Source organism: Ruegeria sp. K3 (genome assembly GCF_056531845.1).
The window spans coordinates 112,238-167,632 of record NZ_JBQFMM010000011.1 but is presented as its reverse complement, the minus strand read 5'-3'; the positions used below and the strand labels follow the sequence as shown (position 1 = coordinate 167,632).

General features: G+C 57.7%; 59 protein-coding genes (2 of these 59 only partly in view). 31 read left to right on the top strand and 28 right to left on the bottom strand.

Annotation, left to right across the window (positions count from 1 at the left end; translation table 11 throughout):
• Positions 1–446: the 5' end (the start) of a Zn-dependent hydrolase gene (locus ACR0MP_RS18565; protein WP_170408470.1), read on the bottom strand. Its footprint begins 742 nt before the window's first position; 446 of the gene's 1,188 nt are visible here — the first part of the coding sequence; the start codon lies at positions 444–446; the stop codon falls past the left edge of the window.
• Positions 447–575: 129 nt separating this feature from the next.
• Between ACR0MP_RS18565 and ACR0MP_RS18560 the strand changes: the two genes are divergently transcribed.
• From ACR0MP_RS18560 to ACR0MP_RS18545, 4 genes are read left to right on the top strand one after another with little or no spacing between them, the layout of a single operon-like run.
• Complete coding sequence (locus ACR0MP_RS18560; protein ID WP_170408471.1) at positions 576–1,226, top strand: histidine phosphatase family protein; 651 nt, start codon at positions 576–578, stop codon at positions 1,224–1,226.
• 10 nt (positions 1,227–1,236) lie between these two features.
• Positions 1,237–1,851 carry a glutathione S-transferase family protein gene (locus ACR0MP_RS18555; protein WP_170408472.1) on the top strand — a complete coding sequence of 205 codons (615 nt, stop codon included), beginning with the start codon at positions 1,237–1,239 and terminating at the stop codon, positions 1,849–1,851.
• A 14-nt stretch (positions 1,852–1,865) separates the two neighbouring features.
• Positions 1,866–2,921 carry a saccharopine dehydrogenase gene (locus ACR0MP_RS18550; protein ID WP_170408473.1) on the top strand — a complete coding sequence of 352 codons (1,056 nt, stop codon included), beginning with the start codon at positions 1,866–1,868 and terminating at the stop codon, positions 2,919–2,921.
• 3 nt (positions 2,922–2,924) lie between these two features.
• Complete coding sequence (locus tag ACR0MP_RS18545) at positions 2,925–4,067, top strand: saccharopine dehydrogenase family protein (protein ID WP_480887447.1); 1,143 nt, start codon at positions 2,925–2,927, stop codon at positions 4,065–4,067.
• 66 nt (positions 4,068–4,133) lie between these two features.
• On the opposite strand, the gene ACR0MP_RS18540 is transcribed toward ACR0MP_RS18545, so the two are convergent.
• The 4 genes from ACR0MP_RS18540 to ACR0MP_RS18525 all read right to left on the bottom strand — a co-directional run bounded on the left by ACR0MP_RS18540 (position 4,134) and on the right by ACR0MP_RS18525 (position 5,934).
• The gene (locus tag ACR0MP_RS18540) at positions 4,134–4,334 is read right to left on the bottom strand and encodes a DUF1127 domain-containing protein (RefSeq protein ID WP_480614420.1); all 201 of its coding nucleotides are present in this window, start codon (positions 4,332–4,334) and stop codon (positions 4,134–4,136) included.
• Positions 4,335–4,391: 57 nt separating this feature from the next.
• Entirely contained in the window at positions 4,392–4,628 is a 237-nt protein-coding gene (locus ACR0MP_RS18535) for a DUF1127 domain-containing protein (RefSeq protein WP_170394595.1), read from the bottom strand.
• 130 nt (positions 4,629–4,758) lie between these two features.
• The gene (locus ACR0MP_RS18530) at positions 4,759–5,076 is read right to left on the bottom strand and encodes a DUF3775 domain-containing protein (RefSeq protein WP_170408475.1); all 318 of its coding nucleotides are present in this window, start codon (positions 5,074–5,076) and stop codon (positions 4,759–4,761) included.
• Positions 5,077–5,163: 87 nt separating this feature from the next.
• Complete coding sequence (locus tag ACR0MP_RS18525) at positions 5,164–5,934, bottom strand: DUF1365 domain-containing protein (protein WP_170608931.1); 771 nt, start codon at positions 5,932–5,934, stop codon at positions 5,164–5,166.
• Positions 5,935–6,081: 147 nt separating this feature from the next.
• On the opposite strand from ACR0MP_RS18525, the gene ACR0MP_RS18520 reads away from it, so the two are divergent.
• From ACR0MP_RS18520 to ACR0MP_RS18510, 3 genes are read left to right on the top strand one after another with little or no spacing between them, the layout of a single operon-like run.
• Positions 6,082–6,738 carry a sigma-70 family RNA polymerase sigma factor gene (locus tag ACR0MP_RS18520; RefSeq protein WP_170737246.1) on the top strand — a complete coding sequence of 219 codons (657 nt, stop codon included), beginning with the start codon at positions 6,082–6,084 and terminating at the stop codon, positions 6,736–6,738.
• 10 nt (positions 6,739–6,748) lie between these two features.
• On the top strand, positions 6,749–7,399 hold the full coding sequence (locus ACR0MP_RS18515) for a ChrR family anti-sigma-E factor (protein ID WP_170737234.1): 651 nt from the start codon (positions 6,749–6,751) through the stop codon (positions 7,397–7,399).
• Between the two features lie 49 nt (positions 7,400–7,448).
• Positions 7,449–7,853, top strand: a complete 405-nt coding sequence (locus tag ACR0MP_RS18510) for a hypothetical protein (protein ID WP_480893851.1) — start codon at positions 7,449–7,451, stop codon at positions 7,851–7,853.
• A 3-nt stretch (positions 7,854–7,856) separates the two neighbouring features.
• On the opposite strand, the gene ACR0MP_RS18505 is transcribed toward ACR0MP_RS18510, so the two are convergent.
• From ACR0MP_RS18505 to ACR0MP_RS18480, 6 genes are all read right to left on the bottom strand, one after another.
• Positions 7,857–9,086, bottom strand: coding sequence for a DNA recombination protein RmuC (locus ACR0MP_RS18505; RefSeq protein ID WP_170408478.1), 1,230 nt, complete (start codon positions 9,084–9,086; stop codon positions 7,857–7,859).
• A gap of 52 nt (positions 9,087–9,138) precedes the next feature.
• On the bottom strand, positions 9,139–10,989 hold the full coding sequence (gene mutL / locus ACR0MP_RS18500; RefSeq protein WP_170408479.1) for a DNA mismatch repair endonuclease MutL: 1,851 nt from the start codon (positions 10,987–10,989) through the stop codon (positions 9,139–9,141).
• A 283-nt stretch (positions 10,990–11,272) separates the two neighbouring features.
• Positions 11,273–12,202, bottom strand: coding sequence for a metal ABC transporter permease (locus ACR0MP_RS18495; protein ID WP_170408480.1), 930 nt, complete (start codon positions 12,200–12,202; stop codon positions 11,273–11,275).
• Positions 12,199–13,404: a metal ABC transporter permease gene (locus ACR0MP_RS18490; RefSeq protein WP_170737233.1), complete on the bottom strand. Its 1,206-nt coding sequence runs from the start codon at positions 13,402–13,404 to the stop codon at positions 12,199–12,201. The genes ACR0MP_RS18495 and ACR0MP_RS18490 overlap by 4 nt, the downstream gene beginning before the upstream one ends.
• Before the next feature lie 2 nt (positions 13,405–13,406).
• Positions 13,407–14,210 carry a metal ABC transporter ATP-binding protein gene (locus ACR0MP_RS18485; protein WP_170408482.1) on the bottom strand — a complete coding sequence of 268 codons (804 nt, stop codon included), beginning with the start codon at positions 14,208–14,210 and terminating at the stop codon, positions 13,407–13,409.
• A gap of 3 nt (positions 14,211–14,213) precedes the next feature.
• Positions 14,214–15,167, bottom strand: a complete 954-nt coding sequence (locus ACR0MP_RS18480) for a metal ABC transporter solute-binding protein, Zn/Mn family (protein WP_170408483.1) — start codon at positions 15,165–15,167, stop codon at positions 14,214–14,216.
• Positions 15,168–15,366: 199 nt separating this feature from the next.
• On the opposite strand from ACR0MP_RS18480, the gene deoC reads away from it, so the two are divergent.
• Genes deoC through ACR0MP_RS18465 form a run of 3 tightly spaced genes read left to right on the top strand, consistent with a single transcriptional unit; the run spans position 15,367 to position 19,551 of the window.
• The gene (gene deoC / locus ACR0MP_RS18475; RefSeq protein WP_170408484.1) at positions 15,367–16,365 is read left to right on the top strand and encodes a deoxyribose-phosphate aldolase; all 999 of its coding nucleotides are present in this window, start codon (positions 15,367–15,369) and stop codon (positions 16,363–16,365) included.
• 11 nt (positions 16,366–16,376) lie between these two features.
• Complete coding sequence (locus tag ACR0MP_RS18470) at positions 16,377–18,710, top strand: aldehyde dehydrogenase family protein (RefSeq protein WP_170408485.1); 2,334 nt, start codon at positions 16,377–16,379, stop codon at positions 18,708–18,710.
• A 25-nt stretch (positions 18,711–18,735) separates the two neighbouring features.
• The gene (locus tag ACR0MP_RS18465; RefSeq protein WP_480887452.1) at positions 18,736–19,551 is read left to right on the top strand and encodes an SDR family oxidoreductase; all 816 of its coding nucleotides are present in this window, start codon (positions 18,736–18,738) and stop codon (positions 19,549–19,551) included.
• A gap of 531 nt (positions 19,552–20,082) precedes the next feature.
• Here the strand turns inward: ACR0MP_RS18465 and ACR0MP_RS18460 are convergent.
• The 7 genes from ACR0MP_RS18460 to ACR0MP_RS18430 all read right to left on the bottom strand — a co-directional run bounded on the left by ACR0MP_RS18460 (position 20,083) and on the right by ACR0MP_RS18430 (position 28,545).
• Positions 20,083–21,387: a M16 family metallopeptidase gene (locus tag ACR0MP_RS18460; RefSeq protein WP_480887453.1), complete on the bottom strand. Its 1,305-nt coding sequence runs from the start codon at positions 21,385–21,387 to the stop codon at positions 20,083–20,085.
• A complete protein-coding gene (locus ACR0MP_RS18455) occupies positions 21,384–22,724 on the bottom strand; it encodes a M16 family metallopeptidase (RefSeq protein WP_480887455.1) in 1,341 nt (446 codons plus the stop codon). The genes ACR0MP_RS18460 and ACR0MP_RS18455 overlap by 4 nt, the downstream gene beginning before the upstream one ends.
• 85 nt (positions 22,725–22,809) lie before the next feature.
• Positions 22,810–23,325, bottom strand: a complete 516-nt coding sequence (locus tag ACR0MP_RS18450; RefSeq protein ID WP_170566971.1) for a DUF3035 domain-containing protein — start codon at positions 23,323–23,325, stop codon at positions 22,810–22,812.
• 50 nt (positions 23,326–23,375) lie between these two features.
• A complete protein-coding gene (gene lspA / locus ACR0MP_RS18445) occupies positions 23,376–23,846 on the bottom strand; it encodes a signal peptidase II (protein ID WP_480887457.1) in 471 nt (156 codons plus the stop codon).
• A complete protein-coding gene (gene purH, locus ACR0MP_RS18440; protein ID WP_170737226.1) occupies positions 23,846–25,435 on the bottom strand; it encodes a bifunctional phosphoribosylaminoimidazolecarboxamide formyltransferase/IMP cyclohydrolase in 1,590 nt (529 codons plus the stop codon). Before purH ends, lspA begins: the two co-directional genes overlap by 1 nt.
• Before the next feature lie 22 nt (positions 25,436–25,457).
• Entirely contained in the window at positions 25,458–27,197 is a 1,740-nt protein-coding gene (locus ACR0MP_RS18435) for a heparinase II/III family protein (RefSeq protein ID WP_480887458.1), read from the bottom strand.
• A gap of 88 nt (positions 27,198–27,285) precedes the next feature.
• Positions 27,286–28,545, bottom strand: a complete 1,260-nt coding sequence (locus ACR0MP_RS18430; protein ID WP_170408491.1) for an RsmB/NOP family class I SAM-dependent RNA methyltransferase — start codon at positions 28,543–28,545, stop codon at positions 27,286–27,288.
• 90 nt (positions 28,546–28,635) lie between these two features.
• On the opposite strand from ACR0MP_RS18430, the gene ACR0MP_RS18425 reads away from it, so the two are divergent.
• Positions 28,636–28,818 carry a DUF1674 domain-containing protein gene (locus ACR0MP_RS18425; protein WP_170394659.1) on the top strand — a complete coding sequence of 61 codons (183 nt, stop codon included), beginning with the start codon at positions 28,636–28,638 and terminating at the stop codon, positions 28,816–28,818.
• Here the strand turns inward: ACR0MP_RS18425 and ACR0MP_RS18420 are convergent, their stop codons facing one another.
• On the bottom strand, positions 28,819–29,679 hold the full coding sequence (locus ACR0MP_RS18420) for a LysR family transcriptional regulator (RefSeq protein WP_170737222.1): 861 nt from the start codon (positions 29,677–29,679) through the stop codon (positions 28,819–28,821).
• A gap of 99 nt (positions 29,680–29,778) precedes the next feature.
• Here ACR0MP_RS18420 and tmpA point away from each other — a divergent pair, with 99 nt between their 5' ends.
• The gene (gene tmpA / locus ACR0MP_RS18415; RefSeq protein WP_480887460.1) at positions 29,779–30,915 is read left to right on the top strand and encodes a 2-trimethylaminoethylphosphonate dioxygenase; all 1,137 of its coding nucleotides are present in this window, start codon (positions 29,779–29,781) and stop codon (positions 30,913–30,915) included.
• On the top strand, positions 30,912–31,502 hold the full coding sequence (tmpB, locus tag ACR0MP_RS18410; protein ID WP_480868514.1) for a (R)-1-hydroxy-2-trimethylaminoethylphosphonate oxygenase: 591 nt from the start codon (positions 30,912–30,914) through the stop codon (positions 31,500–31,502). The genes tmpA and tmpB overlap by 4 nt, the downstream gene beginning before the upstream one ends.
• 72 nt (positions 31,503–31,574) lie before the next feature.
• Here the strand turns inward: tmpB and dapB are convergent, their stop codons facing one another.
• A complete protein-coding gene (gene dapB, locus ACR0MP_RS18405) occupies positions 31,575–32,384 on the bottom strand; it encodes a 4-hydroxy-tetrahydrodipicolinate reductase (protein ID WP_480868516.1) in 810 nt (269 codons plus the stop codon).
• A gap of 90 nt (positions 32,385–32,474) precedes the next feature.
• On the opposite strand from dapB, the gene rbfA reads away from it, so the two are divergent.
• From rbfA to truB, 3 genes are read left to right on the top strand one after another with little or no spacing between them, the layout of a single operon-like run.
• Complete coding sequence (rbfA, locus tag ACR0MP_RS18400; RefSeq protein ID WP_170408494.1) at positions 32,475–32,870, top strand: 30S ribosome-binding factor RbfA; 396 nt, start codon at positions 32,475–32,477, stop codon at positions 32,868–32,870.
• Entirely contained in the window at positions 32,867–33,607 is a 741-nt protein-coding gene (locus ACR0MP_RS18395) for a phosphodiester glycosidase family protein (RefSeq protein WP_170408495.1), read from the top strand. Before rbfA ends, ACR0MP_RS18395 begins: the two co-directional genes overlap by 4 nt.
• A gap of 54 nt (positions 33,608–33,661) precedes the next feature.
• Positions 33,662–34,570 (top strand): tRNA pseudouridine(55) synthase TruB, encoded by a 909-nt coding sequence (truB, locus tag ACR0MP_RS18390; RefSeq protein ID WP_170408496.1) that lies wholly within the window; start codon positions 33,662–33,664, stop codon positions 34,568–34,570.
• Between the two features lie 7 nt (positions 34,571–34,577).
• Here the strand turns inward: truB and ACR0MP_RS18385 are convergent, their stop codons facing one another.
• Entirely contained in the window at positions 34,578–36,026 is a 1,449-nt protein-coding gene (locus ACR0MP_RS18385; RefSeq protein WP_170408497.1) for a pyridoxal-dependent decarboxylase, read from the bottom strand.
• 107 nt (positions 36,027–36,133) lie between these two features.
• On the opposite strand from ACR0MP_RS18385, the gene ACR0MP_RS18380 reads away from it, so the two are divergent.
• From ACR0MP_RS18380 to rpsO, 3 genes are all read left to right on the top strand, one after another.
• Positions 36,134–36,637: a DUF1643 domain-containing protein gene (locus tag ACR0MP_RS18380; protein ID WP_170408498.1), complete on the top strand. Its 504-nt coding sequence runs from the start codon at positions 36,134–36,136 to the stop codon at positions 36,635–36,637.
• Between the two features lie 96 nt (positions 36,638–36,733).
• On the top strand, positions 36,734–37,768 hold the full coding sequence (locus tag ACR0MP_RS18375; protein ID WP_170408499.1) for a calcium-binding protein: 1,035 nt from the start codon (positions 36,734–36,736) through the stop codon (positions 37,766–37,768).
• A 143-nt stretch (positions 37,769–37,911) separates the two neighbouring features.
• Positions 37,912–38,181, top strand: coding sequence for a 30S ribosomal protein S15 (gene rpsO / locus ACR0MP_RS18370; protein ID WP_050605082.1), 270 nt, complete (start codon positions 37,912–37,914; stop codon positions 38,179–38,181).
• Between the two features lie 386 nt (positions 38,182–38,567).
• On the opposite strand, the gene ACR0MP_RS18365 is transcribed toward rpsO, so the two are convergent.
• Positions 38,568–39,815, bottom strand: coding sequence for an MFS transporter (locus ACR0MP_RS18365; protein WP_170408500.1), 1,248 nt, complete (start codon positions 39,813–39,815; stop codon positions 38,568–38,570).
• Positions 39,816–40,264: 449 nt separating this feature from the next.
• Here ACR0MP_RS18365 and ACR0MP_RS18360 point away from each other — a divergent pair, with 449 nt between their 5' ends.
• Entirely contained in the window at positions 40,265–40,474 is a 210-nt protein-coding gene (locus ACR0MP_RS18360) for a hypothetical protein (protein ID WP_170408501.1), read from the top strand.
• Positions 40,475–40,590: 116 nt separating this feature from the next.
• Here the strand turns inward: ACR0MP_RS18360 and ACR0MP_RS18355 are convergent, their stop codons facing one another.
• On the bottom strand, positions 40,591–42,192 hold the full coding sequence (locus tag ACR0MP_RS18355; protein ID WP_170394697.1) for a BCCT family transporter: 1,602 nt from the start codon (positions 42,190–42,192) through the stop codon (positions 40,591–40,593).
• Between the two features lie 268 nt (positions 42,193–42,460).
• On the opposite strand from ACR0MP_RS18355, the gene ACR0MP_RS18350 reads away from it, so the two are divergent.
• The 4 genes from ACR0MP_RS18350 (at position 42,461) to pnp (ending at position 45,957) form a co-directional block, all read left to right on the top strand.
• A complete protein-coding gene (locus tag ACR0MP_RS18350) occupies positions 42,461–42,814 on the top strand; it encodes a metalloregulator ArsR/SmtB family transcription factor (RefSeq protein WP_170408502.1) in 354 nt (117 codons plus the stop codon).
• On the top strand, positions 42,795–43,217 hold the full coding sequence (locus tag ACR0MP_RS18345; RefSeq protein WP_170408503.1) for an SRPBCC family protein: 423 nt from the start codon (positions 42,795–42,797) through the stop codon (positions 43,215–43,217). The genes ACR0MP_RS18350 and ACR0MP_RS18345 overlap by 20 nt, the downstream gene beginning before the upstream one ends.
• Complete coding sequence (locus tag ACR0MP_RS18340; RefSeq protein WP_170737213.1) at positions 43,214–43,582, top strand: DUF1761 family protein; 369 nt, start codon at positions 43,214–43,216, stop codon at positions 43,580–43,582. The genes ACR0MP_RS18345 and ACR0MP_RS18340 overlap by 4 nt, the downstream gene beginning before the upstream one ends.
• A gap of 224 nt (positions 43,583–43,806) precedes the next feature.
• On the top strand, positions 43,807–45,957 hold the full coding sequence (pnp, locus tag ACR0MP_RS18335) for a polyribonucleotide nucleotidyltransferase (protein WP_170515055.1): 2,151 nt from the start codon (positions 43,807–43,809) through the stop codon (positions 45,955–45,957).
• Positions 45,958–46,251: 294 nt separating this feature from the next.
• On the opposite strand, the gene ACR0MP_RS18330 is transcribed toward pnp, so the two are convergent.
• Both ACR0MP_RS18330 and ACR0MP_RS18325 read right to left on the bottom strand, forming a co-directional pair.
• The gene (locus tag ACR0MP_RS18330) at positions 46,252–46,752 is read right to left on the bottom strand and encodes a helix-turn-helix transcriptional regulator (protein ID WP_170394711.1); all 501 of its coding nucleotides are present in this window, start codon (positions 46,750–46,752) and stop codon (positions 46,252–46,254) included.
• 36 nt (positions 46,753–46,788) lie between these two features.
• The gene (locus ACR0MP_RS18325) at positions 46,789–47,343 is read right to left on the bottom strand and encodes a hypothetical protein (RefSeq protein ID WP_170660579.1); all 555 of its coding nucleotides are present in this window, start codon (positions 47,341–47,343) and stop codon (positions 46,789–46,791) included.
• Between the two features lie 250 nt (positions 47,344–47,593).
• On the opposite strand from ACR0MP_RS18325, the gene ACR0MP_RS18320 reads away from it, so the two are divergent.
• Both ACR0MP_RS18320 and ACR0MP_RS18315 read left to right on the top strand, forming a co-directional pair.
• Positions 47,594–48,223 (top strand): TIGR02466 family protein, encoded by a 630-nt coding sequence (locus ACR0MP_RS18320; RefSeq protein ID WP_480887464.1) that lies wholly within the window; start codon positions 47,594–47,596, stop codon positions 48,221–48,223.
• 316 nt (positions 48,224–48,539) lie between these two features.
• A complete protein-coding gene (locus ACR0MP_RS18315; protein WP_170737209.1) occupies positions 48,540–49,535 on the top strand; it encodes a Hint domain-containing protein in 996 nt (331 codons plus the stop codon).
• Between the two features lie 39 nt (positions 49,536–49,574).
• Here ACR0MP_RS18315 and ACR0MP_RS18310 read toward each other — a convergent pair whose 3' ends face one another.
• Positions 49,575–50,225: a peroxiredoxin gene (locus ACR0MP_RS18310; RefSeq protein ID WP_170408508.1), complete on the bottom strand. Its 651-nt coding sequence runs from the start codon at positions 50,223–50,225 to the stop codon at positions 49,575–49,577.
• A 218-nt stretch (positions 50,226–50,443) separates the two neighbouring features.
• Here ACR0MP_RS18310 and ACR0MP_RS18305 point away from each other — a divergent pair, with 218 nt between their 5' ends.
• Positions 50,444–51,883 (top strand): aldehyde dehydrogenase family protein, encoded by a 1,440-nt coding sequence (locus tag ACR0MP_RS18305; protein WP_480887466.1) that lies wholly within the window; start codon positions 50,444–50,446, stop codon positions 51,881–51,883.
• Positions 51,884–51,939: 56 nt separating this feature from the next.
• Here ACR0MP_RS18305 and ACR0MP_RS18300 read toward each other — a convergent pair whose 3' ends face one another.
• Positions 51,940–52,374: a glyoxalase superfamily protein gene (locus tag ACR0MP_RS18300; RefSeq protein WP_170408510.1), complete on the bottom strand. Its 435-nt coding sequence runs from the start codon at positions 52,372–52,374 to the stop codon at positions 51,940–51,942.
• A 175-nt stretch (positions 52,375–52,549) separates the two neighbouring features.
• A complete protein-coding gene (locus ACR0MP_RS18295) occupies positions 52,550–53,401 on the bottom strand; it encodes a bifunctional helix-turn-helix domain-containing protein/methylated-DNA--[protein]-cysteine S-methyltransferase (RefSeq protein WP_170394731.1) in 852 nt (283 codons plus the stop codon).
• Between the two features lie 120 nt (positions 53,402–53,521).
• Between ACR0MP_RS18295 and ACR0MP_RS18290 the strand changes: the two genes are divergently transcribed.
• From ACR0MP_RS18290 to ACR0MP_RS18275, 4 genes are all read left to right on the top strand, one after another.
• Positions 53,522–53,971 carry a MarR family winged helix-turn-helix transcriptional regulator gene (locus ACR0MP_RS18290; RefSeq protein WP_170737240.1) on the top strand — a complete coding sequence of 150 codons (450 nt, stop codon included), beginning with the start codon at positions 53,522–53,524 and terminating at the stop codon, positions 53,969–53,971.
• A gap of 1 nt (position 53,972) precedes the next feature.
• A complete protein-coding gene (locus ACR0MP_RS18285) occupies positions 53,973–54,614 on the top strand; it encodes a cysteine hydrolase family protein (RefSeq protein ID WP_170408512.1) in 642 nt (213 codons plus the stop codon).
• Positions 54,615–54,710: 96 nt separating this feature from the next.
• The gene (nth, locus tag ACR0MP_RS18280; protein WP_170737201.1) at positions 54,711–55,355 is read left to right on the top strand and encodes an endonuclease III; all 645 of its coding nucleotides are present in this window, start codon (positions 54,711–54,713) and stop codon (positions 55,353–55,355) included.
• Positions 55,352–55,395, top strand: partial view of an adenosine kinase gene (locus ACR0MP_RS18275; RefSeq protein ID WP_480887469.1) — the 5' end (the start) only. Its footprint extends 946 nt past the window's final position; only the first 44 of its 990 coding nucleotides appear in the window; its start codon is at positions 55,352–55,354; the stop codon falls past the right edge of the window. Before nth ends, ACR0MP_RS18275 begins: the two co-directional genes overlap by 4 nt.

Sequence of the window (55,395 nt, the reverse complement as noted above, 5' to 3'; positions counted from 1 at the left end):
CTGCCAAAGGTGACGCCTGAGCCATCAATCAGCACGTCCGCCTGTTCCAAAGATAATCCACCTGACCAGACCGCCGATCCAGTGGTGACGCCGAACCGCCCCTCCTCGTCCTGAAAACTGACGACCGAGATGGGTCGATCACTAGAACGCGCGATTTCCAGTGCCACAATGACACCCAGGGCTCCGTCCAGCCAACCGCCCTCGGGCTGGCTGTCGGAATGCGAGCCCATCAGCAATGATCGGCCTTCAGCCAACCCGAACAGGTTTCCAACCGGGTCGACATGCGGAGTCAGGCCAGCCTCGGTCATGCGCCCGGCGAGCCACTGGCGCGCGGCGATATCAGCTTTGGAATAGGCGGGGCGGACGACGCCCTTGCCGACGCCCGAAGCCCCGAATGAACGCAGCGTGTGTAGATCGGTCAGAAACCGTGTGTGATCGACAGCCATGGGTCCTCCTTGTCGGGGTGACCATAGCGGTAAACTTCGCCTGACATAGGAGTTTTTTCGGGCCCGCGTGAAAGCCCTCTGGTCCCGGCCCCGAACCTGCCCTAAGACGTCAACGCAAGAGGGATCATCATGTCACATATCACATTAGTGCGCCACGGGCAGGCTAACACAACCGCACGGGATGAGCTGAGCTATGACCGGCTGAGCGAACTGGGTCACCAACAGGCCCGTTGGCTGGGCGCGCATTTGCGCGATACCCGCCTGCATTACCCTCGGGTTTATTGCGGCACACTCAACCGGCACGTGGAAACTGCGGCCAGCATGGGGCTGCCGCAGCCAACTCGGGATGCGCGGCTGAATGAGATCGAGTATTTCACCCTCGCCCAGTTATTCCAACAGCAGCACGGGGTTGAAATACCAACCGACCGCGAAGGCTTTGTCGAGCACTTGCCCCGCACCTTTGCCGCCTGGTCCCGGGGCGAGATCGAAGATACGCCGGAATCCTTTGCGGAGTTCGAGACTCGCGTTCGCGACGCTCTGCGAGAGATAGGTACCGAAGGCGGTCCGGCAATTGTCGTGACCTCGGGCGGGCTGATCTCGATGGTGGTGCGGCAGGCGATGGGCTTGGATATCCCATCAATGGCGCGGGTGGCGCTTGCCATCATGAACACGTCGATGCATCGTCTGCACCCGATTGGCGCGCAGCTAAGTCCGGTTCTGTTCAACGCAGTGCCCCATCTGGAAGCGCCAGACCGTCAGTTCGCGCAGACCCATCTGTAAGGAGGCTACAATGCAACTTTATTATGCCCCCCACACAATCTCGGTCGCCGTGGCAATTGCGCTGGAAGAGGCCGGGCTTGAGTATGAGGCCATCCAACTGGACTTTGCCGGAGGTGAGCAAACCAAACCCGCCTATAAGCAGATCAATCCAAAAGGTCGGGTCCCGGCACTGGTTGTGGATGGCGGCATTCTGACCGAAACCGGAGCGTTGCTGGAATACATTGCCGCTAAAGCGCCCGAGGCGGGATTGGTGCCATCAGATCCGGTTATGGCGGCGCGGATGCGAGAGGCGATGTTTTATCTCGCCTCGACCATGCATGTGAACCATGCCCACAAGATGCGCGGGCCCCGTTGGGCAGACAAGAAATCCAGCTGGAAAGACATGAAGGACAAAGTCGCGCAAAACATGACTGAGTCCTGCGCATATATCTCGTCGAACGGGTTGCGTGGGCCGTTTGTTTTGGGCGAGGCGTTCTCGCTGGCCGACGCGTACCTGTACGTGGTTTGCAGCTGGCTGGAGGGCGACGGTGTTGACGTCTCGGCCTTTCCAAAGATCATCGCCTTCCGCGAAGCGATGGAGGCGCGTCCCTCGGTACAGGCGGTACGCGCTGCCGGTATGCTCTGACAAAAGGAATTGGAATGACACATCTCTGGGTCCGGGCAGAACAGCGCCCGAACGAGGAACGGGTCGGGCTGACCCCCGAAGGCACTGCCGCGTTGATCGCGGCAGGCATCCGCGTGACGGTCGAGGAAAGTTCCGTCCGCGCCATCGCAATTGATGGCTACAAGGACGCGGGCTGTGAAATCGCGGCTGAGAATTCCTGGCCCAATGCCCCGCTGGACGCGATCATCTTTGGCCTCAAGGAGCTGCCCGAGGACGGCACGCCCCTGCCCCACCGCCATATCATGTTCGGCCATGCCTATAAGGGGCAACATGCAGGACGCGCGCTTTTGCAGCGGTTCAAGGCTGGCGGCGGCACACTTTATGATCTGGAGTATCTGGTCGAGGAAAACGGCCGCCGGGTTGCCGCTTTCGGCTATTGGGCTGGGTACGCGGGGGCTGCCGTGACGCTCAAGACATGGGCGGCCCAGCAACGAAATGAAGAATGCCCGCCGGTTGGTGTTTATAAGAACAAAGACACATTGAATGCCGAATTGCTGGCCGAGCTGGACTCCACCGGCGCCGACCGTCCCCGCGCCATCGTCATCGGTGCGTTGGGCCGTGTTGGCACAGGCGCGGCTGATCTCTGCGAGGCAATGGGCGTCAGCGTTACCAAGTGGGACATGGCCGAAACCGCCCGCGGCGGACCATTCCCAGAAATCCTCGACCACGACCTGTTCCTGAACTGTATCTTCGCTCGTCCCGGCACACCGGTCTTTGTCCCACGGTCAGCGCTGACCACCTCGCGGAACCTTACAGCTATCGGCGATGTGGCCTGCGACCCGGATAGCGATTACAACCCAGTGCCGGTCTATGACCGCGCGACCACATGGGATGCCCCCGCCTTGCGCGTGGCCACCGATCCGGTGATGGATGTTATGGCGATCGACAACCTGCCGTCGATGCTGCCTGTCGAAAGTTCCGAGGACTACGCGGCGCAATTACTTCCGTCGTTGTTGACCCTCACCGATCTGGATAGCGGCGTCTGGGGCCGGGCAGAAGCAACTTACAAAACTCATATTGAAGGGATCTGAGCGATGACGATTCACTGGTGCGGCACCGGCCTGTCGGCCATCCCCGGCCTGCGCCGTCTTATTGAAGGCGGGCACAAAGTCACTGTCTGGAACCGGACCATTGAGAAGGCCAAGACAGAGGTCGGTGACCTCACCGACGACATCCGCGCCTTCGACATCGATGCATTGGGTGAGGCGCTGGGAAAAGGTGACGTCATCGTATCGATGCTGCCTGGTGACTGGCATGTACCTTTGTCAGAGTTGGCAATCACGAAAGAAGCCAACTTTGTCTCTTCCTCATATATCGCACCTGAGATGCGCGCGCTGGACGGCAAGGCCCGCGAGGCCGGGGTTGCACTGGTTAACGAAGTTGGGTTGGACCCGGGCATCGACCATCTGATGGCGCACGCTCTGGTTGCCGATTACCGCGCCTCGGACGCGTTTGATCCCCAAAACCACCTGAGCTTTATCTCTTATTGCGGAGGCGTTCCCAAGAATCCCAACCCGTTCCGCTACAAATTCAGCTGGTCGCCTCTGGGTGTGCTCAAGGCGCTGCGCTCTCCATCCAAGTCAATCCGGGACTACGCGCCGCTGGATGTCGCCCGACCTTGGGACGCGATCACCAGCTACATCGCGCCGCTGCCCACTCCGGAAAGCTTCGAAGTTTACCCGAACCGCGACTCGATCCCCTTCAAGGCCGAGTACCAGTTCGAGGATCACTGGCCGGTCAAAGAATTTGTCCGTGGCACCCTGCGCCTGAACGGCTGGGCTGAGGCGTGGTCGGATGTGTTCACCGAAATCGAAACGCTGTCCGGCCCCGAAGGCGATGCGCGCTTGAAAGAGATGTCGGATCAGTTCTGGGCCGAGAACGCCTATGACAAGGGCGAGCCTGACCGCGTGGTTTTATGTGTGGGCCTGAAGGCGGAAAAGGACGGCGTTGAAGTTTGGCACAAAACCTATGTCATGGATGCCTGGGGCGACGCGCGCGGGACGGCGATGGCGCGGCTGGTTTCGATCCCGGTTTCACTGGCCGTCGAGGCCGTGCTGAACCGCGCTATTCCCGCAGGAGTTCACGCTGCACCCAGCGACCCGAAGCTGGTGCAGGACTGGATGCGCGAGATCGACACGCTGGCGCAGCACCTGCAGATCGTGGACCACACGGCCTAAATCACAAACAGCCGCTCCGGTACCTTCGGAGCGGCTGCGTTCTTAATGCGGCTTAACCCGCTATCGTCAGATGTATTGCGCAATCACCGCTTCAACATCGCAGCGATTGATGCCCAGTTCTGACAGATCGGAATCAGAAAGCCGGTTCAGTTCCTGGGCGGCACAAACGATATCCGCTCTGATCGCGTGTATTCTCATCGCCCGGTCAAACAGCATCAATGCGCTTTTTGAAGGGGTTTGTTTCGGGGTTGGGTTGGCATCTAGCATACTCGTTACCTCAGCAAAATTTAAAATGGACCGATATCCGTTCAGCGCCGGAAAGGCTTAAACGCCGTTCAGATAGGGTATGTTCTGATAGACGTTCCGATATACGCGCCGCCTGATCTCACCACGCGGAATGCCGATATCAAAAAGCTGACGATCGCTGAGTTCTTCTAGCGCCCGGATCGTGTTCTTGTAGACCTTGCGGCGCTGCCATCCTGACTTTGGCACTGTTTGGTTCACAAGTTGGCCAAAAAGCAGATCCCGATGATCTGCTCCGGTTGCATTGACATGTGCCATGACGGTTCCTCCTAGATTCATCGCTGTGTTTGATGAACCTGATCAAAGAACTCGACATTAACCCCGACGGAAGGCCGCATTAATTTTGCTTCATACGCTAGGATAAGCTGACCCGTCGCCAGATCACCGACTACATCAGATCGTTTTCAACGTCCTCGGCTGAAATTCCCAGCGCATCCAAACCGTTTTCCAGATGGTCCGACAAATGCGGTGTTCCGATCAGATAATCCGCGCAAGGCGTCGAGGCTTCGGACTTAGCCGTCGCAATCGCTTCGGCCAAATCCTCGGCAAAAAAGCTTTCTCGACCGATCCACATGACGGCCACCAGCTCTGCTTGCTCATCCTCACCCATACGGTCGATGAATGCGCGCAATTCGCCCTCGGCCCGGTCCAGTTCACGCCCCATCATGGCGACCTGGGCGATCTTTCTTGCCGAGATTTCCAACATCTGTCTCAACTCCTCGTGTTCGCGGTCCAGGCATTTCTGCACGATCCCACAGGTGACCGTCTTTGATCTTGCGCAAAGCGGAGGGCTTTAGTGCCGCGACCGGGATACAGGCTGATCGGGAACCGGCGCGGTACGAAACGGGCTGAACCGCGCCCGTTTGAACCACAGCTTCACCGCCTGCCAGTGGATCAGAAACACCGCCCGGCGCGCGCCGAACGGACGCCGCCAGAGAGACTTTAGAATGATCCGGTTGCTGTACGGCTGGCGCGGACCGGTCAGCGTGGCAATCAAACCGCCTCGGGCACGCCCATAATCGATCCAGACACCAACACGTTCGTCCTGATAGTCAAAGCGGAAGGTATAGGTGCCCTCGATCTTCTGAAACGGAGAGACATGCATCAGCTTGTCCGCAAGTATCCGATCGGTAGGTGCGATCGGTGAAAGATCGGGTTTGTGGCACAAGTAGCTATGGCGTGTGCCATAAGTGTTGGTCACCTCGGCCACCACAGCATAAAGCTGGTTATCTTTATCAAAACAGAACCAGAAACTGACCGGATTGAACACATGCCCTAACACACGGGGTTGTGTCAGCAAGGTCATCCTGTCCGGTTGTGGAATATCTTGCGCCTCAAAGCATTCACGCAGCCAGATCGCCCCGCGACCCTGACCAGGTTCACCCCCATGATCGCAATCTCGCCAGCTTGTCATGTTCGCGCCATTGATCGAAAACAGGTATGGGGTCTTGGGGTGGGCCTCGGGGTCTAGCAAGATGTAATCGACGGAATAGCGAAACGCATTCTCGACCGCACCTTTGCGCCCGTGAAAGGTATGGCCCGCGATATAATCAATTCTGTTCATGAAACAGATTTTCCGTCCTGCCCGCAAATCATTCAATTGACATGCATTTCCGCATATCTGGTATCTCACAATACGATATTCAGCCGGTTTTGGATGAAATTTATCCAACCGACTGATCCACCTTGGGTGTCCCCACGTATTGTGGTTATGTTTACCGAGACTGACACCGCGACATTGGACGAACCGGCGGCAGAAGCTGCTGGAAGAATTGTTTGGCGCGGACCTAAGCGTTTTAAGGGCAACTCGGTGAACGGACAGAATAATACTTGTGGCGCCAGAAAGGATTGGGTGGAACACGTCCGTCGAATCCGAGACGCTCACGATCAGGTGGCCTTCGCCGAACTGTTTCAGCATTTCGCGCCTCGTATCAAGGCGTTCCTGATCAAGTCCGGTTCGGATGCCGCCCTGGCTGAAGAATGCGCGCAGGAAGTCATGGCGACCTTGTGGCACAAGGCGCATCTGTTTGACCCGACAAGGGCAACGGTTGCGACCTGGGTGTTCACGATCGCAAGGAACAAGCGCATTGACGTATTGCGCAAGCAACGCCGCCCCGAACCCGAAGACCTCGGGTGGGGGCCGGAGGCGGAGCCGGAACAGGAAGACGTTCTAGCGCTGCAACAGGAAACCGCGCAGCTGCGTGATGCCATGGCGGCATTACCTGAGGCGCAAAGACAGCTGATCGAGAAGGCCTACTTCGGAGATCTGAGCCATCGAGAAATCGCATCTCAGACCGGGTTGCCCTTGGGAACGATCAAATCACGGATACGGCTGGCGCTGGACCGCTTGCGCCACGCGATGAACTGAGATGACGAGCATGAAAAACGAGATTAAACATCACCTGACAGACGACCTGCTGATGGCCTATGCCGCAGGCAATCTGCCCGAAGCGTTTGACCTGATGGTCGCAACGCATCTGTCTCTGTGCGACCACTGCCGCGCCCGCGCTGAAAGCTTTGACGCAGTTGGCGGATGCGTTTTGCAGGAACAAGATGCGTTAGCAAGCATGAGTGACGGCTCACTGGCGGCAACAATGGCATTGATTGCTCAGGGCGCACCAAAGGTGAAACCCGCGCACCCGTCTTGTGCAGTTCTTCCGACTCCGCTGCAGGACTATGTCGGTGGCGACGTGAACGCGATCAAATGGAAGCCCGTCGGCATGGGTGTCAAACAGGCAATCCTGCCCACGACCAGCGAAGCCACCGCCCGGTTGTTGTTTATCCCCGCCGGGGCAGCAGTGCCGGATCACAGCCATAATGGCATAGAACTGACGATGGTCCTGCAGGGTGCATTCTCTGACGAGATCGACCGCTTCGACCGCGGCGATGTCGAAATCGCTGACCAGTCTATCCATCATACCCCTACGGCAGATATCTCTGAAGACTGCATTTGCCTGGCCGTCACTGATGCTCCACTGAAGTTCAGCAAGCTGATGCCACGCCTGTTCCAGCCATTCCTTCGAATCTGATCCGTCGTGGTAGGGTTGTTTATCGACGCTAACTAAATCGGGGTTTTAAATGTTCTTAAGGATGGCAGTCACAGCGCTTTTGCTGACTTTTGGAGCCAGCGTTTCCGCACAGATGTCCGCAGACGTTAAATTCCAACCGGGCAATTTCGGCACGATGGTTAACGGTACTGTCACCGGCGACGAATATTTCGACTATAAACTGGGCGCCAAAGCGGGACAGGAGATGTTCGCCGACCTTACGGTCAGTGACACCAATGGCAACGGCGTGATCTACTTTAACATCTTGCCGCCGGATAGCGACGGCGTCGCAATTTATAACGGCTCAATCGATGGAAATACCGCCCGGATCGAGCTTCCCGATGATGGCGACTACACCATACGTGTTTATCTGATGGGTAACGATCGCGACACAGGCAAGACGGTTGGTTACAATTTGGACCTGTCGATCCAATAACGCTTACCCTTCGGTTTTGCCCAGCGGTACGACGTTTGTTTGGTCATCCGGCGCAAGCTCTTCGAAATCGAAATTGTCCAACCGTTGCGCCCGGCGACCCGCCTTCTCCGCGCTGATCTTGATTTCCGAGATATCCTTTGCAGCCTGCCCGAAATGACGGTCGAGGTTCGACACCCGGTCGCCTAAACGTTCCACATCCTTATGCAGCAGCCCCAATTCCTTGCGGATCGCACCGGCCTGTTCGCGCATATGCGCATCTTTAAGGATCGCCCGCATGGTGTTCAGCGTCGCCATGCAAGTTGTGGGTGAAACGATCCAAACGCGTTTCGAGAAACTCTCTTGCACCAATTCAGGGAACTTGGCGTGCAGCTCGGCATAGACTGCCTCAGAGGGTAGAAACATCAGCGCACCATCTGCAGTTTCACCGTCCAGAATGTACTTCTCGGCAATATCGTTGATGTGCTTGCGCACGGTACTGCGGAACATCTGTACCGCTGCTTTCAGCTCCATGTCGTTGGTCGATCCGATCAGCGCCTCATAGGCTTCCAGCGGGAACTTACTGTCGATCACGATCGGTCCGGGAGGGTTCGGCAGGTTGATCAGGCAATCAGCGCGCCGTCCGTTCGATAACGTGGCCTGCAGCTGAAAACTATCTGATGGCAGCGCCTTTGAAACGATATCGTTCAGCTGGATTTCCCCGAATGCCCCGCGCGTCTGCTTGTTCGACAGAATATCCTGCAATGACAGCACGTCGCCTGAAAGCTTGGTGATATTGTCCTGTGCCTTGTCGATGGCTGCCAGACGTTCCTGCAATTGCGTCAGCGAGGTCGCCGTCTGTTTCGACGAACCATGCAGCGATTCCTTCATCCGCTCCTGCATCTCAGCCAGAGCGCACGCCGATTTCATCGCGTTATCGGCCAGCCGGTCATTCATCTGCTGTTGCACCGATGACAGGCGGGATTCAACGGTCTGGATCACCTGCACCTGCGCGTTGGCTTGCGTGTCCGAGACATGCTGTAGGCCACCCCGCAGTTGTTCCTGCCCCTGGCCCAGTTGCTGCACATGCTGCCCAAGGTGCGCCATCTGCCGGGCCAGCGGCTCCGCCATCCGAGCTGAACGCTGTGACGCTCGAAGTGACAGAAACAGAAGCAGCAGAATCAACACCACCACCCCGCCTGCAATCAGGATGATAGGGTCATTCAATGCATATTGGGTGCCAGCAATCTCGATCATATCGCCTCAGATGTTCTTGTTTTATTCTTCATAGCCCGAGCGGGCCAGCGGATCAACTGCGGCCGAACAGGCGTTCGATATCGCTCAGCTTCAGTTCCACATAAGTTGGCCGCCCGTGGTTGCACTGCCCGGAATGGGGCGTCGCCTCCATCTCACGCAGCAGGGCATTCATCTCTTCGGCCCGCATCCGACGGCCAGACCGAACCGAGCCATGGCAGGCCACGCGGCTCAGGATCGCCTCGATCCGCGCTTGCACCATCTGGCTTTCGCCCTGATCGGAGAGCTCATCAAGGATATCGAGGATCATCGCGCGGGCATCGACCTCGCCAAGAATGGCCGGAGTTTCGCGCACGGCGATTGCCCCGCCACCAAAGGGTTCGATGGTCAATCCAAAGCGCGACAGGTCCTCTGCAACGGCCATCAGACGTGTGCAGTCACCGTCTGTCAGTTCGACGATTTCGGGGATCAACAACGCTTGTGCGGCAACGCCATTTTCGGCCATCTGGGACTTGAGCTTTTCGTAAACCAGCCGTTCATGTGCAGCGTGTTGATCCACGATCACCATGCCGTCTGCCGTTTGGGCGATGATGTAATTCTCGTGCACCTGCCCGCGCGCCGCCCCCAAGGGCAGGTCTTGCGGCTCATCCACCGGTGCAGTTTCGGGCACCGGTTCCATGATGCGTCCGCTATAGTCCTGCGACAGTTCCGCAAAGCCCGGAGACTGCGCCCGATAGGCCGCCTGACGCGCCGCGGGTGACGGGCGATCCATTTGATACACCCGCGCCGGGGTTGCAGGTGCCGGCTCGGGCCGCATCGCACCCAAGGTTGCGTTGGCCACGGTCGAAGATGCCCGGTGCCCGGCCTCGGCCAACGCGTGACGCAGGCTGGACACGATCAAGCCACGCGCGAGGCCCGGATCGCGGAACCGAACCTCGGATTTTGCCGGATGTACATTCACATCCACCAGCGTTGGATCGCAATCTATGAACAGCGCCGCCGCCGGATGCCGGTCGCGGCTGAGGAAATCGAAATAGGCCGCTCGCAGCGCACCGGTCAGCATCTTGTCCCGCACGGGTCGCCCATTGACGAACAGATACTGCGCCACTGCAGCCCCGCGCGAATAGGTCGGCAGCGCGGCATAGCCATAAAGCCTGAGCCCTTCGCGTGTGGCATCGATCTGCAAAGCATTCTCAGCGAACTCACGGCCAAGAACGCGCGCCAATCGGGCATGCAGCGCATCAAACAGATCGCCATTCTCGCGGTCGGCGCGGAAGGTCACGCGCCCCTCTCCCCCGCCCGAGACATCGCGCAGGGTGAACGCGACCGAAGGCTCGGCCATCGCCAAACGTTTCACAATGTCTGAAATCGCCTGCGCCTCGGCCCGGTCCGTGCGCATGAACTTCAGCCGTGCCGGGGTGGCGTAAAACAGGTCTCGCAACTCAACCACAGTCCCAGCGCGCAAGGCTGCTGGCTTCACTGCATCCATTTTGCCACCGGACACCTGGATCGAGGCCGCATCAGCACCCGAGACACGGCTGGTGATGGTCAAACGCCCGACAGCCCCCAGCGAGGGCAGTGCTTCACCGCGAAATCCAAATGTGTGGATATTCAACAGATCTGACCCGTCGATCTTCGATGTCGCATGGCGCGACAGCGCCAGAGGCAAATCCCCCGCTGCGATCCCACATCCATCATCGGTGACACGAATCAGGGTCTTGCCGCCATCCGCGACCTCAATAGCGATACGTGTGGCCCCGGCATCGATGGCGTTTTCGACCAGTTCCTTGACGGCAGAAGCAGGCCGTTCCACGACTTCACCCGCTGCAATCCGGTTGATCGCTGCGTCGTCAAGCTGTCGAATGACCGGCCGATCGTCGCTGATATTGGGGTTAGCATACACCATACCGCTAGACCTAGCATATGTGCACGCGATTCGACCACTGGTTTGAATTGTGAAGAGCGGGCTTTAAACGAGGTATCCGGCCAGTTTGACCCCGCCGTTAAGGGGGTAGCGACTAAGGTCAGAACTGGCCGGATATACCAGAGTGAGTGGTGGTCTTGTGGTTTCCAATTGAAAGTTTGGTATCACCGAAAATGGAATAAATCTTGTTAAGAATTCGTGATTGTTTCCACTTGGCGAAGTTCAGCCGAAACTGCGTGATGGGCGTTGGCGTGAATACGCCAAGTCAAGCCTGACTGGGCGCTCCGCTGCGGGTTCGGCATGGGCCAAAAGCAGCGGTCAGCGCCAGAATCAGGCCTGATATCGTGGCGATCATTCCTGCGGCGCTGACAGCATCCGCAGCCCCCAACCACAATGGGCCATAGCCTGCCAAAACATAACCGGACACGGCGGAAAGGGTTGCGAACAGGACACTCCAGACGATCTGGACTTCCAACCGGTTGGTCATCATCCGTGCCGCAGCTGGCGGGCAGATGAACATTGCAATCACGATGATCGACCCCACTGCATCAAATGCCGCGACAGCAGCAATCGCAGCTATGATCACCAGCGCCATCCCTAACGCACCAGTGCTGATACCAATTGTGCGCGCAAAGCCTTCATCGAAGGTTGATATCTTGAGCGGTCGCCAGAACAACCACGTGAACAGCAAGACCCCCGTCAGTGTCAGCGCAATGCGCGGCAATTCAGGTGGCAACCCTGCCAATGCCTGTAGATCCAGCAGCGATGACCAGTCCGTTGCATCCAGCCAGATCAAGCTTTCCAGATTGCCGTAAAGCGCATGTTCAACGTCCAAATGGACGGTCGAAGTGTCAGTCTGCTCAAGCAGTAGGACACCACCGGCGAACATGGTCGTGAATACGACACCCATCGCTGCCCCCGGCTCGATCTGACCCAATCGCCGGATCGCTTCGATCATAACCACGGCGACCACAGCAGCCCCTGCTGCGCCAAGCATCATCGGCCATGTTGAAATTGCGCCTGTCAGCAGAAACGCGACGACAATACCGGGCAACACCACATGGCTGATCGCGTCGCCAATCAGCGCCTGTTTGCGCAGCACCAGAAAGTTGCCGGGCAGAGCGCATGCGATGGCCGCGAATGTCCCAATCAACAAAGGCGTCAGCGACAGGGGTACGAACTCTTCTCCGCTCATGGCGTGACCTCCTGCGGGCCGCCGATACGACGATCAATCTCGGCGATCTGATCGCGAGTCAGCACGGTCTCGATATCGCGCAGCCCATCGTACAGCGCCGCAGTGGCCTCATGCGCCTGATCCGCGCGGACGATCTCCCACCGCTTTTCGTCTCGTAGGGCCTTGGCCGCACGCGCCCTCCCTTCCTCTGTTGCAACTCCATCGGCGCGCACAAGGCCGGTGCGGCGTAACAGGCGAATGGTTAGGGGTTCATAGATTTGCTGCCCCTGCGCCAGCGCCAGCAGTCCCTGCCGAATGTGCACTCGACGCTGGAACCGAAGGTGGCTGAGAATAGCTGCCAACACGCCCCGAACCGGCGCGAACAGGAGCGACAGGGCAAAGAACCCAAAACTGACCAGAACGATGATCGGTCCGGTCGGCAGGTTCGGAGCCGAGGCCGAAACACCTGCCCCCAGATACCCTGCAAGACCTCCGGCCAAACCGGCCAGGACGACCACGCGGTCGGATCGCTCCGTCCAGAACCGCGCTGTCACAGGCGGGATGATCAGCAGAGCAACAATCAGTATCAGACCAACGATCTTTAGCCCGACCACGGTCACCGCCATCACGAGCCCCATCATCGCCAGATCAATCCGATGCACGGGCAACCCGCGCGCAGCGGCATATTCAGGATCGAAGGCGACCATCGTCATCGGGCGGCGGATGATCATCACCAGTACCAACGTTGCCGCGCCACCGATCGCGATGACCAGAGCATCAGCCCATAGCATCCCAGCAGTGGAACCCAGCAAGAATCCTTCCAATCCTGCCTGGCGTCCAACCCCCATGGTTTGAATAACGGTCAGCAGTACGACACCAAAACCGAAGAACACCGACAACACTGCGCCGATCGCTGCATCTTCTGCCAAACGTGTGCGACTGGTCAGCCAGTTCATACAGAGCAAACCAACCCATGCAGATATTGCCGAACCTGCAAGCAGTCCGATCAAATTACGCCCATCACCACCGAAAGCCACCAGCACCATGAAGGCAAGGCAAACGCCCGGTAGGGTCGCGTGGCTGATGGCATCGCTAACCAGCGCGCGTTTACGCAGGAATAAGAACGTGCCCGTCACACCTGCCGAAACGCCCAGTAACGTCGCACCAATGGCAACCAGCGTGGCGTTATAGCCAAGCTGTAAGGTCAAAGCCTCCCAAAGCATGATTACCCCAGCGCGCGCGAAATCTGATCGATTTGAGCCGTTGCAAGACGTCCGCCATAAGCGGCTTGCAGCGTTTCAGCGGTAAAGGCCTGCTCCACTGGTCCCTCGGCCACTTTGCGGGTGTTGATCAGGAACACATGATCGAAATATTCGGTGACCGTGGCCAGATCGTGATGCACTACAACAACGGTCTTGCCAGCCTCTTTCAACGATTTCAGCACGGCGATGATCGCCTTTTCAGTCGCGGCGTCCACGCCTGCAAAAGGTTCGTCCAACAAATACATGTCGGCATCCTGTGCCAAAGCGCGCGCAAGAAAGACCCTCTGTTGCTGACCACCAGAAAGCTGCCCGATCTGACGGTCGGCAAATTCCCGCATCCCGACACGGTGCAGACAGTCCATGGCACGGGCGGTATGGCGGGCACGAACACGACCCAGCAGGCCCAATTGACGCGACAAGCCCATCAGCACCACATCAATCACGCGCGTCGGGAAATCCCAGTCCACGCTGGCGCGCTGTGGTACATAGGCGATGCGGGCCCGCTGGTCCTCGAGCGGCTGACCAAACACGGTCACCTGACCCGACAGCGGAGACACGATCCCCAAAGCAGCCTTTAGCAAGGTTGATTTGCCAGCCCCATTTGGCCCGATAATTGCCGTCATGGCGCCGGGCTGCACCGTCATATCGACCGAGAAGACTGCGGGTTTCTGACCGTACGAGACGGTCAAACCCCGTATGGCGAGAGGACAGAGATCAATGTCCTGCCCTTCGATAGAAACCCCTTGAACTGTGGCGAGTTCAATCATGGCTCAAAACCCCGCCGACAGTTTTCCGTTCATGCCGCGTTCGGGCACATCCGCCCCCAACGCGCCGGCAATCACAGTAATGTTGTGATCGAGCATACCGATATAGGTGCCCTCATAAGTGCCCGGCTCGCCCATGGCGTCGGAATAAAGCTCTCCGCCGACGCCCACTTTGTGACCTTCGGCCGAAGCACCCTCGATCAAGGCACGCATGGATCGATCTGAAACGGAACTCTCCACAAACACGGCGTTCAGCTGACGCTCTACCAGAGTTTCGACCAACTCACCGATCCGGTTCAACCCTGCCTCGGATTGGGTCGAGATGCCCTGAATACCCAGCACCTCATAGCCATATTCATCACCGAAATAGCCAAATGCATCATGCGCAGTCACCAGCACGCGGTTGTTTTCGGGAACGGCCGCCAAAACCTGCTTGCCATAGGCGGCCAGCAGATCGATCTCGGCCAGAAAAGCTTGTGCGTTGGCTGCGAACTCATCTGCCGCTTCGGGTCGGGCTTCGGTCAGAGCTTCCTGCACTTCGATCACGACATCGCGCCACAGAACCGGGCTCATCCAGACATGCGGGTCAAATTTGTCAGCGTAGTCGTCATGGGCGCGCAGTTTCGATGTGTCGATGCCATCCGCCACGGCAACCACTGTCCGCTTGCGGCCCAGATCGTCAAAGAAACCTTCCATCTGAGCCTCTAGATAGAGGCCGTGCCACAGCACCAGATCAGCTCGGGTCATCGCAACAATATCGGTGCGGGTCTGGCGATAAGCGTGAGGGTCGACACCGGGTCCCATCAAGCCCTTCACGTCGACCTGTTCACCGCCGACCTGGCGCGCAGCGTCTGCAATCATGCCGGTGGTGGCGACGACTTTCAGCGGCGCTTGAGCGATTGCGGCAACGGGCCACACAAGCACGAGAGCCAATGCCGTAAGTAGCGATCGACGAATCATTTCAGACTCCGAACGGTTATCCTGTTAAGTCAAAATATGAGAACCATTCGCAACTAAGTCAATGCAAATGCGAATTACTCGCAAGAAAACGACTATATTTGTCCATTTGGTCAAAAATTTGCCCCTTACGACGCTGGCACACCTTCCCTTTCGCTGCGACCCATGCGATTTTGACGCGAACCTCCAAAAGGACGGAATAATGGAAACGCAGAGCTCAGAAAGCACCGTGCGCACCCCGCATCTGCCGCAAGTGACCGAGCCCCGGAACCCAGGAATGGATCTGGACCTGGATTGGGTGCGGGCCGTGCAGGCCAACACTTCGGCCATCGAGCGCCGCGCAGCGACGCTGCCTGGTCGGCGGTCAGTGAAAAAAGAATACCAGGCCGCATGGCTGCTCAAAGCGATCACAATGATCGACCTGACCACGCTATCGGGCGATGACACGGTTGGGCGGGTTCGTCGCCTGTGCGCAAAGGCTCGTCAGCCTATCGCGTCTTCAGTTCTGCAGGCGCTGGACATGCCGCCGATCACAACCGGAGCGGTGTGTGTCTACCATGACATGATCGAAACGGCTGTGGACGCATTGGAAGGCACTGGTATTCCGGTTGCGGCGGTATCCACTGGCTTCCCGGCTGGGCTCTCTCCGTTTCATCTGCGTGTGGCAGAGATCGAAGAAAGCGTGAAGGCCGGAGCCGAGGAGATCGACATCGTCATCTCGCGCCGTCATGTGCTGTCTGGCGACTGGCAGGCCCTGTATGATGAGATGAAGGCCTTCCGCGTCGCCTGCAGCGATGCACATGTCAAAGCCATTTTGGCGACCGGAGAGCTGGGCAGCCTGCGCAACGTCGCGCGTGCTTCGCTGGTATGCATGATGGCGGGCGCTGATTTCATCAAGACCTCGACCGGCAAAGAAAGCGTCAACGCCACCTTGCCTGTGTCGCTGGTGATGATCCGAGCTATTCGCGACTATTATGACCGTACCGGCTATCGCGTAGGCTACAAGCCTGCGGGTGGGATTTCGAAAGCCAAGGATGCGCTGGTCTATCTGTCGCTGATCAAGGACGAGCTGGGCGACCGCTGGCTGGAGCCGGATCTGTTTCGCTTTGGTGCCTCATCATTGCTGGGCGACATTGAGCGGCAGTTGGAACACTATGTCACCGGCGCATACTCCGCCGGTTACCGTCACTCCATGGGCTGAGGACAAAAACAATGACAGTCAAAGAGATTTTCGAGACCATGGACTACGGCCCTGCCCCCGAAAGCGCAGCCGAGGCACTGGCCTGGCTGGTCGATCAGGGCGACAAGTTCGGCCACTACATCGATGGCGCGTTTACCAAACCCGGCAAAGGATTCGACAGCCGCAACCCAGCAACCGGAGAGGTTCTGGCCAAGCTGACACAAGCCAAACAGGCTGACGTGGACGCCGCCGTTTCTGCGGCGCGCAAAGCGCAGCCGAAATGGGAGAAGCTGGGCGGTGCGGGTCGTGCGCGCTACCTCTACGCGATTGCGCGCCTGCTGCAGAAGCACTCGCGTTTGTTTGCCGTGCTCGAAAGCCTCGACAACGGTAAGCCGATCCGTGAATCCCGCGACATCGACATCCCCCTGGCACAGCGGCATTTCTACTATCACGCGGGCATGGCGCAGTTGATGGAAAGCGAATTGCCCTATGCCGAAGCACTGGGTGTTTGCGGCCAGATCATCCCGTGGAACTTCCCGCTGCTGATGCTGGCGTGGAAGATCGCGCCTGCAATTGCAATGGGCAACACGGTGGTTCTGAAGCCGGCCGAGTACACCTCGCTGACCGCGCTGCTGTTTGCAGATATCTGCTCTCAGGCCGGGTTGCCGAAAGGCGTGGTCAACATCGTCACAGGTGATGGTGCCGTTGGTGAGATGATCGTGTCTTCGGACGTCGACAAAATCGCCTTTACCGGCTCGACCGTCGTGGGCCGTCGCATCCGTGAAGCGACCGCTGGCTTTGGCAAAGAACTGACGTTGGAACTGGGCGGCAAGTCCGCCTACATCGTCTTTGACGACGCCGATATTGATTCAGCGATCGAAGGCTTGGTCGACGCGATCTGGTTCAACCAGGGCCAGGTCTGCTGTGCGGGCTCGCGCCTTCTGGTGCAGGAGGGTATCGCTGATCGCTTCCACGACAAATTGCGTGCCCGTATGGACAAGCTGCGCATCGGCGATCCGCTGGACAAGTGCATCGACGTGGGTGCGGTTGTGGACCCCGTGCAGTTACAGACCATCAAGGGCATGGTCGAAAGCAACACGGTTGGGCATGTTCATCAGGCGGCCTGTGAGCTGCCCTCGAATGGCTGCTACTATCCACCAACTTTGATTTCAGGACTCGAAACCTCCGATCCGCTGATGCAGGAAGAAATCTTTGGCCCGGTTCTGGTTTCTTCGACCTTCCGCACCCCGGAAGAAGCGGTCGAGTTGGCCAACAACACCCGCTACGGGCTGGCCGCGACTGTGTGGACCGAGAACGTGAACCTCGCGCTGGATATCGCGCCCAAGCTGGTTGCGGGCGTGGTCTGGGTGAACGCAACTAACCTGTTCGACGCTGCTGCCGGGTTCGGCGGTGTACGCGAAAGCGGCTTTGGCCGTGAAGGCGGTTGGGAAGGGCTGACGGCCTATACCAAGCCCAAAGCCAAGGCCAAACCGCTGGCGAAGATTGAGGCGGCAATGGGCGAAGGCGCTCCAGTCGATCCTATTGACCGCACCGCCAAGATGTATGTCGGCGGTAAGCAGGCGCGGCCCGATGGCGGCTATTCGAAACCCGTCTGGGGCAAATCCGGCCTACTTGGCCATGTGGGTCTGGCCAACCGTAAGGACGTGCGCAACGCGGTTGAGGCTGCAGCGGGTGCAAAAGGCTGGTCCAAGACCACCGGCCATCTGCGGGCTCAGATTCTGTATTACATCGGTGAAAACCTCTCGGCACGTGCGGGTGAGTTCGCTGCTCGTATTGATGCGATGACCGGTAAGAAAGACGGCGCGAAAGAGGTTGAGGCCTCGATCCAGCGACTGTTCACCGCCGCCGCCTGGGCGGACAAGTATGATGGTCAAGTACATGGTGTTCCGATCCGGGGCGTCGCCATTGCCATGAAAGAGCCGGTTGGCGTGATCGGCGCCCTGTGTGCTGACGAAACACCCCTCTTGGGTCTAGTTTCGGCCATGGCGCCAGCGATTGCGATGGGCAACCGGGTGGTTCTGGCGGCAAGTGAGCCCTACCCGCTGGCAGCAACGGATTTTTACCAGATCCTAGAAACCTCGGACGTGCCCGCCGGTGTGGTCAACATCCTGACCGGCAGCCACGCAGAGCTGGCAAAGCCGCTGGCCTCGCATCTGAACGTGGATGCGGTCTGGTCGTTCTCGTCCACCGATCTGTCTAAAGATATCGAGGTCGTCTCGGCCGGAAATCTGAAGCGGACTTGGGTCAATAACGCGACGGCATTTGACTGGAGCGTGGACCATTCGCGCCGCTTCCTGCAGGCTGCGACCGAAGTGAAAAACATCTGGGTGCCCTACGGAGAGTAAGGCCCCCGTACCACCGGAGGCCTAAATGGATTTTTCAGGTAAGACCGTCATCGTCATTGGTGGCACCAGCGGTATCAATCGCGGCATTGCCGAGGCCTTTGCCGCCTCGGGTGCTAATCTGGCTGTCGCCAGTCGGTCGCAGGAAAAGGTCGATGATACCGTGGCTGCGTTGAAAGCAGCAGGCGCATCCGACGCGACCGGCGCGGCGTTCGACGTTCGCAATCCAGAGGCCGTAGCCGAAGGCCTTAAGCAATTCCACGACGCTTTTGGAGATTTCGATGTCCTGATTTCTGGTGCTGCCGGCAACTTCCCAGCGCTGGCATCTGAAATGTCGGTCAATGCATTCAAGGCGGTCATAGATATCGATCTGATGGGCACGATCCACGTCATGAAAGGGGCCTACCCCTATCTCAAACGTCCCGGTGCCAGCATTATCAACATTTCGGCCCCGCAATCCTATCTGCCTTACGAAGGGCAGGCCCATGTTTGCGCCGCCAAGGCGGGCGTTGATCAGATCACCCGAACTCTGTCGATGGAATGGGGCGTCGAGGGGATTCGCGTGAATTCGGTTGTTCCGGGCTTCATCGAAGGAACCGAAGGCGCAAAACGGTTGGCCCCTACCGAAAACGCTCATGAAGAGCTGCGCCGGGATGTCCCGCTGGGTCGCTGGGGCCAACCGCAGGATGTGGCCAATGCCTGCCTGTTCCTCAGCTCTGATATGGCCAGCTATATCAGCGGCACGGTCATGGCGGTTGATGGGGCTTTGTATCAACGCGGCTCGGGCAAGTTTGGCCAGATGATGGGACAGATGCTGCGCGAGGCGAAAAAGGACAAAGCTTAGGTGAGGACGCGGGGATCGGCCTGGTGGCTGGCTTATTCAGTCGCTGGGCATTACTTCCGGCCCATCTAGTTTAAGAGCTTCGGAAATAGATACCAGCCGCAACCAAAAGCGATGTCAGCGCACCGGCTACCACGTAAAGTGCGAAAGCGCTGAGCAGGGATTGACCGAGAACCAAAGCGGCAGCAAAGGTTAACAACCCTGCAAGTGTTCCCAGTCCTATTATCGCAACTATCATAGTGCCGTTATCCGTCCCGAGCTTCGCCTTAGGAGATGTTGATTTGTTGCATCCTATCTCCATCCTCGACAACCACAGAATTCGCGAAATTTCTGGCCAAAGTGTGACCAAGTTGAGTTAACGGCAACTTTAGGCTGAAATTCGCCGGTTTTTGACCTGTCGCACTGCGATCTAGGTATTTTCGACAGGTAGCTTTGCTGCTTCCCTCATTGGTCCACACCACTCATTCGCGCCAGACGCAAGAAAAATCACCAATGACGACGAATTGATTCGCCCCTAGGTTGAGGCGCATTTCGTCAGCCGTCGACCCCTTCGGGTTTACCGACGATGGTGAAATGTAACCCCTCAGGATCCAGCAGTTCAGAGGCGACCCGGTTCACATCCTCCAGCGTCACCGCATTCACCTTGTCATTGCGAGTCGCGATATAGTCGATTGGCAGATCTTCCATCTGCATCCCCACCATGATCCCGGCAATCTGGCCATTGCCGTCGAAACGCAGCGGATAGGCCCCGGTTAGATAGGTCTTGGCGTCATCCAGTTCCTTTTGCGTCACGCCTTCCGCAGCCGCGCGCGCCCACTCCTGACGGATCACCTCGACCGCTTCGGCGATGCGGTCATTGGCAGATGAGACTGAGCCCAGATAAACCGAGGCCAAATCCTTAGGCACCAGATAGGTCGCCACGCCGTAGGTCAGGCCACGCTTTTCACGCACTTCCTGCATCAGGCGGCTTTCGAATCCGCCGCCGCCAAGAATGTGATTCAGGATATAGGCCGCAAAGAAATCGGGATCATCGCGATCAATGCCACTTTGCCCGAACAGGGCGACGGATTGCGGAGTGTTGAAGTCCACTACGCTGACACCGCCGTCAATGGTGACCTTCGCCTTGTCTGGAATGGGTTTTCCGGTTGCTGGCAGATCCAACAGCAATTCGTCCAACAGTACCCCCAGCTCTTCTGCCGTGATGTCGCCAACAGCCCCGACGTACAGTCTGTCCTTGGCAAAGACATTGTCGTAGGCAGCGACGATGTCGTCGCGGGTCAGGATTGAAACGCTTTCAATCGTACCTTTACCGTCCGACGCATAAGGATGATCCCCATATGCCATTTCAGCAAAACTGCGTCCGGCAATATCGCTTGGATCAGTCTGGTCGGACTTCAGACCCGAAATCACCTGAGCGCGCACCCGATCGATCGCATCCTCATCGAAACGCGGTTCATGAATCGTGGTCTGCAGCAAATCAATCACTTCATTCCGGTTCTCAGTCAGGAACCGCGCCGAAATGGAGACCGTATCATCTGTTGCCCTGTAGCTGAAGGACGCTGCCAGAGATTCAAGTTCGCGTGCATAGGTGCGGGCATCCATGTCGCCGGCGCCTTCCTCAATCAGGCCGCTCATCAGATAGACCGCGCCGCGTTTATCGGGATCATCCAGCGACGTTCCTCCACGAAACCGCAGTTCCAGCGCAGTGAAGGGGATCGAATGATCTTGGACCAGCCAAGCGGTAATACCACCGGGCGAGTTTACCTCTTTGATCTTAATCTCGGCCCAGGCGGGAAGGGCAATGATCAGCGCAATCAGCGTTGCGGCAAACCGTTTCATTGTGTCACCTCATCGTCACGCATCAGCCAGCCAGTGACCGAGGTTTCAGGTTGCAGCACTTCACGGGCAGACGCGATGATCTCGTCACCCGTCACAGCCTGCAGGATGTCGGGCCAGGCCTGCACATCTTCGACCGTCAACCCGCTGGTCAACGCACGACCATAGCGGTTTCCAATACCGTCCACGTTATCGCGCGCATAGGTCTGCGCGGCGCGGAGCTGCATCTTAATGCGCTCCAGGTCTTCATCCTTGACACCTTCCGCGATGAAATCCGCAACGGCCTGATCCATGGCATCCTCCGCATCCTGAAGCGAAACGCCCTCAGCCGGCACAACGATCAGATCAAAGGTCGTGTCATCCAATGAGACCCCCTTGTAGAACGCACCGGTATAGACCACCTTCTGCTGCTCAAATTGCAGCTTTTCATTCAGATATGAGGTTGTGCTTCCTCCCAGCAATTCCGCCAAAAGAAACAGGGCAGCGGCCTTCTCCTGCTCACCGGCGTCCCGTTCAGGGGCCAGATAGCTGCGCTGCACGTAGGGTTGTGCGACACGCGCATCCTTGAAAGTCAGGCGACGTTCGGCAGTCTGGGGTGGTTCTTGCGAGCGTACCCGCTCGGGCAAATCAGGGTTGGCTGGGATAACACCGTAGTACTGATCGGCCAACGCCCTGACTTCGTCGGGGTCAACATCTCCGGTGACGACCAATATGGCGTTATTGGGTGCATAATGGGTCTGGTAGAAGGACAGGGCGTCGTCCATATCCAACGCCTCCATCTCGTGGCGCCAGCCGATAATCGGCGCTCCGTAACGGTGGTTCAAATATTGCGCTGCATTCATCTGTTCTCCGAACAGAGCGCGTGGATTGTTTTCGGTCCGCTGATTACGCTCTTCCAGAACCACGTCGCGTTCGGTGATGATATCATTCTCGGTCAGGCGGATGTTGCGCATACGATCTGCCTCCATCCGCATCATCAGTTCCAGCCGGTCAGCGGCGACGCGCTGAAAATAGGCGGTGTAGTCGTAAGAAGTGAAAGCGTTGTCATTGCCGCCATTGGCCGCGACAGTGGCTGACAACTCGCCCGCCTCCATTGTGTCGGTGGCTTTGAACAGCAGATGTTCCAGGAAATGCGCAACGCCAGAGGATCCGATCGGTTCATCGGCGGATCCGGCCCGGTACCAGACCATATGCTGCACAACAGGAGCGCGATGATCCTCGACCACTACGACGTCCATGCCGTTTTCCAGCGTAAATGTGGTGACAGCCTCTTGCCCCTCTTTCGCGAACAAGGGGGTGGCGGCGATCAGGGCAGCCGACAATGCCAGGGCCCGAACCATGGGGCATCCTCCGTTTCATTTCTGATATTCAAACTACGGTGGTGCCGCCGGGGTTCAAGGCCAATGACGGAAAGTTAAGAAGAATTCATTCCAGCGGCGGGGCCGACGGCGTTTCGATCCCACGACGACGCGCCGCTTCATTGGTCGCGTTCGCATCGATTGACTGACGTTCATAGACCTGCGAGTACCGATCAACCGGGAACAGGCGCAGGCGGGTCCAGCGACCGCGATTTTTGCGGAAAGCCGCATCCTCTTCGGCCGTTATCTGACGCGTATTGGCAGGAACGCCATATCTGCTTGAGGCCGTCACAAGCGCCGCATCGCTGGCCGGTATTGAGGTATTCGGGTTCAGCGCTGCCTCACTACCACCCAGCGCCACAACGGCGTCCGCTTTGGGGTTAGGATCGGTCAGGTTTGCACCGCCGGGAGTCGGCGCTGGAAGAAAGGCGTAGTCCTTGGGCTGGGTCAGCGGCTTGACGGGCAATACCGAAAATTCATCCGGCCCCGCTCCGGGCGGATCAAGATTGCGCAAACCAATATCGGAACAGCCCGCAACGACAACGGCGAGTGTCAGAACAAGAATGGCGCGTGGCATACGCATCAGTGTCTCCAGCCAGTTTCAGGCGCTTTTATCGCATATCGACCGGCAGGTCACGAGGGCTTTTTGCCATCGAACAGGACCAATCCCAAAGCTCCCGCAAATATGAACACATCCGCCAGATTGAACACAAAAGGGTTGCTGATCCCGCAGCAGGACATGTTCAAAAAGTCGAGAACATAGCCGTAAAGCACCCGGTCCACGACATTTCCCAGCGCACCGCCGATCAGGAGACCCCCGCAGAATTGTTGAAGCTTCGTAGGAGCGATGCGGCCCAGCCAGATCAGGACGCCCAGGCAGATCGCCACGGAAACCCCGATCAGCACCCAGCGGGCGGCGTCACCGTCGCCCTGAAACAGGCCAAAATTGATGCCGCGATTCTCGCCGTATCTGAAAACCAGAAGCGGTGGCAGCACGTCGATATCGCCCTGCGCCACGCGCATTACGTGGACGACCAGATACTTACTGATCTGGTCGATCAAAAACACCGCCAATCCGGCCCATAGGATGAACGAACCGCGCATCAGTGACGGAAATGCCGCATGCCGGTGAAGACCATGGCCAGACCGGCTTCATCCGCCGCCGCGATCACTTCATCATCACGCATCGAACCGCCGGGCTGAATAACGCATGTTGCGCCTGCCTCGGCGGCCTCCATAAGCCCATCGGGGAAGGGGAAGAAAGCATCAGAAGCTACGGCCGAACCGATGGTCAGCGGCTGGGGCAAGCCCAGCGCATCAGCCATACGCTCGGCTTTCTTTGCCGCGATCAGTGCCGAGTCAACGCGGCTCATCTGCCCCGCGCCGACACCCACGGTCGCGCCGTCTTTGACATAGACGATGGCGTTGGATTTGACATGTTTCGCCACTTTCCACGCGAACAGCAGGTCGCGCATCTGCTCCTCAGATGGCGCTTTTTTGGTGACCACCTTCAAATCATTCATACCAACAAAGCCGTTATCCTTGTCCTGCACCAGCAGGCCACCGGCCACCTGTCGCACAGTTTTACCACCGGCGGTCAAATCCGGCAGAGCTTCGGTCGTCAGCAGGCGCAGGTTCTTCTTGGCGGCGAAGATCGCCTTGGCCTCGTCTGACGCCCCTGGAGCGATCACAACCTCGGTGAAAATCCCCGTGATCTCCTGCGCGGTTTCCGCGTCCAGCGGTTGATTCAACGCCACGATACCGCCAAATGCCGACGTCCTGTCGCAGTCGAACGCGGCTTTATAGGCCTCAAGCAGCGTCGCACCTTTCGCTACACCACACGGATTGGCATGCTTGATAATCGCACAAGCTGCCCCTTCGACCGGGTCGAACTCAGCGACCAACTCAAAGGCGGCATCGGTATCGTTGATGTTGTTATAGCTCAGTTCCTTGCCCTGATGCTGTACCGCCGTCGCCACGCCCGGTCGACCCGAGCCATCTACATAGAACGCTGCCGACTGGTGGCTATTCTCGCCATATCGTAAGGTCTGTTTCAGCTCACCGGCAAAGGCGCGGCGTTTGGGCGCCTCAAGCTCCAGCGCATCGGCCATCCAGTTGGACACGGCTGTGTCATAGGCGGCAGTGCGGGCATAGGCCTTTTGCGCCAACCACTGACGGAAGCCCAGAGAAGTCTTACCGTAATTCTCTTCCAGCTGATCCAGCAGCGACGAGTAATCTTCGACATCCACAACCACGTTTACAAAGGCATGGTTCTTGGATGCCGCCCGGATCATGGCTGGGCCGCCGATATCGATGTTCTCGATGCACTCATCATAGGCAGCGCCTTTAGCCACGGTCGCTTCAAACGGGTAGAGATTTACCACAAGCAGGTCGATTGCGCCGATACCATGTTCGTTCATCGCGGCGACATGGGTGTCATTATCGCGCAGAGCCAGCAGCCCGCCATGGACCATCGGGTGCAGCGTTTTGACCCGGCCATCCATCATCTCGGGGAAGCCGGTGATCTCGCTGACATCTTTCACCTCCAACCCCGCATCGCGTAGCGCCTTCGCGGTACCGCCGGTCGAAAGCAGTTCAACCCCGCGTTCGGCCAACGCCGTTCCCAGCTCGATCAGCCCGGTTTTGTCGGAAACGGAAAGCAACGCGCGGCGCACGGGGTGAAGGTCGGTCATGGGTCCAAAGGTCCTTTTGGCGTCAGTCGAAAACGGGCTCGTCCCGGTGCGTATCCCGCACGGCATAGGCTGTATCCTGAGCCTTGCTGAGCGTCCACCGGATGCGCGTCGCATACTCCATTGCGCGCCCAGATAGAACGATCTGTTTTGTCGCGCGTGGCTTCAAACGGCCTTTTTCAAGGTAAACGCTTGGTTCAACTGACAACTTTCCAACGCCATCATGGCGGAAAACCCAGATCTCACCGCTCTTGAGCGCCATCGACACCGCAGCGCCACCCAGATCAAGTGCCGCATCAACGTCAGGATGCAGGTGAAACCGGATGTCAAAGGCTATCCCCTGCAGACCTGCCCCGTCCATCGCGCGATCGAACTGCCGTTTGGCTTTGTCGGTTGCGGTCAGCAGAATATCCTCGCCCACCAGCTCACGCCCGTCAAAGCGCAGTTCAAGCGTGCGGGCATGGGTCAGGCCAAACACTTTGGCGTAGCCGTCATGACCCACCATAAAGCGGGTGCCTTCGAATGCATCCTCGAAATCCACGGGCACATCCTGCGGGCCATCCACCAATGCTTCCTGCGACGACCCATTTGCGCCTTCTGCAAGCCGGGCGCTGGAATACCCTTCGACGCATAGGGTCGAATGCGACGGGGTCGCGCGCCCTGCCCTGCGCCATTCCTGCCCAAAACTGCCGCCTGATCCACAGTTCACGATCAGAGGACGGCGCCCCGAGGTCAGCTCAAACGCAAGCGAGGATGCGTGGGCGTTGAACGACGCAGCACCTTTGGGAGGCGCGCTGGCATCCACCAGAACCGTGGTTCTCGAGGCGGCAAGCCGTGCATAACCCATTGACAGGTCCGAATGCTGCTGCGGCTTGACACCGCTTTGTGCCAGTGCCTGATCCAGCCGCCCTTCAAGCCCACGCCCGCCCCCGTGAAATCTGGCCAGAGATCCATCTGCATGACGCAGATTTCGCAGAGTAGGTGCAATGCGCTTGATCGCCCCGGTCTGAGAGGCAGGCGTGCCTCGGCCAACTTCACCAAGTGCAGCAGAGGTCCAGGCCAGCAGAGTGAAGACCTCCAGCAATTCCTCAGGGTTGCGGGTGAGAATGCCGCCCTCGGCATCGATCTGGCGGTCGCATTCCCGGGCCAGTGCGCGCAATGCGGGATCAGCCAGTTGCTCCAACCCCTCCAGGGCCAAACCAGCCTGAACCAGCCCTGCGAGCGCTTCGAATCTCGGCAATCCTGGTGTTGCTGCTGTCCAGCGTTTGGAAAGAAACCATGTTTGTTGTGCCAAGGAGCGGAAGAAAGCTCTGCTTTGCGCCTCATCAGCGCCGCGTTGCAGAAATTGCGCGTGGTTGATCCAGCGCATCACCCGACGCCCGGTCAGGTCCGGCGCCCAGCCGGGTCCCTTCCCGCGCCCATGTGCGGTGATCCAGCACCAGACCCATCGCTGCGCCTTTTCACGGGCGCGCATATCGCCGACGGCTGCCAGATCATCCAGCCAGATGAAACCGTGGCGTTCATCATCAAAATCCGGACTGGGCGCAGCAACATCCCAGAGATCGGTGTCATCCGCCTCGACCAGATATCCAGCGAAAAGGAGATTCCCGGCCACCAGTTGTCGCCCGCGTGCATACGAACCGACGGTGCGCGGCTCAGGCTGGCTGACGAATCCCGAAACCGCCTTCCGCCTTTGGCTCAGGCGCGCGTAAAGGCGGTTCTGAAACCGCATCCAGCGATTGGCCATTGTGTCCGATTCTGACATGACGCTTGCGACTCTGCCCCTTGCGCTCTGCGGGCGCTTGAACACACGATAGACCGGTCCGCGCGTCAAGTCATCGAAAAGCGTCGCCTCAAGCGGATTTGTTCAGACAGGCGATATAGAACCCGTCCATGCTACCCTTGTCCGGCCAGAAATCCGGGCGCAGACGCAAGCCACCTTCTTCTGTAATCCAGTCCGGTTCAACGCCCGCAATCTCAAGCGCCGCACGGTCAATCTGCATATCCGGGTATTGATCCAGCGCCTCTTCGATCTGCACCTCTCCTTCGTCCGGCAACAAGGAACAGGTGCAATATACCAATCGGCCTCCGGGTTTGAGCAGGGTCCAGGCATGGGCCAGCATACGGGCCTGTAGCTCGATCAATCCCCCGAATTCCGAGCCATCCTTGGCGAAGGGTAAATCAGGATGGCGGCGAATCGTGCCCGTGGCCGAACACGGCGCGTCGAGCAGGATGGCATCATACTGGCCCTGATGGTCCAGCGCATCACCAGCGATCACCTTAGCCTTCAAACCTGTCCGTTTCAGGTTCTCGCGCACCCGCTCCAACCGTGTTTCGGAGATATCCAGCGCCGTGACTTCTGCCCCTACCACAGCCAATTGCAACGTCTTGCCACCGGGCGCGGCGCAAAGGTCCAACACCTTTTCCCCGGCTTTCGGGGCCAGCACGCGCACAGGCAGCGCCGCTGCCGCATCCTGAACCCACCAGTTTCCACGCTTGTAGCCCGGCAAAGCCGACACCTGCCCCGCATCCTGCAAACGGACTGAGCCGGTGGGCAGGGCTTCTCCGCCCGGCGCCTCAGCGCCCGGTTTCAGCGTCACGTCCAGCGGTGCACCATTGAAATGGGCCTGTTCCATACCCTTTACCGCGTCATCGCCCCACGCCATGATCAGAGGATCGCGCAGCCAGTCGGGCAGACGGGGCACGCGCATCTTGGGCCAAGCATCCGGCCCATCGGCGGCAATCTTGCGCAAGACTGCATTCACCAACCCCTTGAGCCGCCCATGCTTGCGCGAGCGTCCCACGATCTCGACCATCGAATTGACCACGCCATGCGCGGCCTCGCCCTGACACAACTCGACCGTTCCAAGCCGCAGCGCGTTATGCACCGTTAGCGCCGGTGTCTGCCGCAAGTGATCGGCCAACAGCCGGTCGGCACGCTCAAGCCCGCGTAGGGTTTCAATAGTCAGACGCTGCGCGCGCGCGCGATCCTCGGGTACCAGACGATCCAATGCGCCCGCCGCCAGACATTCAGGTAACAGCCGCCCCTCGCCCAATATCTGATCCAGCAGATAGATTGCACTGCGCCGCGCGGCGGTTGCAGAGTTTGACATGATGCTGAGTGCCTCTCGTGACCTTTGCCGCATTGCCTTGGGCGGACGAGGGCGTATATCAAGGCCCTGAACAGAAAGGAACCCGATGTCATGAGTGACGAGCGCAAAGACCTGCCCCCCGCCGCTCAGCGCGCATTGGCCGAGGCTGAGGAACGTCGCAAAAAGGCCGAAGCGGAAGCCAAGGCGCAGCCCAAGGAACTGGGTGGGCGCGACGGTCCCGATCCGGCCCGCTATGGCGATTGGGAGAAAAAGGGCATCGCCATCGACTTCTGATCAGGCCGCGCCCCGAAGCGCCTGCAGAAAGTCGTCTATCAACGCTCTTTGCCGTTTCGACCTTGCCCGATCCTCGGGCCAGGTCAGCCAATAGCCATCCTTTGTCCGAAGCTCGGGCATATCCAATCTGTGTAACTGACCAGTCTTTAAGCCGCCCGAAGCCAACGGTAGTGAACCCAACGCGATCCCCATGCCCTGACGCGCGGCCGTGATCGCGTGACCTACCGAGTCAAAACTGATCCGACCAGCCGGTAATTCATCAACCCCCGCTACCTGCGCCCAGTCCTTCCAACCCGGGCGTTCTCCGCGCAAATCAATCAGCGGCGCACCCCACTTGATGCCAGATGCGGCCATCGGTGCCAGAACTTCAGGCGCAATTAGCTTTGCCTTTCGTCCAGGCCAAACGCCTCTGCCATAGCGGATCTGCAGCCAGGTACGCTCTTCCTCCAGCGAGGCGCGGCGCGCCATCGAATCTGTCATTACACGCACATTGGGCTGCGCTTCAAGAAATGCGGGCAAGGCTGGCAGAACCAGCGCGTGGATGTGCGACGAAAGTCCCGCGACCCGAAGTTCGCGCGGGGATTTGCCGAACAGATCCTCGGTATTGCGTTCCAGTGCTTGCAGGCTGTCCTGCACCAATGGGAGATAGCTTTCGCCTTCGATGGTCAGCGACACGCCCCGCGCCTCGCGCAAAAATAATGACCTGCCCAGCCATGCCTCAAGATTTCCGATCCGTTGACTGACTGCCGCCTGCGTCAGACCAAATTCGCGCGCGGCAGCAGAAAAACCGCCCAATCGCCCGGCGGCTTCGAACACGCGCAGCCAGTCCAGAGGAGGTAAACCGATCTGCTTCTTAGCCATAAGTATTTCCAGCCCTCAGTGGCAATAAGGTTTAATTGTAGTAATGCCACGAAGCGCATATCTCCTCAAGCAAAGCCCGCGCCGAACAGGAGAGACCCCATGCTGCGCTCAGCTACTTTCGACCCTTCCATGGTCACCGTCGCATTTTCCGATGGTACCCAGGCCAGATTTCACGCCATTTGGCTGCGCGACAATGCGCTGGACCCCGAGACCCGCGCCCCCGGCAACGGGCAGCGCCTGATCACAATCGGCGATATCCCCTCCAATATCTCGGTCAGCGCTGCCGAGATCCAAAATGGCGATCTGAGTGTTACCTTTCAGCCCGAAAACAAATCCGTGATGTTCCCTGCCGATTGGCTGGCCGATCACGTTTATGACCGCGAACAGGCGCAAGACGTTGGCCGCACCGCATCCGGCGTCACCACATGGGAGCGTGGTATCAGCGCCCCCAGCGGTGACTGGGAAAGGGTGCACACCGACCCGGAGGCCAAGCGCAGCTGGCTGGCTGCCGTCGCGGAGTACGGCTTTGCCAAGCTGACAGGTGGCCCAACCGAGCCCGAATCGCTGCTGAAAGTGGCCGATCTGTTCGGCTACGTGCGCCAGACAAATTATGGCCCCTATTTCGAGGTTCAGACCGAGGTGAACCCGACCAACCTCGCCTATACCGGGTTGGGGTTGCAGGCCCATACCGACAACCCTTATCGCGACCCGGTGCCGACACTGCAAATCCTCTACTGCCTTGAGAATTCGGCCGAAGGCGGCGATTCCATCGTTGTCGATGGTTTCCGCGCGGCTGAGCGACTGCGCGATCTGAACCCCGAGGGCTTCGCCTTGCTTGCAGGCTATCCGGCACGGTTCGAGTATAAAGGTTCGGACGGGGTCTGTTTGCGGTCACGTCGCCCGATGATCGAGCTTTCCCCCGATGGCGAGTTGATCGGCATTCGCTTCAACAACCGCTCGTCTGCGCCGTTCGTGGATGTACCCTTTGACAAGATGGAAGCCTACTATGCAGCCTATCGCCAGCTGGGTGAGATCATTGACGATCCCGCTATGGGCGTGTCTTTCAAGCTGGAACCGGGCGAAAGTTTCATCGTCGACAACACTCGCGTAATGCATGCACGGCTGGGCTATTCCGGGGCCGGGTCTCGCTGGTTGCAGGGATGCTATGCTGACAAGGATGGGCTGCTTTCGACACTGGCCGCCATGCAGATGACACAACCGGAGGCGGCGGAATGAAACCCGATTTCTCGACCTTAAACCGGGACAATATCGTGGCCTTTATCGGTGACATCTTCGATCGTCGGGGGGGTGAGGAATATCTGGGGGAACCCGTCACCATGGCCCAGCACATGCTGCAGGGTGCCACGATTGCGGAACAGAACGGACAGTCTGAAGAAATCATCGTCGGTGCGCTGTTGCACGACATTGGCCATTTTACGTCGGAATTCGGCACTTACCATCCGGACGATACCGAGGACCGGCATCATGAAGATGCGGGTGCAGAGGTGTTGGAGCAGTTCTTTCCGTCGGTCATCACCGATTGCTGCCGGTACCACGTGGCAGCCAAGCGGTATCTCTGCGCCACCAAGCCGGAGTATTTCAATCGCCTGTCCGAAGCCTCGGTCCATACGCTGGAACTGCAGGGTGGTCCGATGAGTGCCAAGGAGATAGCCGAGTTCGAGGCAAATCCGAACCTGAAAGAAATCATTCAGGTCCGTTATCTGGACGAAGCGGGAAAACGCGCTGATATGGAGACCCCGGATTTTGCCCATTTCGCACCGATGGTACAACGGATGGTCGACCGGCACATTCAGGCAAGCTGAGACAACTTTCATCTGCCCGATCGATAGAGCTAAGAAAATTCGTCGAATTTTCTTGGCTCTTGATCCTGAAGCCTACAGCCCCAGAACATCCACCATGTCATACTGGCCCGGCGCCTTGCCTTGACCCCACAACGCGGCTTTGAGCGCCCCACGAGCAAAGATCGCACGGTCAGTAGCCAGATGGCGCAACACGATACGCTCACCGGGTGCCGCGAACAGGACATCGTGTTCGCCGACAATGTCTCCGCCACGAATGGCGTGGAAGCCGATGTCGCCGCGTTTGCGCGCACCGGTAATACCGTCGCGGCCCCTATCGGCCACATCCGACAACTTGACACCGCGCCCTTCTGCGGCAGCTTCGCCCAGCATCAAAGCCGTGCCTGAAGGCGCATCGACCTTGTGATGGTGATGCCCCTCGATGACCTCGATATCGAAATCCTCATCCAGCGCGGCGGCAACCTTTTTGGTGAGCTGCACCAACAGATTGACCCCAAGGCTCATATTCCCGGCCCGCACAATCACAGCATGGCGCGCGGCAGGTTCCAGCGCGGCGATCTGTTCGTTATTCATGCCGGTAGTGCCAATTACGTGAACGCACCGCGCCTGCGCGGCCAGTGCGGCAAATTCCAGTGTCGCTTCGGGCGCAGTAAAGTCGATGACGGCCTGCGCCTGTGCAAATGCCTCCAGCGGATCGTCAGTAACGGTAACACCGAGCGCCTGCCCGCCCATCACCTGACCTACATCCTGACCGATCCAGTCATGGCCCTTTCGCTCGACCACACCAACCAGACGCACCTGATCGCTCTCAGACACGGTCTTGATCAGCATCTGCCCCATACGGCCCGAAGCCCCTGTGATGACGATCCCCGGAATATGGGTCATTGCGCTGGTCCTTTCTAAAGTCGGCTCAAAGCCTCCTACCCGGTTCGCGCCCGCTTGGCAAAGCCCCGCTTTGGGCTTAGATCGGGGGGCATGGCAAAGAACAAATTCCACGATGGCCCCGGCCCATCCCAACGACAGCTGCGCGTCGGCGAACTGATCCGCCGCACCCTGTCCGAGGTTCTGGCGCGCGGAGATGTCCACGACCCCGACCTGAACCGCATGTCGATCACTGTGGGTGAGGTGCGCACCTCGCCCGATCTGAAGATCGCCACCGCCTATGTGCTGCCCTTGGGCGGCAAGGGGCAGGAGGACGTGATCGAACTGCTCGCTCGAAACAAGGGTGAGCTTCGGCGCGCAGTGGGCAAGAAGGTGGGCCTGAAATTCTCACCCGACCTGCGGTTCCGTTTGGACGACACGTTTGATCGACTGGACGACACCCGCCGTATGTTTAATCAGGACGCGGTACGCCGCGATCTGGACGAGTGATCCGTACCCTTGTCACGCTGTGTGCTGTCCTTTGGGCCGCGCAAGTCTCTGCAGTCACTTGCGAGAAGCTGACTCATGAGGACAAGCGATATACGGTTTGCGAGGTAGATACCTCGGAAGATTTGCGCCTGTTTCTGAACGATGAAAATGGCGATCTGCTGGGTCATTTCTCTTCGGTGAATGAGGCGTTGGAGCCTCAGGGGAAAAGGCTCGTCTTTGCGATGAATGCAGGCATGTACCATGACGACCGCTCGCCCGTCGGCCACTATGTCGAAGAGGGGGAAGAGCAGATGCGCGTGATACCGAATGCCGGACCCGGCAATTTCGGCCTGCTGCCCAACGGTGTGTTCTGCATCCGTAAAAACCGTTCTGATGTGTTCGAGACTTTGGATTTCGTCGATCAGGCGCCGCAGTGCCGCTTTGCGACACAATCGGGCCCCATGCTGGTGATCAACGGAGAGTTACACCCTCGCTTTCTGCCGGATTCAACCTCGCGCTACACCCGAAACGGGGTGGGCACCAGCGCCGATGGCACGCGTGCGGTGTTTGCGATCTCGGACGATTACGTCACTTTCTTTGAATTTGGCAGCCTATTCCGCGATGTATTAAAAACACCGAATGCGCTGTTTCTAGATGGCAACATTTCCCGCATGTATGATCGCGCCAGCAACCGGTCGGATATCGGGTTTTCGCTGGGACCCATCGTGGGTGTCGTCGAGGACGTTCCGGCAAATTGACAGCATCGAAACGATCCGCTAACTCGCGCGCCTCAGCAAGACTCAAGGTGTAGAATGGGACGCAAACGCAAGGGCCGCGACATTTCCGGTTGGCTGGTGGTGGACAAGCCCGCTGGCATGACTTCGACCGCGGTGGTCAACAAGGTGCGTTGGGCGATGGACGCCAAGAAAGCCGGCCATGCGGGCACGCTGGACCCCGAGGCGACCGGCGTTCTGGCCGTTGCGCTGGGTGAGGCAACCAAGACCGTCCCCTACATCACCGATGCGCTGAAGGCCTACACCTTCACCGTGCGGCTGGGGCAGGCCACCAACACCGATGATGCCGAGGGCGAAGTCATCGCTGAAAGCATTGCGCGCCCCTCGGATGAGGATATCAAACAAGCGCTCGGCCCGTTTCTGGGCGATATCAAACAGGTGCCGCCCAAGTTCTCGGCCGTGAAAATCGACGGTCAACGCGCCTATAAGCTGGCCCGAGATGGCGAGGATGTAGAACTGACCGCCCGCCCTCTTTGGGTAGAGGAACTGGTGCTGATCGACCGCCCCGACGAAGACCACGTCGTGCTGGAGATGACCTGTGGCAAAGGTGGCTATGTCCGTTCCATTGCGCGTGATCTGGGCGAAGCGCTCGGCTGCCACGGCCACGTGAAAAAACTGCGCCGCATCTGGTCCGGCCCGTTTGAGGCCGAGGATGGCCTGACCATCGAACAGATCGACGAGATGGCCAAAACCACCGCTCTGGATGATTATCTGCATCCGCTGGAAACCGGCTTGTCGGACCTACCCGAGCTGAAATGCACCTCTGAAGGAGCCACCCGTCTGCGGAATGGCAATCCGGGCATGGTGCTCGCCTCTGACGTGGAATACGGCGACGAGGCCTGGGCCTCGCTGGATGGCAAGGCCGTGGCCGTAGGAATTTACAAGTCGGGCGAATTGTACCCAAGCCGCGTCTTTGCCGCCAACTGATGACTGTTCAGGCGGCGATACGCAATTTGTGACCCAGTCGAAGTATCTCGGACACCAGTAGATCCAGATCCTGCTTTTGCGTGCGGTGATTGTTGACCGCCACCCGTAGGCAATGCGCCCCATGAACCGTTGTATCCGATAAAACCGCTGTGCCTTCCTCTTGCAGGCACAACATGATTTCGCTGTTAATCGCACGCAGAGTTTCGGGGCTGAGACCGCCCGGGTCATAGCGGAAACAAACGATGTTTATGTTGGTGGGGAACATCAAGGTGAGGTCATCCTCTGCCTCGATCAGCGAAGTCAGATAACGCGCCTTTTCGATATCCTGATCAATGAGCCTGCCGAATTTCTGAACGCCGTGCTCCTTCAAGGACATCCAGACCTTGAGCGCTCGAAACCCACGCGAAGTCTGAATGCCGTAATCGTGCAAAAACGCCGCCCCGGCGACGCCTCGGGATTGCGGTTCCAGGTATTCCGGGGTCAGAGTGAATGTCGCGTGGTGGGCATCATGGCTTCGCACTAACGCGCAACCCACTTCGAAAGGCGCATGTAACCATTTGTGTGGGTCGAGCGCGACGGAATCCGCGCGTTCGATGCCGGACACGCGCCAACTGTTATCATGGGCGATTGCAATTAACGCACCGATACAGCCGTCAACATGAAACCACAGGCCTTCCTCGCGGCAGAAATCGGCAATCGCCGACAAGTCGTCGATGGCGCCTGTGTTCACGGTTCCGGCGGTGGCAATCACACAAGCGGGGTTAAGGCCGTCTGCGCGATCCTGCGCGACCATGCCGGCAAGCGCTTCAAGATCCATCGTCAAATCGTCTTGCGTAGGAATACGCCGCAGCGCCTTGTTGCCCAGGCCCAGTGTTTCGAGCGACTTTTGGTGACAACTGTGCATCTGATCCGATCCGTAATACCGCATCGGCTTATCCATGGCGGCGATGCCCTCTTCGCGCATGTCGATCCCGGATTTGACGTTGCGGGCCACCGTCAGCCCGATCAAGTTTGCCACGCTGCCGCCGCTGACCAATGTCCCACTGGCCCCCTCCGGCAGACCGATCATCTCGCGTAGCCAGTCGACGACTTGTCGGTCGATCAGGGCTGCCGCATGATTCCCACCCCCAAGGTTCGAACCCTGAACCGCAGCCAGAAAATCCGCCATCGCGCCAGTGAAATTGCTCGCGCCCATATACCAGCCCCAAAACCGGGGATGAATATTGCCCATTGGATACTGCATGACCTGAGACTGGACATCATCCATCAAATCACCCAACGGCATACCCTGCTGAGGTGCAGGCGTTTCGAACCCGTTGCGTATCGCAGTCGGCATATCTTTCCATATCGACCTATCACGCACATCACGCGTATGATCCAACGCCATATCCAACATCTCATGTGCTAATTTGCGGGTCTGCTCCCAATCCGCCGGATCCAATGTCTCGAATGTCATGTCTTCCCCCCAGAATAAGCCGTTCAAATGAAGGCAGGTATAGCACAAGTTAAGGATCAGGACATCGCCCCTTGTAAACGGGCCTAATTCCAGCCAAACCCGACTGCATGATCACCCGTTCTCACACCAAGGGCGACGCGCCCTCGACTGCCATCTACTCCGATTGCGAAAAATACCGCTATAGCCTGACCCGTATCTGGAACCCGGCGGGCCGCAAGGCGTTGTTTGTGATGCTGAATCCGTCGACGGCGACCGAGGTGCAGAACGACCCCACGGTGGAACGTTGCGAGCGTCGCGCACGCACACTGGGTTTCGGAGCTTTTCAGGTCACCAATATCTTTGCCTGGCGCGACACTGATCCGCGCAAGATGCGTGCATCTTCAGATCCGGTGGGGCCTGAGAATGACGCAGCCATCCTGGACGGCGTGGAATGGGCGGATCAGGTCATCGCCGCCTGGGGCACCCATGGCGCACATCTGGAACGCGGCCCCGCAGTTGAGGACTTGCTGCGCGGCACGGGCCAGCCCTTGTTCCACCTTGGGCTGACCAAGGACGGACATCCGAAGCATCCTCTCTACATTGCGTACACTCAGCAGCCCGAAGCCTGGTGATAAAGGGTTAACCAAGCTCTCAGCTTCGCTTTGACCAAGCCATTGTTTGCATGAGAGGTTTTACACTCGGAGCCATTGTGCTTGCGGAGGGTAGATATGTTTCTGATCGGATTATTCGGAATGGCCGCCATGGGTGGTGCGGCCTACGCAATCAGCGACGTACTTGTGCCAGAAGACAAAGGCGATGACGAGGATGAAGACGATCGCATCGAGGAAACGGCCGACGACGACCTGTCGGAAGGCAATTTGCTTGACGCGGACGAGAATGTCGACGAGCCCAGCTCTGCCGAGGAAACCGACTCTGACACTGGTGAGATTGTGTCCGAGTATGAAGGCGATCTGGTCATTGCGGGCGATGAGGATGCGGATGTTCTGACCGGGCAGGAAGGCAACGATCAGATCAACGGATATGGCGGGGACGACTGGATCGACGGCGGCGCCGGCAACGACGTGTTGTATGGCGGAGGTGGCGGGGACGTCCTGTTTGGCAACCTCGGGAATGATGTGCTCCATGGTGAATATGGTGACGACGCGCTGGACGGAATGTCAGGAAATGACGACCTGTATGGTCATTTCGGAACAGATGATCTGAGCGGCGGTGATGGGAATGACCGGCTTTTTGGTGGTCAGGGCGATGACACGTTAAGCGGCGATGACGGCGACGACGCGCTACAAGGCGGAGATGGCGACGACTACCTTGTTGGGGGTGCCGGTGAAGACGCCCTGTTTGGCGGAGATGGTGATGACATCTTGTCCGGAGAAGATGGTCCGGACGAGCCTGCGCGCGACTTCCTAAACGGGGGCTCTGGGGACGACGTCATTCTTGCCGAAGACGGCGATGTGGTCACCGGTGGAGAGGGCGAGGACGAGATCGTTGTACAGTCCGACCCCGAGCAGGAAGCCACGACAATCATGGATTTCCAGATCGGTCACGACAAGCTTCTGATCACCTGGGACAACCCGGAAGAACCGGAATTGACGATCGAACAGGACAGTGAAAACAACAGCTTGACCCATGTTCGGGTCAATGGCGAAGACGTCGCTCAGCTTTTTGGCGCAGAGGGTCTGACTGTTGAAGATATTCAGTTTGTGACCGAAGCCCAGTTGGAGCAGTACGCCTTCACCAGTTGAGCCTGCAGAATCCCTTTGCCATTTGCGGTGAATGCGCCTATACGCGCCCATCCGCATCGGAATCGGTGCGGTTTTCTCCATGGGCCTGTGCTGGACGACATCCCGGCCTGCGCCATCAACTCTAACCTTTAAAGGAGACCCCGATGTCGATTACTGCCGCTGATAAAGCACGCGTCATGAAAGAATTCGCAACCAAGGACGGCGACACTGGTTCGCCTGAAGTCCAGGTTGCTATCCTGACCTCGCGCATCAACACCCTGACCGAGCACTTCAAAACCCACAAGAAAGACAACCACGGTCGTCGTGGTCTGCTGAAGATGGTTGCTCAGCGCCGTAAGCTGCTGGACTATCTGAAGGGCAAAGAAGAAGCACGCTATCAGGACCTGATCAAAAAGCTGGGCATCCGCCGCTAAACGCGTTTTGTTCATGTTGTACAGGCGCTGAGGCCCTGTTCGTACAAATTGTACATCTTGTACGCCCGCCATTTGGTGGGCGTATTTGTTTTGGTCACTCTCTAATCCAGTGAACTGTGCGGCGCGCGGATTTCCCGCCATGTTCATGAGAGACGGCACACACATACCCGCGGCCCAAACCTTACCGCTACGCAAAGAAGCGCAAACTTTTTTAACTTCCTGTGAACCACTTCACTGAACGCGGTCAAAGATTGCGCCATTCTGAGGGTGTTAGTGAGTAGGCGCTTCTTTTGTTTCGAGCGTCAGGTTTTTCATAGTCCTCCCTTTTTTACTGGGCGTGCCTGTAGCGGGCGCGCCCATTTTCGTTCGGGACACACTGATGAAACCTACTTGCCTTTGGTATCAAGCGCCTGAACGCCGGGATGGCGAAACAGTTTCGCCATCGCAATCAATGCCAGTACACCGCAGATGACCGCGAGCACGAAAGGCATCCGCAAATTGATAGCCATGAGGGACCCGCTGAGGGCCGTAATGGTCCCGGAGCCCAACGCGTAGATGGCGACTGTCACACCCATGACCCAACCTTGCTCGGTTGGGCCGACGCTCGCGGAAAACAACGAAAGCATGGTCGGGTACATGATCGCGAACGCGATGGTTATCGGAACAATCAGGACATAGGTCAGATCGGCCATGGGGTTCAGCATGAAGGCCAATATCCCAAGTGCCATCGCTGCAATGGAGACATACAGAATCGGAAACTTTTTGTACCGCTCGTGCAGCGGCGCGGTGAGGTAGGCACTGCCAAAGGCCATGGAGCCTCCGAACACGGCGAGGGCCATGCTGTTTTGAAGCGTACTGAACTTGAACCGGGTCAGCAGATACGTGTCGATGAAGAAGAAAAACGCATTCAGGCACATCAGCGAGAACAACATGACGACCGAAAGCCGCAAAACGACCGGGTGCGAGAAGACTTTCCACAGGTTCAAAACAACATCTAAAAGCCCGAAGTCAATTTTTTGTCTTTTGAAACCGGGTTCGGAGAAGAAGAACAGAATCAGTGCCATGTTGATCAGGATCAGGGCAATGGCGACGTAGAAAGGCAGTTCCAGTGACGCAAATGACCCCATCAGGTTTTGGTCGCTGAGCAATCCTGAAATCAGTGGCCCCCCGAGCAGGCCCAGCGCGGATGCCGCAACAATCATCCCGAGGTTTTTTGATTTCTCCTGATCGTCATGGCTGATGTCGATCAATGCGGCCTGCGCAATGGGTTGGTTGGCCGTCGTAAACCCGGAAATGGCGCGCCCCAAAAGCAACAGCCAATAGCTGGACGTCATGATCGCGGCCACAGTCAGAACATAGCCGATCAGGGCACCGGTAAGGCAGATCATGATGCCTGTTTTACGCCCGATATAGTCCGACAACTTGGCGATGAAGGCCGCCCCGAAAAAGTAGAACAGAAAGAAGACGACAATCAGAATCGTATAGTCGAGCTGGCGGATATTCGTCGCTGTTCCATGTGCGAGGAAAGCCTGGTGTGGATCCAGCAGGATCGTGTTGAAAATCGGCACGATCAATCCAAAACCCATCACGTCAATGAAAACGACCAGCAACAGAGACAATCGTGAAAGGTTCATAACAGCTTCCTCATTACGGTCCCGGAATAATCCAATTTCAAAACGTCGAGGGGGCCGGCCACATCACAAGAAACACGCGCTGCGCCAAGATTTGCCCGGAGTCAGGGTATGAGCTCTTTTGTTTTCTGTCCAATTTGGCGCGGCGACGGGCGGTATCCGGGGGGCTGACCTTGGGTTTCGAATTGTGACGCCGCGTCGCGAAAGTCGGGCCCTAGGTTAGAAGGTTGACGTAAGCGTAAGAAGTGCCGTGATTTTTTTCCAAGCGGTCAAAAAAATGATGCAAACAGCAGATTTCTTCCCCCTTTCTCGGCACCCCATTTTTCCTACATGGACGGTGTCGCTGCGGGTTCACACTCACGGAAGTTGGTCTTTGAGCCCTTCCCTCAAGTGGCTTGGACCTGACCCGCAGCGGCAAGGATTTGATGACCATATGTTGCGGGAGTTGAATGATGCCATTGAAGACAATTCTGAGCCGGGTGTTTGCAACCAAGATGTCTGAGACGTCCAACGCCACAAATGCGCGGTCGATTTTGAATAATCCCTACGACCATAAGAAGGCAATTTCGAAGGTTGAGACAGCGGCGGTTCTTCGCGGGATCCTAGAAGATGAAAAGATGGAATATCCAACCCAAGGCAAACGCGAGGATTCGCTGCACTGACCGCCGTTTGGTACGCTCCCGACGACTGCTGCATGGGCACGCGCTACAGGGGCCGCTCCGGACCAAAAACGCCCGCCGAATTGGCGGGCGTTTCGGTTTTCTCAGGATAATCCCAGTTACATCTTGGCCTTTTCTGATTTAAGCGCCAGCCACAGGCAGTAGCACATGATCAGAACCACCAAGGTAAACGGAATTCCAGTCGACACCGCTGCCCCTTGCAAGGCAGAGAGACCTCCGCCCAGCAGCAGTGCGATTGCGACGAGGCCTTCAAGCGTGCACCAGAACACGCGTTGCACAACCGGTGCGTCCATCTTGCCGCCTGCCGTGATCGTATCGATCACCAGCGAGCCTGAGTCCGACGATGTGACAAAGAACACAACGATCAGGATCAGAGCGATCGGGGCAATGATGCCGTAAAGCGGCAGCTCTTTCAGGAAGCCGAACAGCGCGCCCTCGGGGGCATAGCTTTCGATCACTGTGGCGCGGACGCCCTCTGCTCCGCCTGCGTTCAGCATGTCAATTGCGGCGCCACCAAAGGTCGACATCCACAGGGCGCAAACCGCAGTGGGTGCCAACAAGGCGCAGATCACGAACTCACGCACCGTACGACCTTTGGAAATGCGGGCGATGAACATGCCCACGAAAGGTGACCACGCAATCCACCAGGCCCAGTAGAAGGTTGTCCAGCCGTGGAAGTAGCTGGTGTCTTCCCGACCGAACGGATTGGACAGGGCCGGTAGATGGGTCACGTAATCCACCATCACGTTGAAGTACCGTGCAATGGCGGTTCCGACACCGGTAACTACGATGACGAAGATGAACAGTCCTACGGCCATGATCATGTTGATCTCACTCAACCGTTTGACTCCTGCATCCATGCCCATCAGGACCGAGCCCAGTGCGATCATCGTAATGCCTATGATCAGCAGGACGGTGACGGTGGGGCTGGGTTCGATGCCAAAGACCTCATACAGCCCGGCGGCCACCTGTTGTGCGCCCAAACCCAATGATGTGGTCAGGCCGAAGAGGGTCGCGAATACTGCCAGAGTATCGATGATGTGGCCCCACCAGCCCCAGACGCGCTCGCCCAGGATCGGATAAAAAGCCGAACGCAGGGTCAATGGTAGCCCGAGATTATAGCTGAAGATTGCAAGCGCCAGACCAACGGCCGCATATACAGCCCAGCCTTCGAGACCCCAATGATGGATCGTGCCGACAATGCCGATGTATTCGTTACCCGGCACAGCGATATCGATGCCCAGCGGGCGGGCGTTGCCGTCTTCTGCAAAGTTGTAATAGACCGGCTCCATCACGCCGAAGAACAACAGCCCGATGCCGATCCCGGCCGCGAACATCATCGCGATCCATCCGGCGTAGGAATAGTCGGGTTTGGCGTCCTTGCCGCCGATCCGCACCTTGCCCACAGGCAAGATGATCAGCACCAGACAGAACAGGGTGATTGCGTCAACCGACAGCACCAGAAACCAGTCAAACGTGCTGGTCAGCCATGGCCGGAGCCAGCCAAAGAACGTGGCTGCGGATTCCTGATTTGCCAGCGCGATCAGGACGAACGCAAAGATCAGGATACTAGAGATCAAAAAGACCGGGTTATGGATGTCCAGACCGAAAGGCCGGACATTGTCCTGCCCCAGCTCATATTCGGTCTCAAAGTCATAAATCCGGGGATCCGGATCCAGCATTTTCTTGGTTTGTGCCATGCGTCTGCCCTTCTGTTCGCTACGTGCAAACGCCAAGGTATTTGACCGGCGGACGGAGGTGATATTCGTATTCCCTTGGCGCGTTTCCGTCGTTTCGACCGCAGGTATGGTGGTTTCAGCCTATACGGATACTAAATTTTCACCAAATATATTCGATTTCGCGAATAGTTAGGCGGTGGGAGCGACCGAATTAGCTTTCAGAGCTGCAAATATCCTGTTATTCAACCAAATGGTTGACTGAAGCAGAAAAGGCATGTAATTCATCCAAATGGTTGAACGAGAGAATCGCTATGACCTAAGCGCTATATTGAAGGCCGCGTCCGACCCAACCCGCCGCGTGATCCTAACGATGCTCGCGCAGCAGGGCCCCTTGCGGGTGACGGATATTGCGCAGCAATTCGATATGAGCCTCAACTCGGTGTCCAAGCACATCAAGGTGCTCGAGAATGCTGGGCTGGTGCGGCGTCGGACGGAATGGCGCGAGCATCTGATCGAGGTGCAGATGGCCCCCTTGTCAGCCGTGGATGACTGGTTCGCCGGGCTGCGTTCGATCTGGGCGCTTCGGCTGGACGCCTTGGAAACTGCTTTGGAGGACCCAGAAGATGACGGAACTGTCCCTTGAAATAACCCGCGCCATTCCGCACCCGCCGGAAAAGGTGTTTGATGCTTGGCTAGACCCGGAAATGTTGGCCAAGTTCATGCTGCCCGGTCCCAACATGTCAGTGCCCGAAGCTTATTCTGACGCCAAGGTAGGGGGCCGGTTCAAGATCATCATGCGCGCGCCCGAGGCCGGGGACCTTCCGCATGAGGGCGAATACAAAGTGATCGACCGGCCCAATCGGCTGCAATTCACTTGGAACTCTCCTTACAGTCAGGACGATTCCACCGTGACGCTAGATTTCACGCCCACCGATAAGGGTACTGAATTGCGCCTGCACCACATCCGCTTCCCTTCGGAAGAAAGCCGAGACAATCATGAAGGCGGCTGGACCCGGATCCTTGAAGTGCTGGAGGTCGCGCTGTGATCAACTGGCTTGCCCTTGGCGCGGGAGTCATCGCCGCCTTTCTGCTGGGCTGGCTGGTCTACGGACCTGTGGGATTTCAGAAACGTTGGGCCGAAGGTACTCGGATCGATCCGACACCGCCTGACACACCACCTCTGCCTCAACTGGCAGCCCAGATCATATTTCTGATCCTGCTGGCTGCTGTGATCGCCGTGACCGAGACCACCAATAGCCTTGGCGTTGCAGTTCTGGCCATCCTTGCGGTGGCTGCTCAGGCCGCATCGGTCGGGGCATGGGCGCAGAAAAGCGGCTTCGCCATCGCAGTCGACACCGGATATGCGCTGGGCTGCGGCGTGGTGATGATATTGGCGCACGCTATCCTTTGATACATCGGCCCCTGCCCAGCTTGGGCGGGGGTTAGGTAATCCCCTGCCCCCCAAAAACTCCCGACTTTCCAAAGCTTGCAAACTGATGTATGGGCCTGTCATCTGAGACGTTGTGCCCTGACCCCGGCACTCGAATGGAAGATAAAGTGGGGTCGGCGGCAATGGGGCCGCCATGCAAACCGGAGACCCGCAGGGGCGGGAGTGCTCCGTTCTAGGATACGCATATGTTTGATGTAACAAAGAAATCGATTCAGTGGGGCGAAGAGACGCTGACACTGGAAACCGGCAAGGTTGCCCGTCAGGCCGACGGCAGCGTGATTGCCACGCTGGGTGAAACCAGCGTCATGGCGAACGTGACCTTTGCCCGTGCTCAAAAGCCCGGTCAGGATTTTTTCCCGCTGACCGTACACTATCAAGAAAAATACTATGCCGCCGGTAAGGTTCCGGGTGGCTTCTTCAAGCGCGAAGCGCGCCCGACCGAGAAAGAGACGCTGACCGCGCGTCTGATCGACCGTCCGATCCGCCCGCTGTTTGTTGACGGCTTCAAAAACGAAGTTCTGGTGATGTGCACCGTGCTGTCCCACGATCTGGTCAACGACCCCGACATCGTTGCGATGATCGCGGCATCCGCTGCTCTGACCATTTCCGGCGCGCCGTTCATGGGTCCGATCGCCGGTGCCCGCGTTGGTTTCGAGGATGGCGAATACGTTCTGAACCCGACCGTCGACGACATGCAGGACCTGCGCCTGAACCCTGAACAGCGTCTGGACCTGGTTGTCGCCGGTACCAAAGACGCCGTGATGATGGTGGAATCGGAAGCGTACGAACTGTCCGAGGCGGAAATGCTGGGCGCGGTAAACTTCGCGCATGAGCAAATTCAGCCCGTGATCGACCTGATCATCTCGCTGGCCGAAGAAGCCGCGAAAGAGCCGTTCGAATTTGTCGCCCCCGATTACTCGGAGCTGTCCGCCGCTGTTTCGGCTGCCGGTGAAGAGAAGATGCGCGCCGCGTTCGCGATCACCGACAAGCAAGAGCGCACCGCCGCTGTTGCCGCGGCCCGTGAAGCGATCAAGGAAGCGTTGACCGAAGAGCAACTAGAAGACGGCAACCTCGGTTCCGCTATGAAGAAGCTGGAAGCTGGCATTCTGCGCGGTGACGTCGTCAAAGGCGGCAAACGTATCGACGGTCGTTCGACCACCGATATCCGTTCGATCGTCGCAGAAACCTCGATGCTGCCGCGGACCCACGGTTCTGCCCTGTTCACCCGTGGTGAGACTCAGGCATTGGCCGTGACCACGCTGGGCACCGGTGACGACGAACAGTTCATCGACGCGCTACACGGCAACTTCAAATCGAACTTCCTGCTGCACTACAACTTCCCCCCCTACTCGGTTGGCGAAGTTGGCCGCGTGGGTGGTCCGGGCCGTCGTGAGATCGGCCACGGCAAGCTGGCATGGCGTGCCCTGCAGGCGGTTCTTCCTGCGGCGACCGACTTCCCCTACACGATCCGCATCGTGTCGGAGATCACCGAATCCAACGGCTCGTCCTCGATGGCGTCGGTTTGCGGTGGTTCGCTTTCGATGATGGATGCGGGCGTTCCGCTCAAAGCACCGGTTGCCGGTGTGGCCATGGGTCTGATCCTGGAAGATGACGGCAACTATGCCATCCTGTCGGACATTCTGGGTGACGAAGACCACCTTGGCGACATGGACTTCAAAGTGGCTGGCACCGAAAACGGCATCACCTCGCTGCAGATGGACATCAAGGTTGCGGGCATCACGCCTGAGATCATGGAGAAAGCCCTAGCGCAAGCCAAGGACGGCCGGATGCACATTCTGGGTGAGATGGGCAAAGCCCTGTCCGAGACCAACGAATTCTCGGTCCACGCGCCGCGCATCGAGACCATGAACATCCCCACCGACAAGATCCGTGAAGTGATCGGTTCAGGCGGCAAGGTCATCCGCGAGATCGTCGAGGTTTCGGGCGCCAAGGTCGACATCAATGACGACGGCGTCATCAAGATCGCTTCGCCCGACGGTGAATCGATCAAGAAGGCCTATGAGATGATCCACTCGATCGTTGCTGAGCCGGAAGAAGGCCAGATCTACACCGGTAAAGTGGTCAAGATCGTCGACTTCGGTGCCTTCGTGAACTTCTTTGGCAAGCGCGACGGTCTGGTGCACGTGTCCCAGATCGAAAACCGACGCCTGAACCATCCGTCGGATGTTCTGAAAGAAGGTCAGGAAGTAAAGGTCAAGCTGCTGGGCTTTGACGATCGCGGCAAGGTGCGCCTGTCGATGAAAGTTGTCGATCAGGAAACCGGCGAAGAGATCGTTCCCGAGAAGAAAGAAAAGAAAGAGGAAAGCGCAGAGTAATCTGCCTCTTTTGCAAGAACGAAGGCCCCGGTGATCCGCCGGGGCCTTTTTCTTTGGGCGAATGACGAGTGCCGTAGCGATGCTGTGGAATGTGCCGACCATCAGCTGGTGCTGGGGTAGGCTTCAATTTTGATGAGGCTACAATTCTGATTGTTGAGTGCATTGCCCTGAAACAGAGCCTCGCAACCACTTAAAACGTTGGTTTTACAGGCCCGAGGCATCTACTTGGGCGTTCTTTTCTACTCATTGCCGATAAATGAATGAATTTACGACGATATCCGATCGTTTCTTGGTTTATTTCTTTTCTTCGATCAAAAGCTCTTCTATGAGCGCGCCCAACAGTTGCGTCCTCGATTTGACCTTGGCTTTTTTGTAGATTGAATTGTTCTGGGACTTGATTGTTCCCTCGCTGGTCTCGCGCAGTTTAGCTATTTCTGCGAGGGACAGGCCCTTTACGGTGAGCAGTGCAACATCTCGTTCCGCAGCACTAAGGCCCCAACGGTCGAACTGTAGTTCCAGCATTCGAAAAAACTCGCCTTGAGCCTTTCGCAGGTTCTGTTTGACTTCTTGGTGACGTCGCAAAAACAGCCTGTGGCTTTGCCAAATCAAAAGCCCCCCAAGAATAAACCCAAATAGGGTGATGAGAGCCGTGATTTCATGGACCACCCAACTCGCGGAAAAAATGTAGTACCCTGTTATTTCGCCAATCAATTCGATCACAAACGTCAAAGCAGAGATCGCATATACAGCGATCCCCGCTTTGAACATGGCTTCTTTTTTAAACCATTTGTTCAAACCCCAATCTCGCTTGGGCTCAAGTTGGAAGCTGAATTAATCATCGTCGCCTTCGTCATCCCCTTCGCCATCGTCACCTTCACCGTCGCGCTCGCCATCGTCGCCTTCGCTATCGCGTTCGCCGTCATCGCCTTCGCTATCGCGTTCGCCGTCATCGCCTTCGCTGTCGCGCTCGCCATCGTCGCCCTCGCTGTCGCGCTCACCATCGTCGCCTTCGCTGTCGCGCTCACCATCGTCGCCTTCGCTATCGTTTTCCCCATCGCCTTCGTCATCGTCACCTTCGTCATCAAATCCTTCGTCGTCATCTTCGTCATCAAAATCTTCGTCGTCATCTTCCTCATCGTCGAACTCATCGTCTCGCTCTGAACGATCCCGAACGATGGTTCCGTCTTTCCCCAGCACCACTTCTCTCTCGATTCCAGGTCCAGTCGCTTCAAAGCGAAGATTCCCAAACAGCGTGTTGGTTATTTCGATTCGTTGGAAACCTTGTTCTGTGAGTTCGTCGATGATGTCTTGCTTGGTGGTTTGCGAAAGCGCCGTGGTGGCCATCAGAACGAAAGTTGATGTCAGACCGATAGTTTTCTTGTTCATGTTCCCATCCTCAAAGGAATTGCCAATTGAACTAAAACATCGGCGCTTTGCGATGGGAATATAACTTAGGTTGGTTAGGCCAGACTTGAACCAAAGAACTATATCCTCAACGGTACTGGGTGATGCGCGCAATGTGCGGGAACGTGGATTTGGAGAGCGCCGAAAAATTTTTCAGGAGCAAATTCCTGAATTTGATCTCGGACCGATCTGAATTTACAGCCATGTAGTTTTTGAAGGTGACACCGAGGATATGCCCGAAGCCAAGAAATTCGAAAAGCTCTTCTCTACTCCAATGATGCGATTTGTGGTGCCTAACAGTGCAGCGCTTAATGCGGCGATTCTGTTTGAGGCCGAAAAGATGCGTGAGGAAGACGAGGGTGCCTCAAAATCCAATCGCGGCGGATGGCACTCAAACGGAAACCTCTTTGATCGCGATGCGCCCGCTATTCAGAATTTGCGAGACGCGGCTGAAGATGCGGTGTTTCAAATAACGCGAAAGGTCTCAGACAAGGTTGAACTGGATAAACTTCGCCTGAAACTGTTCGGGTGGATAAACGACAATCCTTCCGGCGGGTACAATGCGCCGCATACTCATCCCGGCGCGCATTGGTCTGGAGTGTACTATGTTTCTCAACCCGAGATCGAAGAAGGTTCGTCTGGAATGATTGAGTTTCTCGACCCTCGAAACGAGTTGCCTCACTGGCGCATACTTCAGGCGAGTGCGTTTCGGAACAAAAAGAAGCTGCGCCCGGCAGCCGGCGAAATGATCCTTTTTCCATCCTATCTGACCCATTGGGTCCACCCAAACCAAAGTAAAGAAAGCCGCGTCACGGTTGCCTTCAACGCAACCTTTCGACGTCCAAAATCGGATCCCAGTTGATCGCCTCGAGATACGCAGCCTCTGTGGTATCGAACATCATGGCAATGTTTCGCCTGGTCAGCGCAGTCAGTGCGGTTTTCAGTTGCCATCAGAAGATACGATCCTTTGGCAGCGAGACCGCGTTCAACTGACGTATCCGATCCCAACCACCGCCTTGGCAGGCGTGCCCACAGTCGATCCAACCATAGCCAATCTGCCTTTTTCGATCAGTGCCGCTTTCGAGCCCTGCGCGTCACGGTAAACGATATGTTAACACTTCTAAGTTGAGTTAGCTCAAAGTTAAGGAAATCCAAATCATCTGGGACGTCGCCGCGCTTTGGCCTCTATCACCATCTTTGAGATCGACGGAGATCCGTTTGGCAACCCCAGTGTGACGGTGACCCAGGGGTTTCAGGTCACCATTACTGATGATGATAATTTTCTCGAAAATCCGGACAACAACGGCAGCCAACAGTTCGATACCCTCCCAATCCCCGGGCTGAACAACTCCGGCAGCTTTCAAATATTTGAAGGCTACAGCGCGACGGTCGGAGGTGCACCGGTCACCTACACACTGCTGCAATTCTCAGGCACGCAATATATCGTTGTGACCTCGGGAAACGTTGCTGTTAACGATGTACTGACAGGCAACTCACTGGCCCAGGGTACTGCACCTGCGGTCGAATATGACAACCTTCCCAGCTTTGTCTGCTTTACTTCGGGGTCACATATTCTGACACCATCGGGCCAGCGTCTGATCGAAGAAGTCAAAGCAGGCGATCATGTGATCACCACAGATGGCACCGGTCGGGCCGTGCGCTGGGTGGGTCGGCGACGGCTGAGTGAGGCGGATCTGAGACAGACCCCTAAGCATTGCCCGATCCGGATCAGTGCGGGCAGTCTTGGGCCGCAGACACCATCGCGAGATCTGCTGCTGTCACCTCAGCATCGGGTTGTCGTGTCCTCACCTGCATTGGAATTGCATCATAGTCACCCGATGATGTTGGCGACGGCCAAGTCTCTGCTCAACGACAAGTCTATCACGCAAGTTCCGCCAAGCGGGGGCGTCGAGTACATTCACATTCTATTCGACCAGCATGAGCTGGTGAATGTCGAAGGATTGTGGTCGGAATCGTTTTATCCCGGCGGATATACGCTGGACGCGATGAGCAGTGCAGTGAAGGAGGAACTATTCGAGCTGTTCCCTGAGCTTCATTCCGACACAGGCGGCTATGGTGATACGGTGCTGCCGGTTCTGAAACCGTACGAAGTGCAGATGCTGCGCCCGGAGCTATCTGCCCCTTGCGGCGCAACCTCGGCGTTTGCGCATTAAAAGAAGGCGGGGGCTTTCGCCCCCTGCCCGTTGATCCGATTACGACGGCGCTTTGGTTTTGCGCAGATAGGGGAAGATCGTCTCGAACTCGCCGAACTTCTCTTTTGCCTCATCGTTGGAGACCGCAGGTGGAATGATCACATCCTCACCCGGCACCCAATTTGCGGGGGTTGCCACGCCCTTGGCGCTCATCTGCAGGCCATCCAGCGCACGCAGAATCTCGGCAAAGTTGCGGCCCACGGTCATCGGGTAGGTCATGGACAGTTTCAACTGCTTATCGGGTCCGATGATAAAGACAGAGCGTACAGTTGCGCTGTCGGCAGGCGTGCGGCCGTCGGGCAGATAGGCCTCGGCCGGCAGCATGTCGAAGGCTTTGGACACAGCCAGACCGTCATCGGCGATGATCGGGAAGCCGGGGTTGGCGTTGCCATAGGCCTCGATATCTTTTTTCCACTTTTTATGATCTTCGACACCATCGACCGACACGCCGATCACTTTGGTGTTTCGCGCCGCCCATTCATCGTTCAACTGCGCAACTGCCGAAAACTCGGTCGTGCAAACAGGGGTGAAGTCCTTGGGGTGTGAGAACAGGATGGCCCAGCTATCGCCAATCCAGTCATGAAACTGGACGGTGCCCTGATCTGTCTCTGCGGTGAAATTCGGGACCGTATCATTGATGCGCAAACCCATTGGGAAACTCCTTTCCTGTGAAAAATCGCGAGTCGATTGCTGCCAACCTAATCACTTTGCGCAGAGGTTAAACCATTCATGTTGCGCTGTCAGAAGATTCAGTAGGTAGATAATTTGATCAAATTATGTTTTACCCTTGCCCGACACCCGGGTGGGTGACAGAGTGCGAATGAAAACCGACCGTTCGGTCGATTGATTCCTGATCCGGAGGATGAGCCATGATCGAAAAACGCGATTTCTATATCAACGGCAAATGGGTCGCCCCATCAGAGCCGAATGATTTCGAAGTGATCGACCCGTCGACCGAAGAACCATGCGCGGTGATCTCGCTAGGGTCAGAGGCTGACACTAACGCAGCGGTCGCCGCGGCCAAAGCTGCTCTGCCTGGTTGGATGGCAACCCCGGTGGACGAGCGCATCGCTTTGGTAGAGAAACTGGTCGATATTTACGCCACCCGCTCAGAGGATCTGGCCCAGGCGATGTCGATGGAGATGGGTGCACCGATCGATATGGCGCGCAGCCAGCAATCGGGCGCGGGGATCTATCACCTGAAAAACTTCATCCGTGCCGCCAAGGCGTTCCAATTCGAACGCCCAATGGGCGATCATGCGCCGAATGACCGGATCATCTATGAAGCGGTGGGTGTGGCAGCCCTGATCACCCCATGGAATTGGCCGATGAATCAGGTCACGCTCAAAGTCGGGGCCGGCGCGATTGCGGGCTGCACGATGGTGCTGAAACCGTCCGAGCAAAGTCCGCTAAACGCGATGATCTTTGCAGAGATGATGGATGAGGCTGGCTTCCCGGCTGGTGTTTTCAACCTGGTGAATGGCGATGGCGTGGGCGTGGGCTCTCAGCTCTCGGGGCACGCAGATGTTGATATGGTCAGCTTCACCGGTTCGACCCGCGCGGGCACTGCGATTTCCAAGAATGCGGCGGATACACTGAAGAAAGTGCATCTGGAACTGGGCGGCAAAGGGGCCAATGTGGTCTTCGCCGATGCCGACGAAAAGGCGGTAAAACGCGGCGTCCTGCACATGATGAACAACACCGGTCAAAGCTGTAACGCGCCCAGCCGGATGCTGGTGCAGCGTCCGATCTATGATCAGGCGGTTGAGACAGCCGCCGAAGTGGCAAACAAGGTCACCGTCGGCAGTGCCGCCGAAGAAGGCCGACATATCGGACCGGTGGTGAACGAAGTGCAGTGGACCAAAATTCAGGACCTGATCCAGAAAGGAATTGATGAGGGCGCGCGTCTGGTTGCAGGCGGCACGGGTCGGCCAGAGGGGCTGAACAAGGGCTATTATGTGCGCCCAACGGTTTTTGCCGATGCCAATAACCAGATGACGATCGCGCGCGAGGAGATCTTTGGCCCGGTTCTGACCATGATCCCCTTCGATACCGAAGAAGAAGCCATCGAGATTGCCAATGACACACCTTACGGGCTGACCAATTATGTTCAGACCCAAGACGGTGCACGCGCCAACCGAATGGCTCGCGTCTTGCGGTCGGGCATGGTTGAGATGAACGGCCAGTCGCGCAGCGCTGGGTCCCCGTTTGGTGGGATGAAACAGTCCGGCAATGGCCGCGAAGGCGGGGTTTGGGGCTTGGAGGACTTCCTTGAGGTCAAGGCCGTCGGGGGCTGGGCTACCGAATAACCCGGTTTTGGTGGTATCAAAATGTGAGGCACCCTAAGGGTGCCTCGCTTTGTTTCTTAGGCAGGTCGGACGATAAGCTGCGGCTCTCCGTCCGACGTGTGACGGGTGGATCGACCATCCCAGCCAATCTCACCTGTCACCCGCTGGCGAAGGGACGAAAAACTGTCGAACCGGACCACATCTACGGGCACGTCGAACTGCAGGGTCACCCGGCGATGTCCGCCATCCCCAATCATGGTCAGACCGCGGATTTCGGCGGTGAAGGGCTGACCCAGATATCGGCCCTCAACCCGGTCACCAACGCGCAACTGCACTCGATTTCCTGCCATCGCGTGCAACGTGTTCCAATCCCGCGCACCGAGTTGATGCGCCAACAGTTCCAGCGCCTCGCTATGCGATAGCTTCACTCCGGCGTCCTGCAGGCGTTTGCGCAGGCGTTTTGCCTGCTCTTTCAGCTCCGCAACCGGAGCGATGTTCTGAGTATGTGTCATGGTGTGCCTCGTTTCCTGAAACGGGCGCGAAATCTGGACGGGGTTCGCATTGCCATCCGCGCGCCTGGAAAGGGCAACAGATGTGATTCAATCGGGTTTCACCAAAGCCTAAGGCCGCGAACGGCAGGGGACCCGAACCTGCCGTGCATATGGCAACGACGCGCCAGAATGTCAATCAGGCGTCGGCCTGCGCCGCCTCATAGGCCAGCATGGCGCGCTTGACGGGCAGTCCCCAGTGGTAGCCACCCAGGCCGCCCGATTTGCGTAAGGCACGGTGGCAGGGGATCAGCCAACTGACCGGGTTGCGCCCAACTGCGGTGCCTACGGCGCGCACCGCTTGGGGTGAGCCGACCCGCTGCGCGATCTCGGAATAGGTGGTGACCTGCCCCGAAGGGATGTGCATCAGCGCTTCCCATACCTTGATCTGCAGTGGTGAGCCGATCAGGTAGAGCGGGGTCGGCTCCAACCGGTCGCTGGCCGCACCGAAGGCGCTGAGCACCCAAGGCCGCAGGCGCATCGGGTCCTCGACAAAATCAGCATTGGGCCAACGAGAGATCATGTCTTCCATCGCCGCCTCCTCGCCTGTCTCGGCCCCAAAGGCGATTCCACAGATTCCCTTGTCAGTTCCCATAACCAGCGCAGGGCCAAAGGGGCACTCGAACCAGCCCCAGTAGATCGTGAGACCTGCGCCTTTGCGGGCATATTCACCGGGGCTCATGGATTCCCATTTCAGGAACAGGTCATGAAGCCGCCCACTGCCGGACAGCCCCACATTATGAGCGGTTTCCAGCGTGGTGAAACGCTCGTGCAACAGGGCTTTGGCATGGCCGAGAGTCAGGTATTGCTGGTATCGCTTCGGCGAGACCCCGGTCCAGCGTGAGAACAGACGCTGAAAGTGGGCAGGGCTCATATCCATCTGGCGAGCCAACTCATCAAGACTGAGACTCTCTCCCCCTTGATCGATCAATTCGATCGCGCGCCGCATGACGTTATAATGATATCCGCTTTCTGCTGTCTGGACGTTCATCAGTCACCTCATCAGTTACAGGAACAGTAACTTGCCCCTGTCGATCTTGCGACCCGGAACCTGCGCTTTATCTTGTCAACTGAGTTGACGAATCAAATCGATTTCTCCTACCATTCAGGTATGGGACACAGGTTGGATCAGCTTTATCAGGCAGTTCAGGCCACCCGGCCTTTGCTGCGGAACATCACGGCAGCAGTTGAGCAGGGCAGCCAGCGCAAAGGCGTGACCGTCGGGCAACGTGCCCTTTTGGAAGGTCTGTCGCTATCTCCCGGCGCGACAGCCCCGATGCTATGCGCCGAGCTGCAGCTGAAACGACAATATGTCTCGCGCATCTTAAAAGAGTTGATGGGTGCACAGCTGATCGAAAGCCAGCCCAATCCCAAACGTGCAGGCACCTACTGCTACCGGCTGAGCCCAGCGGGCGAAGAGACGATCACGGCTATCAGAGCGGATGAGATGGCCAAGCTGACACGCTTTGCACAGGATTTTTCTGCGTCAGAGCTTGTCGCCTATCACAAGGTTCAGCTGGCCCTGACCCGCTATTTCGCAGAACTCGCCAAGGAGGCCTGACATGACCGTCCTTTGGATAATGGCGGCAAGCATCATGATCGCCGTGTTGTACATCCTCTTGCAAATCCGAAAGATTGGCACTCCGACAACCGGACCCAAAATAGACCTGGCATCGCGGCCTGAAACGGCGCTGCTGGTGATCGATATGCAAACAGATTTTACCTCGATACCCACATGGGATGACGCGCAAATTGAGGGTGCGTTGTCGACGATCCGGTCAACGACGGACAGCGCCCGCCAGTCTGACTGGTCCGTGATTGCCATCCGTCATGAATTCAAGGGACGGCTGGCGAACTTGCTGAACGGGTGGTTCAATCAGGGGCGCGGCAACGCAGGTTCCGACGGAGTTGGGTTGGATCCGCGTCTTGCGCTGAATCCCGATGCCGAGTTTGTAAAATCCGTAGGTGACGCCTTTTCTTCGCCGGGCTTTGAACGGTTCCTGCAAGACAAACGGATCGGAACGCTGGTTCTGACAGGGTTGGACGGGTGTCATTGCGTGAATAAGACCGCGCAGGGCGCGCTCAATCGAGGATATCGGGTTCAGATCAATTCGGCAGCCGTTCTGGCGGCTGATCCGAACCGGTGGCAGGGGATCAGGGATCAACTTGCAACGGCGGGGGTGGATTTCCGACTGCAGACGTGAGGCATAGGGATAAATCGACCAAGACCCGCGCCTAGGCAAAATCAAAACGCACCTTTTCAATTGCGACCGCTTGTCTGGCAGGGCATTAAGGCTCGGATGGCCAAACAACTCGGATACCACAAGATCCGCGAGATCTTTACGCGTTTTCACGACGCCGACCCTGAACCCAAGGGCGAGTTGGAGCATGTAAACGTCTATACTCTGGTCGTTGCCGTCGCACTGTCAGCGCAGGCGACCGATGCCGGCGTCAACAAGGCTACGCGCGCGCTATTCAAGATCGCCGACACGCCGCAGAAGATGCTGGAACTGGGCGAAGAAGGTCTGATCGAACACATCAAGACCATCGGCCTGTTCCGCCAGAAGGCCAAGAACGTAATCAAGCTGAGTCGCATTCTGGTCGAAGACTATGGCGGTGAGGTGCCCAACTCCCGCGCGGCGCTTCAATCGCTACCGGGTGTGGGGCGCAAGACAGCCAATGTTGTCCTGAACATGTGGTGGCGATATCCGGCGCAGGCCGTGGACACGCATATCTTTCGCGTCGGCAACCGCACCGGCATCTGCCCGGGCAAGAATGTGGACGCCGTCGAACGCGCTATCGAAGACAACATACCGACCGACTTTCAGCTGCATGCGCATCACTGGCTGATCCTGCATGGCCGCTATCACTGCAAGGCACGCAAACCGCAGTGCCCGACCTGTATCATCCGCGATCTCTGCGAATTTGAGGACAAGACTCTATGAAAACCTACCAACTGACCGGCATCGGAAACGCCGTTGTGGA

Bases quoted from the DNA above. Each gene is read 5' to 3' on its own strand.
- ACR0MP_RS18560 (WP_170408471.1), top strand. From the start codon at position 576: ATGTCACATATCACATTAGTGCGCCACGGGCAGGCTAACACAACCGCA.
- ACR0MP_RS18555 (WP_170408472.1), top strand. From the start codon at position 1,237: ATGCAACTTTATTATGCCCCCCACACAATCTCGGTCGCCGTGGCAATT.
- ACR0MP_RS18550 (WP_170408473.1), top strand. From the start codon at position 1,866: ATGACACATCTCTGGGTCCGGGCAGAACAGCGCCCGAACGAGGAACGG.
- ACR0MP_RS18545 (WP_480887447.1), top strand. From the start codon at position 2,925: ATGACGATTCACTGGTGCGGCACCGGCCTGTCGGCCATCCCCGGCCTG.
- ACR0MP_RS18540 (WP_480614420.1), bottom strand. From the start codon at position 4,334: ATGCTAGATGCCAACCCAACCCCGAAACAAACCCCTTCAAAAAGCGCA.
- ACR0MP_RS18535 (WP_170394595.1), bottom strand. From the start codon at position 4,628: ATGGCACATGTCAATGCAACCGGAGCAGATCATCGGGATCTGCTTTTT.
- ACR0MP_RS18530 (WP_170408475.1), bottom strand. From the start codon at position 5,076: ATGTTGGAAATCTCGGCAAGAAAGATCGCCCAGGTCGCCATGATGGGG.
- ACR0MP_RS18525 (WP_170608931.1), bottom strand. From the start codon at position 5,934: ATGAACAGAATTGATTATATCGCGGGCCATACCTTTCACGGGCGCAAA.
- ACR0MP_RS18520 (WP_170737246.1), top strand. From the start codon at position 6,082: ATGTTTACCGAGACTGACACCGCGACATTGGACGAACCGGCGGCAGAA.
- ACR0MP_RS18515 (WP_170737234.1), top strand. From the start codon at position 6,749: ATGAAAAACGAGATTAAACATCACCTGACAGACGACCTGCTGATGGCC.
- ACR0MP_RS18510 (WP_480893851.1), top strand. From the start codon at position 7,449: ATGTTCTTAAGGATGGCAGTCACAGCGCTTTTGCTGACTTTTGGAGCC.
- ACR0MP_RS18505 (WP_170408478.1), bottom strand. From the start codon at position 9,086: ATGATCGAGATTGCTGGCACCCAATATGCATTGAATGACCCTATCATC.
- mutL (WP_170408479.1), bottom strand. From the start codon at position 10,989: ATGGTGTATGCTAACCCCAATATCAGCGACGATCGGCCGGTCATTCGA.
- ACR0MP_RS18495 (WP_170408480.1), bottom strand. From the start codon at position 12,202: ATGAGCGGAGAAGAGTTCGTACCCCTGTCGCTGACGCCTTTGTTGATT.
- ACR0MP_RS18490 (WP_170737233.1), bottom strand. From the start codon at position 13,404: ATGCTTTGGGAGGCTTTGACCTTACAGCTTGGCTATAACGCCACGCTG.
- ACR0MP_RS18485 (WP_170408482.1), bottom strand. From the start codon at position 14,210: ATGATTGAACTCGCCACAGTTCAAGGGGTTTCTATCGAAGGGCAGGAC.
- ACR0MP_RS18480 (WP_170408483.1), bottom strand. From the start codon at position 15,167: ATGATTCGTCGATCGCTACTTACGGCATTGGCTCTCGTGCTTGTGTGG.
- deoC (WP_170408484.1), top strand. From the start codon at position 15,367: ATGGAAACGCAGAGCTCAGAAAGCACCGTGCGCACCCCGCATCTGCCG.
- ACR0MP_RS18470 (WP_170408485.1), top strand. From the start codon at position 16,377: ATGACAGTCAAAGAGATTTTCGAGACCATGGACTACGGCCCTGCCCCC.
- ACR0MP_RS18465 (WP_480887452.1), top strand. From the start codon at position 18,736: ATGGATTTTTCAGGTAAGACCGTCATCGTCATTGGTGGCACCAGCGGT.
- ACR0MP_RS18460 (WP_480887453.1), bottom strand. From the start codon at position 21,387: ATGAAACGGTTTGCCGCAACGCTGATTGCGCTGATCATTGCCCTTCCC.
- ACR0MP_RS18455 (WP_480887455.1), bottom strand. From the start codon at position 22,724: ATGGTTCGGGCCCTGGCATTGTCGGCTGCCCTGATCGCCGCCACCCCC.
- ACR0MP_RS18450 (WP_170566971.1), bottom strand. From the start codon at position 23,325: ATGCGTATGCCACGCGCCATTCTTGTTCTGACACTCGCCGTTGTCGTT.
- lspA (WP_480887457.1), bottom strand. From the start codon at position 23,846: ATGCGCGGTTCGTTCATCCTATGGGCCGGATTGGCGGTGTTTTTGATC.
- purH (WP_170737226.1), bottom strand. From the start codon at position 25,435: ATGACCGACCTTCACCCCGTGCGCCGCGCGTTGCTTTCCGTTTCCGAC.
- ACR0MP_RS18435 (WP_480887458.1), bottom strand. From the start codon at position 27,197: ATGTCAGAATCGGACACAATGGCCAATCGCTGGATGCGGTTTCAGAAC.
- ACR0MP_RS18430 (WP_170408491.1), bottom strand. From the start codon at position 28,545: ATGTCAAACTCTGCAACCGCCGCGCGGCGCAGTGCAATCTATCTGCTG.
- ACR0MP_RS18425 (WP_170394659.1), top strand. From the start codon at position 28,636: ATGAGTGACGAGCGCAAAGACCTGCCCCCCGCCGCTCAGCGCGCATTG.
- ACR0MP_RS18420 (WP_170737222.1), bottom strand. From the start codon at position 29,679: ATGGCTAAGAAGCAGATCGGTTTACCTCCTCTGGACTGGCTGCGCGTG.
- tmpA (WP_480887460.1), top strand. From the start codon at position 29,779: ATGCTGCGCTCAGCTACTTTCGACCCTTCCATGGTCACCGTCGCATTT.
- tmpB (WP_480868514.1), top strand. From the start codon at position 30,912: ATGAAACCCGATTTCTCGACCTTAAACCGGGACAATATCGTGGCCTTT.
- dapB (WP_480868516.1), bottom strand. From the start codon at position 32,384: ATGACCCATATTCCGGGGATCGTCATCACAGGGGCTTCGGGCCGTATG.
- rbfA (WP_170408494.1), top strand. From the start codon at position 32,475: ATGGCAAAGAACAAATTCCACGATGGCCCCGGCCCATCCCAACGACAG.
- truB (WP_170408496.1), top strand. From the start codon at position 33,662: ATGGGACGCAAACGCAAGGGCCGCGACATTTCCGGTTGGCTGGTGGTG.
- ACR0MP_RS18385 (WP_170408497.1), bottom strand. From the start codon at position 36,026: ATGACATTCGAGACATTGGATCCGGCGGATTGGGAGCAGACCCGCAAA.
- ACR0MP_RS18380 (WP_170408498.1), top strand. From the start codon at position 36,134: ATGATCACCCGTTCTCACACCAAGGGCGACGCGCCCTCGACTGCCATC.
- ACR0MP_RS18375 (WP_170408499.1), top strand. From the start codon at position 36,734: ATGTTTCTGATCGGATTATTCGGAATGGCCGCCATGGGTGGTGCGGCC.
- rpsO (WP_050605082.1), top strand. From the start codon at position 37,912: ATGTCGATTACTGCCGCTGATAAAGCACGCGTCATGAAAGAATTCGCA.
- ACR0MP_RS18365 (WP_170408500.1), bottom strand. From the start codon at position 39,815: ATGAACCTTTCACGATTGTCTCTGTTGCTGGTCGTTTTCATTGACGTG.
- ACR0MP_RS18360 (WP_170408501.1), top strand. From the start codon at position 40,265: ATGCCATTGAAGACAATTCTGAGCCGGGTGTTTGCAACCAAGATGTCT.
- ACR0MP_RS18355 (WP_170394697.1), bottom strand. From the start codon at position 42,192: ATGGCACAAACCAAGAAAATGCTGGATCCGGATCCCCGGATTTATGAC.
- ACR0MP_RS18350 (WP_170408502.1), top strand. From the start codon at position 42,461: ATGGTTGAACGAGAGAATCGCTATGACCTAAGCGCTATATTGAAGGCC.
- ACR0MP_RS18345 (WP_170408503.1), top strand. From the start codon at position 42,795: ATGACGGAACTGTCCCTTGAAATAACCCGCGCCATTCCGCACCCGCCG.
- pnp (WP_170515055.1), top strand. From the start codon at position 43,807: ATGTTTGATGTAACAAAGAAATCGATTCAGTGGGGCGAAGAGACGCTG.
- ACR0MP_RS18325 (WP_170660579.1), bottom strand. From the start codon at position 47,343: ATGAACAAGAAAACTATCGGTCTGACATCAACTTTCGTTCTGATGGCC.
- ACR0MP_RS18320 (WP_480887464.1), top strand. From the start codon at position 47,594: ATGCCCGAAGCCAAGAAATTCGAAAAGCTCTTCTCTACTCCAATGATG.
- ACR0MP_RS18310 (WP_170408508.1), bottom strand. From the start codon at position 50,225: ATGGGTTTGCGCATCAATGATACGGTCCCGAATTTCACCGCAGAGACA.
- ACR0MP_RS18305 (WP_480887466.1), top strand. From the start codon at position 50,444: ATGATCGAAAAACGCGATTTCTATATCAACGGCAAATGGGTCGCCCCA.
- ACR0MP_RS18300 (WP_170408510.1), bottom strand. From the start codon at position 52,374: ATGACACATACTCAGAACATCGCTCCGGTTGCGGAGCTGAAAGAGCAG.
- ACR0MP_RS18295 (WP_170394731.1), bottom strand. From the start codon at position 53,401: ATGAACGTCCAGACAGCAGAAAGCGGATATCATTATAACGTCATGCGG.
- ACR0MP_RS18290 (WP_170737240.1), top strand. From the start codon at position 53,522: ATGGGACACAGGTTGGATCAGCTTTATCAGGCAGTTCAGGCCACCCGG.
- ACR0MP_RS18285 (WP_170408512.1), top strand. From the start codon at position 53,973: ATGACCGTCCTTTGGATAATGGCGGCAAGCATCATGATCGCCGTGTTG.
- nth (WP_170737201.1), top strand. From the start codon at position 54,711: ATGGCCAAACAACTCGGATACCACAAGATCCGCGAGATCTTTACGCGT.